The 46,086-nt window shown below is 57.9% G+C and carries 49 protein-coding genes and 1 pseudogene; 27 read left to right on the top strand and 23 right to left on the bottom strand.

Features of this window, described 5'->3' with window-relative positions; translation table 11 throughout:
• The first annotated feature begins 521 nt into the window (after positions 1-521).
• Together ACMX25_RS36195 and ACMX25_RS36200 are read left to right on the top strand one after the other, a co-directional pair.
• Positions 522-812 carry a hypothetical protein gene (locus tag ACMX25_RS36195; RefSeq protein ID WP_414954682.1) on the top strand — a complete coding sequence of 97 codons (291 nt, stop codon included), beginning with the start codon at positions 522-524 and terminating at the stop codon, positions 810-812.
• A gap of 228 nt (positions 813-1,040) precedes the next feature.
• On the top strand, positions 1,041-2,240 hold the full coding sequence (locus tag ACMX25_RS36200; protein ID WP_414954683.1) for an acyltransferase family protein: 1,200 nt from the start codon (positions 1,041-1,043) through the stop codon (positions 2,238-2,240).
• A gap of 330 nt (positions 2,241-2,570) precedes the next feature.
• Here ACMX25_RS36200 and ACMX25_RS36205 read toward each other — a convergent pair whose 3' ends face one another.
• The 3 genes and pseudogenes from ACMX25_RS36205 to ACMX25_RS36215 all read right to left on the bottom strand — a co-directional run bounded on the left by ACMX25_RS36205 (position 2,571) and on the right by ACMX25_RS36215 (position 4,252).
• On the bottom strand, positions 2,571-3,494 hold the full coding sequence (locus ACMX25_RS36205; protein ID WP_414954684.1) for a sterol desaturase family protein: 924 nt from the start codon (positions 3,492-3,494) through the stop codon (positions 2,571-2,573).
• Positions 3,397-3,837 (bottom strand): annotated as a pseudogene (locus ACMX25_RS36210) (SRPBCC domain-containing protein); the annotation flags it as partial. The gene ACMX25_RS36205 and the pseudogene ACMX25_RS36210, both read right to left, overlap by 98 nt.
• Positions 3,838-3,871: 34 nt before the next feature.
• The gene (locus ACMX25_RS36215) at positions 3,872-4,252 is read right to left on the bottom strand and encodes a VOC family protein (RefSeq protein WP_414954685.1); all 381 of its coding nucleotides are present in this window, start codon (positions 4,250-4,252) and stop codon (positions 3,872-3,874) included.
• A 71-nt stretch (positions 4,253-4,323) separates the two neighbouring features.
• Between ACMX25_RS36215 and ACMX25_RS36220 the strand changes: the two genes are divergently transcribed.
• Entirely contained in the window at positions 4,324-4,710 is a 387-nt protein-coding gene (locus ACMX25_RS36220; protein ID WP_414954686.1) for an ester cyclase, read from the top strand.
• A gap of 50 nt (positions 4,711-4,760) precedes the next feature.
• Here ACMX25_RS36220 and ACMX25_RS36225 read toward each other — a convergent pair whose 3' ends face one another.
• Positions 4,761-5,996: an alpha/beta hydrolase family protein gene (locus tag ACMX25_RS36225; RefSeq protein WP_414954687.1), complete on the bottom strand. Its 1,236-nt coding sequence runs from the start codon at positions 5,994-5,996 to the stop codon at positions 4,761-4,763.
• 283 nt (positions 5,997-6,279) lie between these two features.
• Between ACMX25_RS36225 and ACMX25_RS36230 the strand changes: the two genes are divergently transcribed.
• Entirely contained in the window at positions 6,280-6,972 is a 693-nt protein-coding gene (locus ACMX25_RS36230) for an O-methyltransferase (RefSeq protein WP_414954688.1), read from the top strand.
• A 150-nt stretch (positions 6,973-7,122) separates the two neighbouring features.
• A complete protein-coding gene (locus ACMX25_RS36235; RefSeq protein ID WP_414954689.1) occupies positions 7,123-7,869 on the top strand; it encodes a glucose 1-dehydrogenase in 747 nt (248 codons plus the stop codon).
• A gap of 124 nt (positions 7,870-7,993) precedes the next feature.
• Here ACMX25_RS36235 and ACMX25_RS36240 read toward each other — a convergent pair whose 3' ends face one another.
• Positions 7,994-8,266 carry a hypothetical protein gene (locus ACMX25_RS36240; RefSeq protein WP_414954690.1) on the bottom strand — a complete coding sequence of 91 codons (273 nt, stop codon included), beginning with the start codon at positions 8,264-8,266 and terminating at the stop codon, positions 7,994-7,996.
• Positions 8,267-8,382: 116 nt separating this feature from the next.
• Here ACMX25_RS36240 and ACMX25_RS36245 point away from each other — a divergent pair, with 116 nt between their 5' ends.
• On the top strand, positions 8,383-10,209 hold the full coding sequence (locus ACMX25_RS36245; RefSeq protein ID WP_414954691.1) for an ABC transporter transmembrane domain-containing protein: 1,827 nt from the start codon (positions 8,383-8,385) through the stop codon (positions 10,207-10,209).
• 165 nt (positions 10,210-10,374) lie between these two features.
• Here the strand turns inward: ACMX25_RS36245 and ACMX25_RS36250 are convergent, their stop codons facing one another.
• The 5 genes from ACMX25_RS36250 to phnA all read right to left on the bottom strand — a co-directional run bounded on the left by ACMX25_RS36250 (position 10,375) and on the right by phnA (position 14,098).
• On the bottom strand, positions 10,375-11,169 hold the full coding sequence (locus tag ACMX25_RS36250; protein WP_414954692.1) for a DUF899 domain-containing protein: 795 nt from the start codon (positions 11,167-11,169) through the stop codon (positions 10,375-10,377).
• 148 nt (positions 11,170-11,317) lie between these two features.
• Positions 11,318-11,518, bottom strand: a complete 201-nt coding sequence (locus tag ACMX25_RS36255) for an SDR family oxidoreductase (RefSeq protein WP_414954728.1) — start codon at positions 11,516-11,518, stop codon at positions 11,318-11,320.
• A 173-nt stretch (positions 11,519-11,691) separates the two neighbouring features.
• Complete coding sequence (locus ACMX25_RS36260) at positions 11,692-12,405, bottom strand: MFS transporter (RefSeq protein WP_414954693.1); 714 nt, start codon at positions 12,403-12,405, stop codon at positions 11,692-11,694.
• Positions 12,300-12,824 (bottom strand): MFS transporter, encoded by a 525-nt coding sequence (locus ACMX25_RS36265; protein WP_414954694.1) that lies wholly within the window; start codon positions 12,822-12,824, stop codon positions 12,300-12,302. Before ACMX25_RS36265 ends, ACMX25_RS36260 begins: the two co-directional genes overlap by 106 nt.
• Before the next feature lie 47 nt (positions 12,825-12,871).
• A complete protein-coding gene (gene phnA, locus ACMX25_RS36270) occupies positions 12,872-14,098 on the bottom strand; it encodes a phosphonoacetate hydrolase (protein ID WP_414954695.1) in 1,227 nt (408 codons plus the stop codon).
• 97 nt (positions 14,099-14,195) lie between these two features.
• Between phnA and ACMX25_RS36275 the strand changes: the two genes are divergently transcribed.
• The gene (locus ACMX25_RS36275; protein ID WP_414954696.1) at positions 14,196-15,086 is read left to right on the top strand and encodes a LysR substrate-binding domain-containing protein; all 891 of its coding nucleotides are present in this window, start codon (positions 14,196-14,198) and stop codon (positions 15,084-15,086) included.
• 91 nt (positions 15,087-15,177) lie between these two features.
• On the opposite strand, the gene ACMX25_RS36280 is transcribed toward ACMX25_RS36275, so the two are convergent.
• Positions 15,178-15,801, bottom strand: coding sequence for a CGNR zinc finger domain-containing protein (locus ACMX25_RS36280; RefSeq protein ID WP_414954697.1), 624 nt, complete (start codon positions 15,799-15,801; stop codon positions 15,178-15,180).
• A 178-nt stretch (positions 15,802-15,979) separates the two neighbouring features.
• Here ACMX25_RS36280 and ACMX25_RS36285 point away from each other — a divergent pair, with 178 nt between their 5' ends.
• The 3 genes from ACMX25_RS36285 (at position 15,980) to ACMX25_RS36295 (ending at position 18,513) form a co-directional block, all read left to right on the top strand.
• On the top strand, positions 15,980-16,675 hold the full coding sequence (locus tag ACMX25_RS36285; protein WP_414954698.1) for an alpha/beta fold hydrolase: 696 nt from the start codon (positions 15,980-15,982) through the stop codon (positions 16,673-16,675).
• 141 nt (positions 16,676-16,816) lie between these two features.
• Positions 16,817-17,671, top strand: coding sequence for an alpha/beta fold hydrolase (locus ACMX25_RS36290; protein ID WP_414954699.1), 855 nt, complete (start codon positions 16,817-16,819; stop codon positions 17,669-17,671).
• A 71-nt stretch (positions 17,672-17,742) separates the two neighbouring features.
• Positions 17,743-18,513: an SDR family oxidoreductase gene (locus ACMX25_RS36295; RefSeq protein ID WP_414954700.1), complete on the top strand. Its 771-nt coding sequence runs from the start codon at positions 17,743-17,745 to the stop codon at positions 18,511-18,513.
• 32 nt (positions 18,514-18,545) lie between these two features.
• On the opposite strand, the gene ACMX25_RS36300 is transcribed toward ACMX25_RS36295, so the two are convergent.
• Positions 18,546-18,929, bottom strand: a complete 384-nt coding sequence (locus ACMX25_RS36300) for a hypothetical protein (RefSeq protein ID WP_414954701.1) — start codon at positions 18,927-18,929, stop codon at positions 18,546-18,548.
• Positions 18,930-19,150: 221 nt separating this feature from the next.
• Here ACMX25_RS36300 and ACMX25_RS36305 point away from each other — a divergent pair, with 221 nt between their 5' ends.
• The 9 genes from ACMX25_RS36305 (at position 19,151) to ACMX25_RS36345 (ending at position 28,789) form a co-directional block, all read left to right on the top strand.
• Positions 19,151-19,846 carry a GntR family transcriptional regulator gene (locus ACMX25_RS36305; RefSeq protein WP_414954702.1) on the top strand — a complete coding sequence of 232 codons (696 nt, stop codon included), beginning with the start codon at positions 19,151-19,153 and terminating at the stop codon, positions 19,844-19,846.
• A gap of 59 nt (positions 19,847-19,905) precedes the next feature.
• Positions 19,906-21,174 (top strand): S-methyl-5-thioribose kinase, encoded by a 1,269-nt coding sequence (mtnK, locus tag ACMX25_RS36310; RefSeq protein ID WP_414954703.1) that lies wholly within the window; start codon positions 19,906-19,908, stop codon positions 21,172-21,174.
• Positions 21,175-21,269: 95 nt separating this feature from the next.
• Positions 21,270-22,349 carry an S-methyl-5-thioribose-1-phosphate isomerase gene (mtnA, locus tag ACMX25_RS36315; RefSeq protein WP_414954729.1) on the top strand — a complete coding sequence of 360 codons (1,080 nt, stop codon included), beginning with the start codon at positions 21,270-21,272 and terminating at the stop codon, positions 22,347-22,349.
• Positions 22,346-23,017 carry an L-fuculose-phosphate aldolase gene (locus ACMX25_RS36320; protein WP_414954704.1) on the top strand — a complete coding sequence of 224 codons (672 nt, stop codon included), beginning with the start codon at positions 22,346-22,348 and terminating at the stop codon, positions 23,015-23,017. The genes mtnA and ACMX25_RS36320 overlap by 4 nt, the downstream gene beginning before the upstream one ends.
• 258 nt (positions 23,018-23,275) lie before the next feature.
• Positions 23,276-24,385: a sugar ABC transporter substrate-binding protein gene (locus tag ACMX25_RS36325; RefSeq protein ID WP_414954705.1), complete on the top strand. Its 1,110-nt coding sequence runs from the start codon at positions 23,276-23,278 to the stop codon at positions 24,383-24,385.
• 100 nt (positions 24,386-24,485) lie between these two features.
• On the top strand, positions 24,486-26,036 hold the full coding sequence (locus tag ACMX25_RS36330; protein ID WP_414954706.1) for a sugar ABC transporter ATP-binding protein: 1,551 nt from the start codon (positions 24,486-24,488) through the stop codon (positions 26,034-26,036).
• Positions 26,033-27,034 carry an ABC transporter permease gene (locus ACMX25_RS36335; RefSeq protein ID WP_414954707.1) on the top strand — a complete coding sequence of 334 codons (1,002 nt, stop codon included), beginning with the start codon at positions 26,033-26,035 and terminating at the stop codon, positions 27,032-27,034. Before ACMX25_RS36330 ends, ACMX25_RS36335 begins: the two co-directional genes overlap by 4 nt.
• A gap of 98 nt (positions 27,035-27,132) precedes the next feature.
• Complete coding sequence (locus ACMX25_RS36340) at positions 27,133-28,131, top strand: dihydroxyacetone kinase subunit DhaK (protein WP_414954708.1); 999 nt, start codon at positions 27,133-27,135, stop codon at positions 28,129-28,131.
• Positions 28,132-28,162: 31 nt separating this feature from the next.
• The gene (locus ACMX25_RS36345) at positions 28,163-28,789 is read left to right on the top strand and encodes a DAK2 domain-containing protein (RefSeq protein WP_414954709.1); all 627 of its coding nucleotides are present in this window, start codon (positions 28,163-28,165) and stop codon (positions 28,787-28,789) included.
• Positions 28,790-28,807: 18 nt separating this feature from the next.
• Here the strand turns inward: ACMX25_RS36345 and ACMX25_RS36350 are convergent, their stop codons facing one another.
• From ACMX25_RS36350 to ACMX25_RS36360, 3 genes are read right to left on the bottom strand one after another with little or no spacing between them, the layout of a single operon-like run.
• On the bottom strand, positions 28,808-29,608 hold the full coding sequence (locus ACMX25_RS36350) for an ATP-binding cassette domain-containing protein (RefSeq protein WP_414954710.1): 801 nt from the start codon (positions 29,606-29,608) through the stop codon (positions 28,808-28,810).
• Entirely contained in the window at positions 29,608-30,597 is a 990-nt protein-coding gene (locus ACMX25_RS36355) for an ABC transporter permease (RefSeq protein WP_414954711.1), read from the bottom strand. The genes ACMX25_RS36350 and ACMX25_RS36355 overlap by 1 nt, the downstream gene beginning before the upstream one ends.
• Before the next feature lie 8 nt (positions 30,598-30,605).
• Entirely contained in the window at positions 30,606-31,685 is a 1,080-nt protein-coding gene (locus ACMX25_RS36360) for a sugar ABC transporter substrate-binding protein (RefSeq protein ID WP_414954712.1), read from the bottom strand.
• 524 nt (positions 31,686-32,209) lie between these two features.
• Between ACMX25_RS36360 and ACMX25_RS36365 the strand changes: the two genes are divergently transcribed.
• Complete coding sequence (locus ACMX25_RS36365) at positions 32,210-32,881, top strand: M24 family metallopeptidase (protein ID WP_414954713.1); 672 nt, start codon at positions 32,210-32,212, stop codon at positions 32,879-32,881.
• Between the two features lie 53 nt (positions 32,882-32,934).
• Positions 32,935-33,882, top strand: a complete 948-nt coding sequence (locus tag ACMX25_RS36370; RefSeq protein ID WP_414954714.1) for a LysR family transcriptional regulator — start codon at positions 32,935-32,937, stop codon at positions 33,880-33,882.
• 109 nt (positions 33,883-33,991) lie between these two features.
• Here the strand turns inward: ACMX25_RS36370 and ACMX25_RS36375 are convergent, their stop codons facing one another.
• Positions 33,992-34,174, bottom strand: a complete 183-nt coding sequence (locus tag ACMX25_RS36375) for a hypothetical protein (protein WP_414954715.1) — start codon at positions 34,172-34,174, stop codon at positions 33,992-33,994.
• Between the two features lie 870 nt (positions 34,175-35,044).
• On the opposite strand from ACMX25_RS36375, the gene ACMX25_RS36380 reads away from it, so the two are divergent.
• Both ACMX25_RS36380 and ACMX25_RS36385 read left to right on the top strand, forming a co-directional pair.
• Positions 35,045-36,247 (top strand): NAD-dependent formate dehydrogenase, encoded by a 1,203-nt coding sequence (locus tag ACMX25_RS36380; RefSeq protein WP_414954716.1) that lies wholly within the window; start codon positions 35,045-35,047, stop codon positions 36,245-36,247.
• 65 nt (positions 36,248-36,312) lie between these two features.
• Positions 36,313-36,816, top strand: coding sequence for an HPP family protein (locus ACMX25_RS36385; RefSeq protein ID WP_414954717.1), 504 nt, complete (start codon positions 36,313-36,315; stop codon positions 36,814-36,816).
• Positions 36,817-36,873: 57 nt separating this feature from the next.
• On the opposite strand, the gene ACMX25_RS36390 is transcribed toward ACMX25_RS36385, so the two are convergent.
• On the bottom strand, positions 36,874-37,662 hold the full coding sequence (locus tag ACMX25_RS36390; protein WP_414954718.1) for an aldolase: 789 nt from the start codon (positions 37,660-37,662) through the stop codon (positions 36,874-36,876).
• A 22-nt stretch (positions 37,663-37,684) separates the two neighbouring features.
• Entirely contained in the window at positions 37,685-38,398 is a 714-nt protein-coding gene (locus ACMX25_RS36395) for a haloacid dehalogenase type II (RefSeq protein ID WP_414954719.1), read from the bottom strand.
• A 113-nt stretch (positions 38,399-38,511) separates the two neighbouring features.
• Between ACMX25_RS36395 and ACMX25_RS36400 the strand changes: the two genes are divergently transcribed.
• The gene (locus ACMX25_RS36400) at positions 38,512-39,351 is read left to right on the top strand and encodes a LysR family transcriptional regulator (protein ID WP_097273735.1); all 840 of its coding nucleotides are present in this window, start codon (positions 38,512-38,514) and stop codon (positions 39,349-39,351) included.
• 26 nt (positions 39,352-39,377) lie between these two features.
• Here the strand turns inward: ACMX25_RS36400 and cuyB are convergent, their stop codons facing one another.
• The 3 genes from cuyB to ACMX25_RS36415 all read right to left on the bottom strand — a co-directional run bounded on the left by cuyB (position 39,378) and on the right by ACMX25_RS36415 (position 43,269).
• Entirely contained in the window at positions 39,378-40,877 is a 1,500-nt protein-coding gene (gene cuyB, locus ACMX25_RS36405; protein WP_414954720.1) for a cysteate racemase, read from the bottom strand.
• On the bottom strand, positions 40,874-42,163 hold the full coding sequence (locus ACMX25_RS36410; protein WP_414954721.1) for a dicarboxylate/amino acid:cation symporter: 1,290 nt from the start codon (positions 42,161-42,163) through the stop codon (positions 40,874-40,876). The genes cuyB and ACMX25_RS36410 overlap by 4 nt, the downstream gene beginning before the upstream one ends.
• Before the next feature lie 203 nt (positions 42,164-42,366).
• The gene (locus ACMX25_RS36415) at positions 42,367-43,269 is read right to left on the bottom strand and encodes a LysR substrate-binding domain-containing protein (protein ID WP_414954722.1); all 903 of its coding nucleotides are present in this window, start codon (positions 43,267-43,269) and stop codon (positions 42,367-42,369) included.
• Between the two features lie 497 nt (positions 43,270-43,766).
• Between ACMX25_RS36415 and ACMX25_RS36420 the strand changes: the two genes are divergently transcribed.
• Both ACMX25_RS36420 and ACMX25_RS36425 read left to right on the top strand, forming a co-directional pair.
• Positions 43,767-44,156, top strand: coding sequence for a DUF2917 domain-containing protein (locus ACMX25_RS36420; protein WP_414954723.1), 390 nt, complete (start codon positions 43,767-43,769; stop codon positions 44,154-44,156).
• 184 nt (positions 44,157-44,340) lie between these two features.
• Positions 44,341-44,916: a glutathione S-transferase C-terminal domain-containing protein gene (locus ACMX25_RS36425; RefSeq protein ID WP_414954724.1), complete on the top strand. Its 576-nt coding sequence runs from the start codon at positions 44,341-44,343 to the stop codon at positions 44,914-44,916.
• Positions 44,917-44,966: 50 nt separating this feature from the next.
• On the opposite strand, the gene ACMX25_RS36430 is transcribed toward ACMX25_RS36425, so the two are convergent.
• Positions 44,967-45,122, bottom strand: coding sequence for a hypothetical protein (locus ACMX25_RS36430; RefSeq protein WP_414954725.1), 156 nt, complete (start codon positions 45,120-45,122; stop codon positions 44,967-44,969).
• Between the two features lie 348 nt (positions 45,123-45,470).
• On the opposite strand from ACMX25_RS36430, the gene ACMX25_RS36435 reads away from it, so the two are divergent.
• On the top strand, positions 45,471-45,782 hold the full coding sequence (locus ACMX25_RS36435; RefSeq protein ID WP_414954726.1) for a hypothetical protein: 312 nt from the start codon (positions 45,471-45,473) through the stop codon (positions 45,780-45,782).
• A gap of 4 nt (positions 45,783-45,786) precedes the next feature.
• On the opposite strand, the gene ACMX25_RS36440 is transcribed toward ACMX25_RS36435, so the two are convergent.
• Positions 45,787-46,086: transposase (locus ACMX25_RS36440; protein ID WP_414954727.1), on the bottom strand; the 300-nt coding region annotated here is incomplete at its 5' end.

Consider the following 46,086-nt stretch of genomic DNA (forward strand, 5'->3'; position numbering starts at 1 on the left):
TTCGTCGATCACGCTCACCACGCTGTTGTTCGAATGCAGGTCAATGCCGCTATAGTTCATGATTGCCTCCTTCCGGTTAAAGCGGTTTGGCAAACTCACTTTAACCCCGTCGCCCTGTGAACGGTGGTCGAAATCCGCCACTAAACGGCGGCGTGTGTTTTCCGGGAACGAATTTGAGCAACGCTTGAGCAAAATGTCTCGTAGCGGGGTCAAGGGCAAGCGCAGCTTGGCGCAGCGAATCCTTGACGCCGCGAAGGGACAGAAAACTTGTATTGGGTGCGACCGAGGTCGCACCCATAAAAGCGCATTCTCGCCGCCGTTTAATGGCGGTTTTGCACCGCCGCTAACACGCCCGTCAGGGCGGCGGCAGGAGGTCCGCTAGATGATTTTCAATTAAAGGTCATTTCGTCAGCGATATCGTGCCCATGGTGAGAAGAACATTCATTACGTTTTTGTGTGCTGCATTGTTCGTTGGCAATGTAACGGCTTCGGAGCAGTCACAAAGACCGCCGGGGCCGGTAATGATGGTTCATTTCGATTACTACCCCAAGGACCGGCAGAAAATAAGCGCGCTGGAGCATCGGCTAGAACGTGCGATAAAGCGTGCGGGCGCTGGCGAGCTTGGCGAGACTGAGTTTCATATAGACGGCAATGATGGCTATTTGTATATGTACGGTCCCGATCCCGATCGACTCTATGCAGTGACGGGTCCAATCCTGAAGTCGTCCAGACTGATGACCGATGCCGAAGTCACGAAGCACTACGGCTCTCGCACCGAAACGTTCGTGATACACCGAGCCGGCACGCAATAGCGACGCACCTGTCGCACTCGAACGCGTCGCTCACAGCCGACTGCTCACGCGAATGTTGGCCGGCCGCGTTTTAGAGAATGGTCCAAATCCAATTTTGGTTCGTAAGATGCGTGCCGCAGCGCACATCAGGTCGTTTTTACCAATGCTAGATTGAGGGATGTAAATGGCGGTAAAAACGAAAAAAATCAGGATTGTTTATTCGTCTTCAAAAAATAAAAAGGCCAACGAATGTCCGCGACACATAATAGATTTGACGCGCTCGACGGGCTGAGAGGCGTTGCCGCTATCGCAGTAATGATCTCCCACTTCAGCCAGGAAACGGTCTTCAAAAACGCTTATGAAGCGGTCGATCTGTTCTTCATGTTGAGCGGTTTCGTCATCGCACATTCTTACGGTGTGCGCCTCTTGAACGGCATGACAAGTACTGAATATGTGAGCAGGCGCCTGATCCGCCTGTACCCAATGTTGCTGATTTCCTTGCTGATCGCGCTGCCGGTTTTTATCGAGGCGGGAGCGGTAGGTTTATCGAACTATTCGGTCCGAAATGTTGCCGCCGCGACGCTCGATAATTTTTTTCTCGCTCCCTATCTCGGCGATTTCGGCGCGGCCAGCATGACCAGCATTCAGTCGGTACCGCCGGCGCAACTCACCATAGCCGCCATTTTTCCCAGTAACCCACCGGCGTGGTCGCTGTTCTTCGAGGTGCTCGCAAGTCTCGCGTTCGCGTTTGTTGTGCGCCTGAGTACTCGGTCGATATTCAAAATAATCGTCTTCAGCGCCGTCATGTTCGTCGTATTCAGCGCACTGACGGTCGTTGAAACGCATGGTCACGGGTTTGCTGATTTCGAGCAAGGCTGGTCCAGCAGCAGGCTTGACGGCGGGTTTTTCCGGATCGCGTTCGGGTTTATGGCAGGCGTGTTTTTGTACAACGTTAAAAGTGCGAGCGCCAAACCGGTGAGGGCAATGGTGCCTCGGGTGTTTGCAAACATCTACGTGCTGTACGCGTTGGTACTGGTTTTGTTCTTATTCCCCATGTCGCTGCGCGGCTTGTATCCGATGCTTATTATTTTCTGCGTCGCGCCGTGGTTGGTATTGTTCGGGTCGACGGTTCAGTGCACGTCCCCGGTTGAAATACAAATAGCCCGATTCCTTGGATGGCTCTCGTATCCTGTTTACCTGCTTCATTACCCCATAGGACAGGCGGTATATATGGTCACGGGAACACCGAACGCGTCCGCGCCGGCGCCGATGTTGGTAGCAAGCGCCATTACGATTGTGAGCGCGATCATCTTGACGAAATTCGTTGAAGAGCCGGTACGCAATTTTCTTTCTAAACGATTTGTGGGCCGGTCTACCGCGGTGCCTGTCATTTCGTTAGACGCCGCAACGTTAGACGCAAGCATCCTAAGCGACCAGACGCCTGTTTAACATGGTGTGGTGGGGTTTGACACCACGTTGTTGCAGTTGCAGGTACGTGGTTCAAATGGCGCAGCGCTAGCTCCGACCGGTTGCGCTGCGCCGACTGCTCTGTATTCTTGAATAACCAAGAGAGGTTCGTCGCGTGTTGGAGTCGAGCCCACAGGCCGCATTCTTTGAATCGCAGGCATAGAAGAAGTGACCTAAGAATTCCTATCCATCGTCGATGAGCGAAGACATGGATACGAGTAGAAATGTGAGACTTCCATAAGGGCTGGATTACCAGCCCTTATGCATTAAGAAAAGCGCTGACTGCGTGGCTTGCCTTTTTTGGAAAACCCGTCACCGTCCCTGCGTGCTGGCTGGAACCGCGCGGCGTGCGGCGAGGTTTTTTTGACGCAGCGCTTCGGTTGTTTCGCCTGCACCGTCAGCGCGCCAGCCCGGCGGCAGCATCACATAACGAATCGCAGTCCGCACGCTGCCCGCCGTCACGACATCTCGGGCAAGGCTGACCCAGTGTTCGAACTCGACGACCAACGGATTGCGAGAGCGCGTGGGTGTCGTGAGACCGTAACGGCACGGTTCATCAGCGCGTTCTTCGACATACGTGCCGAACAAGCGGTCGAATATGACGAGCACGCCGCCGAAGTTCGCATCGAGATAGTCGGTATTCGATGCATGGTGCACGCGATGTGCAGATGGCGTATTGAACACATATTCGAGCCAGCCGAGTTTCGGGGTCCACGTGTTATGCAGCCAGAATTGATAAAGCAGATTAAAACTTAGCGTCGCCAGCACGATTTCCGGACGCACGCCAAGCCATACAAGCGGTGCGAAAAACATCGCTGAACCGGTCAGCTTTCCGGTCAGCCCAAGCCGGTATGCGGACGAAAGCGTCAGTTGATTCGGCGAGTGGTGAACGGCATGCGTCGCCCAGAAAAATCGAATGCAGTGCGACGCGCGGTGGTACCAGTAGTAGCAAAACTCCTGGCCGATAAAGAGCAGGAACACCATCAGCGCGCTATTGATCGTGACGGTGAAAATCCGATGATCCCAGGCAAGCGCGAAAATCGGCGTCGCGAGCGAAAGCGGTAGCAGTGCGAGCAGTTTGCGACCCGCCACATCGGCCAGTGAAATCCATACTTCATGCCAGTCGAAAGGCATCGCGCTATTGCGCTGTTTGCGGGTGAGTATGCATGCCTCGATCAGCGAGACGGCGATGACGAACAACGTCGCGCAAAGAGCGATTTTTCCAGTGGTAACCATGATGGACAGATAACCGGTTGAGATTGGACGCATCTTTGCGGGAGAAGGCCGTTGTCGCGTCGGGTGAAGCTAATGTAATGTGCGGTCCGGTTAAAAACCATGCGTAAACTATGTCGCCAGATGTCGCGGAATTCGGTTCGTAACAGGTGACGGTAATGATCGCGGACGGCGGCCCATCGCTTTGTTCGCCGTTCCCGGCATTTCTCCATGCCAGTCTATTCGGCTTGTCGACGTCGATAAAGACGAAATTCATGTGGAGTTCATGTCCGTCAGGAACGCGCATCACGTGGTGCCAAAGGCCGCCGGGACGTACGTCCATTTCGCATACCGGATTGGTGACGCCGGCGCCGCACCACCATCACGCGGCCAACTCACGTTCAACTCAATGGCCGGGCGAAACTGAGTTCGTGTCCGTCCGGGTCCACGATATGGAAATAGCGTTCATTCCAAGGTGCGTCGCGCGGTGTGAACGCAGGTTTAAATCCGGCTGCGAGCGCCTTGTGATACATCGCATCGACTTCCGACACATAGATGATCACCCGGCCCCACCAGTTGATCGGACCATGCGTCTCTACGGTCAGGTTGAGAAACGACCCGCCCGCGGCGAATGAAGTAAACGGTTCGTTCTCGCCGCCGTGCAATAGCGGGAACCCCAACGCCTGATAGAAGTGCACGGCGCGCCGCATATCGCGCGTGGAGAACGTGATGGCACTTAAGCCTTCGATTAGCGGTTCGGTTCCGGAAGGTGGCGAGTTCATAGCGGTAGGTGGTGGATTTCAACTCATGCTATTTTGGGGCAAGAGTCTTTTAAAAAGATAGGGTTATTGCCATGAATGAAAACGACCTTTCCACCGTCTATCGAGGCTACATTGCGTGCCTGAACGCGCAGGACTGGCCCCAGTTGGGACAGTTTGTTCACGGCGACGTGTACCACAACGACCGGCAGTTAGGCTTGTCAGGTTATCGCGAGATGCTGGAAAAAGACTTTAGCGATATTCCCGACCTGCAATTCAACATTCATCTGCTGATTGCCGATTCGTCTCATGTCGCCAGCCGATTGGAATTCATCTGTAGCCCGAAGGGAAATTTTCTTGGCCTGCCGGTGAACGGAAAGAAAGTTTCCTTCACAGAAAATGTGTTTTATCAATTTCGCGAAGGAAAGATCGAACGAGTATGGTCGGTCATTGACAAGGCCGCTATTGAGGCTCAGCTCTAGCGCGATGAGTTACCGAAGGCGGCAGGCCGTCGCTCATTGTTGTCGGTCAACTAGTTTAGCGAGTTTCGCTGAACCTTGAGGTTGGTATCGAAGAACTTCAGCGCAGCATTCCCGATGTACGCGTGCAAGCTGGTGCGGTCTACGCCGGGCGCATCGATACATGCTTCCGGCCACGTATCCCTTCCATCCTGATCGCATTCGTTAGCGAAGATTTCATGGTCGACAAGGCCCGGCATCACATCAAGCTGTGCGTGGGGAGCGTACTTCGCCGCGAATTCGGCATTATCTTTAGGCGGCGCCTGCGTGTCCCTCGCGCCCACGATGATATAGGCGGGCACCTTCAGTTGAGCAACCCCTTGCTCGTCCATTCCGAAACCCGGCAAGTCGCCCGGCGCCATCGCGAACACTGCCTTGACGCGGCTGTCGGCCACCTTGAGCGCCGGCCCGGCGTCGAGCGGCAAGTCCTTGCGCAGTGACGCGGGCACAAGCTCGTTATTTTTCCAGGCGCGCTGGTAGGCGAGGTACTTGTCCGCGTTCACCATTGCGCCGCCAATCCAGAGCGAGGTGAAGCCGCCCTGTGAATGGCCGGCAACACCAATCCGGTTTGGATCGATATGCGGTCCCCAGGCTTTATCGTTCAAGAGGAACGTGATGTCCTTGCTGATGTCGACAGGGCGCTGCCAAAGCTTGCTCCTCGTGTACATGATTGTTGCGTCGTACGTGTTGGCCCGATAGTGATAAAGCGTAGCGACGATATATCCGTGCGATGCCATATATTCCGCAAACCATGCATAGTAAAGTCCGTTGCTGCCATGCCCGTGCGAGAACATGATGAGTGGACGCTTTACATTGTCGGACACCACCTGGGCGTTCTTGTAGAGGTGCAGGTTAGTGAAGAAAACCATGTGCATGGGCTTGTCGGCATTGCTAAGTAAAGCTGGATAGAACAGCGTGAGCGCCAGATGGCGGTTGCCCTGCGCCGTGTCGACGTATTCCAGCTGTTTCATCCCGACCGGATAGAGCGCGCCGGGCTGGATGGTTTGCGCGTACGTCATCGCGGACCACATCGCTATGCAGCAGGAAAGGAGCGCCATTGCAGGACGTATTAATTCGCGTTTCGCTAGCAGAGCAGGGTTCATTTTTGTGTTCTCCCGACAGCCAGATTGACCTGTGTTGAATCTGCTTTGTAAGCAACAGTGTGAGCAGGACGCAAAGAGCCCATACGCTAAGACATAAGCAAACAAAAGCGCGAACGGTATGAAGGTATTGCGGAACGGCTGACGCAAAGAACGCTTCGGCCCCGACGCTCTTACTGAGCGCGACGGGCGTCCAGACTATTCAAGGTACCTAACGGAAGTCTGCTAGCGGACAGTAATGTCAGTGTGCGCCGAATTTTGGGCGCATGTAAGCCTTCAATTACAGCGTAGGCGGTGCGAGCTGCCAGTCAATTAATCCTCGTCGTTCGCACAATATTCTTGCGCTCGAAACGTCTTCATTCCCAGGGACCTGCACAACGGTCCCAACTTCCGGACATGACATTCCTTTAGTTTTTCACCAGAGGCCTGACTGATGAACGCCGAATCGAACGTAGAAGCGATAGAAAAATTTCTTCGTGAAGCCAGAACGCCCAAGGGCGAAAGTCCTCTTCAGGATCCACAGGTCAATGCTGTAATCGACCGGGTATGGGCGTCGCAGCGCTATCCGGAAGATGGCGGTCCGCGTGCCAATCCGAGCTGTGATCCCGCTGATTATGCCGACTACGGCTTTTCGATATTCCCTGCCCAAGGCGATCTGATCTACCTGCTTTGCCGCGCTATGCGTGCAACGAGAGTGGTGGAGTTCGCGACTTCGGTCGGATTGTCGACGCTCTATTTCGCTGCAGCAATGCGTGATAACGGCGGGGGAACGGTGATCGGTTCCGAACTGGTTCCTTCGAAGGTGCTGACCGCAAGACGCAATATCGACGAAGCGGGATTGAGCCGCTATGTGGACATTCGCGAGGGCGACGGACGGCAGACGCTGAAGGATCTTGGCGGTCCGGTTGACTTCGCGCTCATCGATGGTTGGCCGCTAGGGTCGGGACCATCGCTCGCCCGGCAGGTTATCGAAATCGTGGCGCCGCAGATTCGGATCGGCGGATTTTTGATGAACGATAACGGCGAGCCGGACTATATGGAATTCATTCGAGATCCTTCAAACGGCTTTCTGTCTGTCAAATTGCCCATCAAAGGCGGGACGGAACTCTCGGTCAAAATATCCTGAGCTTCAATTGTTCGTCAAATCCATCCAGTCAATTCGTTTTGCGCCGCTTTATCGCGGCCGAAGAGATCTCTACATTCCTTCCAACGCAAATCGATTGGTCGCAAAAACAACCAGTCGATTCCGGTAGCCAATCTCTTCAAGGAAACGATCATGAGCAAGCTCACAGGTAAGGTAGCCGTTGTTACAGGCGCATCCAAGGGTATTGGCGCTGCTATTGCCAAGGCACTCGCAGCAGAAGGCGCTTCGGTAGTCGTCAACTATGCAAGCAGCAAAGCGGGTGCCGATGCTGTTGTAGCAGCAATTACGGCGGCCGACGGCCGGGCAGTTGCGGTCGGCGGCGATGTGTCGAAGGCAGCGGACGCGAAGGGCATTATCAACGCGGCCATCGAAAACTTTGGTCGCCTCGACATCCTGGTCAACAATTCAGGGATCTACGAATTCTCGACGATCGAAGAGATCACTGAAGAGCACTTCCACAAGCAGTTCAACACCAACGTCCTAGGCGTGCTGCTTACTACGCAAGCGGCCGCGGGTCATCTGGGCGAAGGCGGCAGCATCATCAATGTCAGTTCGGTCGTCAGCCGCATTACGCCGCCGGCAAGTGCTGTCTACAGCGGTACGAAGGGCGCGGTCGATGCGATTACCGGCGTGCTGGCGCGCGAACTCGGGCCGCGTAAAATTCGCGTGAACTCGATCAATCCCGGCGTAGTGGTGACCGAAGGTACCCATAGCGCAGGGATAATCGGGTCCGACCTCGACGCATGGGCGCTCACCCAGACCCCGCTCGGACGATTGGGCCAGCCGGACGATATCGCGTCGATCGCCGTGTTTCTGGCGTCGGACGACTCGCGCTGGTTGACGGGCGAACACATTGTTGCGAGTGGCGGAATGCGCTGATCTGGATGAGCGATTGATAGATCGGTAGATTGGTAGTTTGGTAGTTGAGCCCGGCGCGGACCTGTTGTGGTCCCATCGTCGGGCTCGAAATTTTGCGGCCACTGCATCTGTGATTAAACGATCGCTAGCGCCGGCCGCTGCGGCCCCACACGTAGCGCACCCAACGTTGCCATCTGCCTTTCGGCGGCGCGACGGCGTTGCGCGTTGCCTGCTCTTTGCGATCGCGTTCGAGGCTCTTCTGAACCTGTTCATGGATCTCGCGTAGCGTCAGGCCACCGGGGCCCTTGAGTTTGTCGGGATCGGGATTGTCTGTCATGAGAATGGCTCGTTCCGGATAAGTCGACTCGATCTTGAACCAGATGAGCTGTCGCGGCAACCACGCGGCAGATAGTCTCATGGAACTGACGCCGCGGAATACACGCTCGAACAATCAGCGTCTGGCTTTGACTATTCCGTCTTCGAACTTGCGGCACTGGCACAATCGAGGAGCCCTTCGATCCACTTGGAATCACCATGCCAGATGCTGTCCCGTCCTTACCGCCTTCACAGTCTCCGCCTTCGCGGGCCATAGGTCCTCTATTCGCGCTGTTTCCGTTCCTGCGGCCTTACGCCGGGCGATGGGCGCTCGCTTTCCTCGCGCTGGTGACGTCGGCGGGTGCCACGCTGGCGTTGCCGGTGGCATTCAAATACCTGATCGACCGCGGTTTCGCCAGTGGCGACCGGGCGCACATCGATCGATATTTCCTCGCACTCTTCTTTGTCTCGCTGATACTGGCCGGCGCCACGGCGGCGCGTTTCTACCTTGTGTCCTGGCTGGGCGAGCGGGTGACGGCTGACCTGCGGCGTGCGGTCTACGACCACGTGCTGGAGATGAGTCCGCAGTTCTTCGAGACGACGCAGACTGGCGAGGTGCTGTCGCGGCTCACTGCCGACACCACGTTGATCCAGGCGGTAGTGGGCACCAGCCTGTCGTTGGGATTGCGCAATTTCTTCCTGCTTACCGGCGGCGTGACGATGCTGGCGGTGACCAGTCCGGTGCTGTCGGCTTACATTATCGGCACGCTGGTTGTAGTGGTCGCACCGATCGTTATATTCGGCCGGCGCGTACGGCGGCTTTCGCGCGCGAGTCAGGAAAAGATAGCGAATGCCAGCGCGGTCGCGGGTGAGGTGCTCAATGCGATGCCGACGGTGCAGTCGTACACGCAGGAGCCGTTCGAAGCGCGGCGGTTTGGCGGGGCGGTGGAGTTGGCTTTTGAAACCGCGCTCACGCGAATTCGGGCGCGCGCCTTGTTGACCGCGGTCGTGATCGTGCTGGTGTTCACGGCGATTGTGTTCGTGCTGTGGCTTGGGGCGCAGGCGGTGCTCGCCGGGCGCATGACGGCGGGGCAGTTGTCCCAGTTCATCCTCTACGCAGTGTTCACGGCGGGTGCGGTCGGGGCCGTTGCCGAGGTATGGGGCGACCTGCAACGGGCCGCGGGCGCCACTGAGCGGCTGCTGCAACTGCTCTCGGCGCGCTCACCCGTGGTGGAAGCCGAGACGACGGTGCCGTTGCCCACTCGCGGCGAGGGCATCCGCTTTGACAACGTCAGCTTCTCGTATCCGTCCCGCCCCGGCGTCGCCGCGCTTTCAAGTCTTTCACTCGATGTCCGCGCGGGTGAACATGTCGCGTTGGTCGGACCGTCCGGGGCAGGCAAGACCACGCTGTTTCAACTGCTGCTGCGGTTTTATGATCCGCAAGCCGGCGCCATTCTGATCAACGGCGTGGCCACGCGGCAAGTGCCGCTGGTTGAGTTGCGCAGGGAAATTGGGGTCGTGCTGCAGGAATCGGTGATCTTTTCGGGCAGCGTGCTGGACAACATTCGCTACGGCGCGCCCGAGGCCACACTCGAGCAAGTGCAGCGCGCTGCTGAGATGGCGGCTGCGGCTGGTTTTATCGACGAGTTGCCGCAAGGCTACGACACGTTCCTGGGCGAGCGCGGTGTGCGCCTCTCCGGCGGACAGCGCCAGCGCATTGCGATCGCCCGGGCGATTTTGAAGAATCCGCCCATCCTGCTGCTGGACGAGGCCACCAGCGCGCTCGATGCGGCAAGCGAACGGCTGGTGCAAAAGGCGCTCGATAACGCCGCGCAGAACCGCACCACGCTGGTCATCGCGCACCGGCTGGCTACGGTGCAGCAAGCCGACCGCATTGTGGTGATGGAACACGGCCGCATTGTGGCGCAAGGCCGTCACGCCGAGCTTCTTCTGAGCTCGCCGCTTTATGCGCAGTTGGCTGCCCTGCAGTTCGGCGAGCAGCAAGGACAGAGCGGCGCCGTGCGGGATCATGTCGGTTCTGTGTGAGGGAAGCGGACCGTAAGCGTCCGCCGATAAGTGGAACGCTTACGCTGGCCCCGAAGCGGTAGCACGAGGCGAGGGTGCGCCAGTCGTGGACCTTCGCTCTACGACCGACCTTAGCCGCTTACATTAAACGTCGTTATCCTTAGCATCTAACGGAACAACCCCGGATCACGGCTTCGGGCTCGCGTCCTGGTTCCGGAACGCGGCCTCTCCGGCATCTGATACTTCAACCCACTTCTTGTCGGGCACCGCGTCTGCGACGTAGCTGTCGTGCCAGTTCCACCACTTATAGGTTGCTGTCTGAGGGTATCCCTCGGGGGCGTCCTCCCAAGCTTCCTGCCGGCCCAGCGGCGTGATGTCGAGGTAGTTCCAGGTGCCGCCCATCTGCTCGTCGCCGCGGTTGTTGAGAAAGTAGGTGCGGAATACGCGGTCGCCATCACGATAAAACACGTTCGTGCCGTGCCACTCATTTACGCCGAAGTCGGTATCGAAACTGTCCGTCAACGTGAACCACGGGATCTCCCAACCCATCCGCGTCTTCAGCCGCGCGATGTCCGCCTGAGGCGCGCGTGAGACGAAGGCGAGGGTGGTGTCGCGGGCGTTCAGGTGGGCGACATGGGCGACCTGATCCGCCACCATGGAGCAACCGCGGCAGGCGTGCTCGGGCCAACCGAATACGCCTGGCTCGAAGAAGGCGCGGTAGACGATCAACTGACGCCGGCCGTCGAACAGGTCGAGCAAGCTGACCTTGCCTGCAGGCCCCTTGAAGGCGTATGAAGTCTCCACGGCCATCCACGGCATGCGCCGACGCTCGGCGGCTAGTGCGTCACGGGCGCGGCTGTGGGCCTTTTCCTTGACGAGTAACTGCTCGCGGGCCGCGTCCCACTCTTGGACGGACACGACCGGTGGCGTGTTCATCACAGGCTGTCCGTCTTTGCGTTTGTTCTCGGATGGCGATGTCATGGCTTTGCAATCTCCTTGTTCGGACCGGTTCCCGCGCCTCTGTGTTGCAAGCGCGGATCCATTCGCTACTGGGAGATAGTTTGGCACCGGGAAACGAACGTGGGGAGTAACAAGCGTGGCGGTATTTCGATTCAGGCAAGCCTTTTCTTCAGACCTGTGTCATGCCGCCATCGATACACAACTCTGCCCCCGCAATGTAACTGCTGTCAGCGGACGCGAGGAATAACGCTGCAGTCGCCACCTCGTCGGGCAGCCCTGAGCGGTTCAATGGGATCCGACTGGTTAGCGAAAGCCGCATTTTGTTGCTTACGTTGTCGAACATCGGTGTGTCGATAGGACCGGGGCTCAGCGTGTTGACCGCCGGTGGCGGTTGAGTACTCGATCACCCCGCTAGGGCGGACGCTTCAGGACCCATTCGTGGCCCTTATATCGTGGGCGGGAAAGTATGGGGATAGCATTGAACAGGCGCAATTGAGCTTTGATGAGGGCCCGTTTGAGCGGGGCGTCACGCGACTGCTTGCATCAGCGCCTGATCAGCATCGACATGACCGCGCTCGCCGCGCACAGTCCCGCGACAATTGGAAAGATGATTGACGTATTACCGGTTGAGTCAATCATGTGGCCGATGACCGGCTCGACAATGCCGGCGAATATATAAGACATGGTATTGAGCACGCCCGTTGCCGTGCCTGCAACGCGGCGTCCAAAGATATCCGGGCATAGCGCCCAGAACGATGACGCCGGGCCGAAGACAAAAAATCCGCACAGGAACAGCAGGGCAATTGCGAGCATGCTTGCGTGCGGCACGAACACCATGAAGATCGCCGTGGTTGACGCCAGCACCATGTACCAGACGATGGCAACGTAGCATCTCCCCTGAAACAGCACGTCGGAGATCCAGCTATTCGATAGTGAGCCAAGCGCCATCCCTATGGGCAACGCGACCGTGATCCACTTCGGATCAATTAGCGCTGAAGAGTTCTTCCAGTCCATGCCAAGAAAATGTACCGGCACCCAGACGACTAACGCGTATCGTGCTGCGTTCTGAAAACCAATGGCCAGCCCGGTGATGTAAAGCTTCCAGTTTCGCAGCACGAGTGAATACCGCCGTGCGCTGGTCAAATCATCCTCTACGACCGGCGGCGGGGTGCCGCCCGCGGGTTCAACGGGATGCAGTTGTTTGTCTTCAGGGCGCTCCGATACAAACAGCAGCAAGACCAGTGCGCCGAGTAGCATCTGCCGGGCGCGAAACCCATCGATTGAAAGTAGCCGTTCGCGCCCCATGCAAGCAGGAAAAACCAGAATGTGTGACCGAAGCTGAAGACCCAGTTCGCCGCTAGCGAGAGAACTGCGCCGGCAATCATCATTGCCTTGCCGCCGAGTTTATCGCCGAGATTGCCGTTGATGAACTGGCCACCCGCATAACACCACAACATGGTCGCGCTGATCCAGCCAAGCTCGTATTTTGACAAACCGTAGTCATGCTGGATGCCGGAAACCGCAAAGCCCAGGGTCTGGCGTCCGGTGTAATAGAAGAGATAGCAGAACGTCACGCCTATGAGCGCACGCCATTTGTACTGGGTAAAAGAGGCGAGTTTATATATTGGTTGGCATTGCAAAGCATCGGGTAAGTCTGAGGGTGTATCTGAGGGCATGTCTGTCTCCGTGCGGCGCGCAGTCTTCGCTGCGCTAGCCGGTTACTTTATTGACCGAGGCGGTTGAGCGCGATATCGATAACGTCAAAATTGCGCAGACGACGGGCGCCATCGAGGTCAATCACTTTGCGGTTGAAAATGAGCGGCACTTTTTGCTCGGACATCCCGCCGTGTGAACGCAATGGCACGGTCAATCCAGACAAGTCGTGTTTCTCGGCAGCGCTGCCGAGTACCGTCAGACGTTCCCCGAGCACCACGAGATCGCCAATCCGATCTTCTGGCACTTCAAACTTCTGGCTCGCTTGCGAGCGCGTAAAGACCGCTTCAATACCCGCAGTGCCGGCGAGAAACTCCGTGACTTCGCGGCGGCGTTCTACATCGCTTAAATAAATTGTTGCATAGGATCCAAGCGCGCCGTGATGCACCACGTAGGGGTCTGTAATCGGCAGGATCACGCGCGCGAACTGCGCGCCGTATCGGGCGTCCAGAAGGTCTTGCAAAAATACGATGTTCGGCCGGCCGATGGAGTCAGTCTTTGCATTCATCCCGTGATCGGCCGTGATGGCCAATACCGCGCCTTCCTCGTGATAACGTTTGAAATAGCCGTCCATCATTGAGTAGAACGCATTGGCTTGCGGCGTGCCCGGCGCGTACTTGTGCTGTACATAGTCGGTCGTCGACAGGTACATGAGATCGGGGCGCTCGTTCGTCAGCAACGAGAGTCCCGCGGCAAAAACGAATTCCGAAAGCTCCGCGCTATACACGGGCGGCACCGGCATGCCGACCCTTGCCACCACGTTTTCAATACCATGTTCCGCGAGGCTCACCTCGTCGGACTTTTCAGCCGAAAAGCAGATCCCTTTGAGCTGATGTCCAAGCAGGCTGCGCAGTTTGTCCTTTGCCGTCACCACCGCAACGCTCCGGCCGGCGCGAGCCAACTCGGCAAGAATAGTGGGCGCGCGAAGGTACTTCGCATCGTTCATCAGGACTTCCTCTTTCGCTTCCTGATCAAAAAAGAAATTTCCGCAGATGCCGTGAACGGATGGCGGTGCGCCCGTCACTATCGACAAATTGTTCGGGTTGGTGAACGACGGCACCACGCAGTCTCCCGTCAGCACCGTGCCAAAGGTGGCCAGTTCTGCGAGGAACGGAGCCTTCCCGGCCTGGATGGCCTGATTGATGTATTCCTGTTCGCATCCATCGACGCAGACAACAATCGTTGGCGCCGACGGCAGCCGATAGGATCGGGAATTAACGTTGATAAGTTCAGTCATGGATCACCTCTCTCGTTGAGCTTGGTGCCAGCGTATGATGAGTATCTTTCTCACACAATCGCTAAAAACTAGCCGTACCTGTGCGTAAAAATCACACATGAGACAAAAGCTTCCACCGCTCAATGCGTTGCGCATATTCGAAATCGCCGCCCGTGCAGGAAGTTATTCGGCCGCAGCCCGGGAATTGAACCTGACCCACGGCGCAGTCAGCAGGCAGATAGCGAGTCTCGAGGACTGGCTTGGCCAGCCCTTGTTCGTGCGCGAGGGACAAAGCATGGTGGCGTCTCCGCACGCCCGGGCGCTCGCCAGCGAAATCAGCGCCGCGTTCGACCACATTGCGGACGCCGCTGAACGTTATGGCAAGAACCGGCATGTAAAGGTCATCCGGGTCAGCGCCTCGGCCACGGTCGCGATGCGCTGGCTGATCCCCCGGTTGCCTTTGTTCGCTGAGATATGCCCGGACGTGGATGTGCGCGTTTCGACCGCGATGTCGACGGAGCCCGCGCTCAGGGGAAGTTTCGACGTTGCAATACGACGGGACGTACCGAGTGGCGGCCAATTTCAGGCGTGGCCGCTGTTCCGGGAATCGAACACCGTGATTGCGAGTCCGGCGCTGCTCGCCCGTTCGGGCATCACGTCCGTCGAGCAGCTTGCTCAGGAGACCTGGCTGTCGAGCGAAACCCGTCCGGGCGACTGGGAGGCGTGGGTGGAAGCGGCGAGCCGACCTATGCTCCGGGCGAGTCGCACCTTACGCTTCGACCATTTTTTTGTGACCTTGCAGGCTGTTGCAGATGGGCTCGGATTCGGCATAGGTCCGTTTCCTACACTTGAGACTGATTGCGCGAGCGGCCGGTTGCAGAAGCCATTTCCCACTTTGCTTTCGCCGGGTTCAACCTACTACGCGCTGGTGCCGCTCGATGCGGACAAGCCGGTCCATATGAGGGCGTTTGTCGATTGGCTGCAATCGGTTAGCACGAGGGACGAGTGAATCACTGTGCCTTTAAATGCCGATCCTTCTTGGGCCCCGTCGCTCTTTGCATAAGGGATCAATCCGGAATTAGTTAGGTATCCGGATAACATTAACCTTGCTCCTTGATCCGATTCCGATGCGCCGCTTGCTTCGCCCGGTTACCGCATGCTGCCATGCTGCACCAGCGCCGCGCGTGCCCCCGCGTGTGATCCGCAAACAGCAGCGTGCAGGTTGGACCTTCGCATGCTTTCACGTAAGTAAAGTCCTCCTGGCACACTAGCTTCGCCAGGATTTCTCCAATCGGCAAAAGCAATGATTCCGGCGAACTCCAACGCCGCGTGCGTTCAAACGTAAGAGCACCTGTCGCAGTTTCTTCATGCGCGACGATTTTCCCAAACGCTTCATCGCGTGCAAGCAGCAGGTTCAGAGGTTCCAACTTGCGCAGATCCGCAGCCCCCAGCGTCCTGCCCTTGCGCTCACGGACGAACACCCTGAACCATTCGCGCAGACTGCGCGCCTGATCCGCCAGGCGATCCAGTTCGCCGGGCATCGCGCGCTCGCGCATCGTGTGCAGCACATCCACGGGTATCAGTTTCGACTGCTCGAACCAGGCCAGCAGGCCCTCGCCATCGTCGATCCAGTCGATCGGGACGTCGACGGGTGTCGCTATCGAATTCAAAAAATCCAGGCCGGGCGAGTCGGCTATGAACATTGCGGGAAGTTGCTGCGGCATGGCTACCTCAATGGAATTCAAGGTGGATCAAAAATAACCTTCTAAATCACTGTTGACAGGTTATCACAATCTCGAATAACCTTCTCAAATGCATTGAAAGGGTTACTTCACCTGACGGTTAGCTTGCTGCGATGACGCCGGCCCCAGACAGGTTGCCCATGACCACAGGAGAGAGAAAATGGCCGAAAGCGATGTGAAAGTTGTGTTGGTGCCCGGAGCGTGGGCCGACGGATCAAGCTGGAGCAAGGTGATAATCGGACTCCAGTCAAATGGTATTAACGCGGTTACTGTCCCAGTGCCCTTGACGACACTGGAAGATGACGTTGCTTCCCTTGACCGAACCCTGGAGCGGATCGACGGACCTGTTGTGCTGGTGGGGCATGCGTATGCCGGCGCGGTCATTGGCGCCTCGCGGGATCCGAAGATCAAGGCGTTGGTCTACGTCGCCGCGCTTGCCCCGGCGGAGGGCGAAACGGTCGCCGATGTGTTCTATCGAAACGAGCCGCACTCTACGGCGCCCAAGCTTGCGCCCGATAACCACGGTTTGATCTGGTTGCCCGAGGAAGCGTTTGCGTTGGCCTTTGCACAAAACGCTTCGGCGCAAGAGTTGGCGGTATTGGCCGCGGTTCAGCGTCCGATCTCGCCGGCTTGTATCAGCGTTCCAGTCGGACGCCCGCTTTGGAAGGACGTGCCGAGCTGGTATCTGCTGGCGGAGGAAGATCACATGATTGTCGCGGAGACCCAGCGCTTTATGGCCGAACGCATGAAGGCGCGGGTGAGCGTGCATCAGGTCGACCACACGCCGATTATCACTGCACCGGATTGTGTGGTTGACCTGATTCTTCAGGCCGTGCGTGAAGTGCGTGTTTCATAGATCGAGAGAAAGATCGAGAGTTTCGTTGTAGCGGCAGGACTCGACGCATTCAACCCAAAGGGTTTGGCGTTCATGTCTATGTCGTCGCTTTATCGCCGGGAGCATGTGGCGCAACTGTAGGACTCAACGAGGAGTATCACCATGACTGGTATCACGTACCGTACCGCGGATGTCGATGGATTCAACGTCTTCTATCGTGAAGCAGGGCCTGCGGGCGCACCCAAGCTGCTGTTGCTTCATGGCTTTCCCAGTTCCAGCCACATGTTCCGCGACCTGATCCCGTTGCTGGCCGATCGCTTCCATATCATCGCGCCGGATCTCCCCGGGTTCGGCCTGTCCGACATGCCGCCTCGCGAGCAGTTCAAGTACAACTTCGACAACATCGCCAACGTCATCGATCGTTTTACGGAAGTGGTCGGATTCGATCGCTTCGCGGTGTATGTGTTCGACTACGGCGCACCGACGGGTTTGCGGATTGCGGCCAAGCATCCCGAGCGCATCACCGCGATCATTTCGCAGAATGGTAACGCGTACGAGGAAGGCTTGAGCGACGGATGGAACCCTATCCGTGCGTATTGGCAAGACGCGTCCGAGAAGAATCGCGAAGCGCTTCGCGGCTTCCTCGCGCCGGAGACGACACGCTGGCAGTACACCCATGGCGTGCCCGATGAGGCTGCAGTCTCGCCGGACGGTACCGCGCTGGACAACTTCTACATGACCCGCCCGGGCGCCGACGAAGTTCAACTCGATTTGTTCGGCGACTACAAGAGCAATGTGGCTCTCTACCCGGCGTTTCAGGAGTACTTCCGCACGCACAAGCCGCGGTTTCTGGCGGTATGGGGAAAGCACGACCCGTTCTTCCTTCCGCCGGGCGCAGAGGCGTTCAAGCGGGACATTCCCGATGCTGAAATCCGCTTTTACGATACCGGCCACTTCGCCCTGGAAACGCATGCGACAGAGATCGCTGCGGCGATGGGTGAATTCCTTTCCCGATGATCGGAGTTCTTGCGAAAGGGTAGTCGTTCACGACTGGAAGCGAACGCCTTCATATACTTAGGAGAATTGAAATGTCGAACAAAGTCGCTCTTGTTACGGGAGCTAGTCAGGGTATCGGCTTCTCGACTGCAGTCCGTCTCGCACGGGATTTCGGGTCGATCGTATTGGTTGCGCGCAATCGCGCCAAGCTTGAGAACACGGCTGCAGCCGTCAGGGAGGCCGGTGCGGAACCCCTCGTGATCGACCTGGACCTGTCCGACCGTTCGTCGGCGAAAGAGGTAGTGGAACAAACACTCGTCAAATTCGGGCGCATTGACGCGTTGCTCAATATTGCAGGCGCTGTGCCTCAAATCGACGTGTTGGAGATGACGGACGAGCAGTGGGATGCAGGCATGGCGCTGAAGTTGCACGGCGCGCGTCGCCTGACCATTGAAGCCTGGCCCGCACTCATGGCTTCGAAAGGTTCCGTTGTCTTGATCTCAGGGAATTCGGCGCTCTTTCCCAAAGCACCGTACGCGGCGGTTGGGACCATCAACGCGGCGATCATTGCGCTTGCGAAGGCGTTTTCTGACAAGGGGATCACGGACGGCGTGCAGGTAAACAGCGTGATGCCGGGGCCCGTGATGACAGGGCGCAGGCGCTCTTATCTCGAGCACTGGGCGCCGCTGCACAACATGACGGTCGAGGAGGCAACCGCCAGGTTCCCGGGCGAGGTGGGGATCACGCGTTACGGTGAGCCTGAAGACATTGCGGAGTTGATGGCATTCCTGGTTTCACCAGCGGCCCGGTGGATGACGGGCTCCGCCATTCGAATGGACGGCGGCGAGGTTAAGTCGATTTAATCAAGTCGATTTAAGAACGCTGGCCCTCGTGCTTATCCCGTTGACGGCGTGGGCTTCGCGCCACGCCTGCGGGGTTTTGGCTCGACCCCCACGCGCGGATCGCGTGCCAGCACGAGCACCGTCATCCGCTCCGCTATGGTTTCAAATGCCGGATCGTCTTGCTGTACGTAAAGCCATTTACCCAGCACCGGATGCGGTTGCAGCGCGGGCATTTCGTCCATGAGAGCGGCGTGGCGGTCTTGCGATGTACACACCAGCAAGCCGTTCCACGGCGGGTCGCGATCAGCCGCGACCAGACACAGCAGACCGTCGATATAGGCAGCGTCGCTGCCAAACATCCGTTTGCCGATGTAGGTTGAATCGTCCTCGAATGCTTCGAAGATCCAGGTGAGCGAGTTACGGATTGAAGAGGGCATTAGCGCGAAGTCCTCGGGGGCGGGCGTGATTTAAATCCCCAATCATAGGTCATCCGCGAAAGGCGACGCACATGACGCAACGTCATGGCCGCCTCGCCTTAAGGCCGCAAATCACTTCCCAAAAATCAGGGTAAGTCCTGAAGAAAACATCAGACGTCTGATGTATCTTGCACTAAACCAACGCAAAAAAACGAATCATGCGCCTCAGTGTAGAGCGATCGATGAGCGAGAAGATACAGGAATCCCTGCGCGCCATGATTCGTGAAAGGGCTCTGAAGCCAGGCGATCAAATCCCCACCGAAATAGAACTATGCGAGCAACTCGGCGTAGGTCGTTCCAGTCTGCGCGAAGCCGTGGCGCAGATGATTTCGCATGGGCTTTTATCGCGTATCCAGGGGCGAGGCACGTTCATCAGACAAATTTCGCTGAAGCTGGAAGGCGGTCTGGATGATCTGATGTCCGTAACCGACATGATCAAGAGTGTCGGGGCGGTTCCGTCGACCAGCCGTTTGCAGATAGAACCTATTGCGGCGTCAGAAAATCTCGCGCAAAAACTGGCGTTGCAAGAAGGTGACCCGTGTGTACGAATCGAGCGGGTCCGGTGGGCCAATGACGCCATAGCAGCGTATTGCATCGACATCGTGCCGAAGGCGTTATACGACAAAGCCGACAGCAATATGGGGGAGTCCCTGTTCGCGATGTTCGAGCGCACCGGGGTCCGCCTGTCGCATACGCATAGTTCGATTCAACCGACGATCCTGACCTCGCGGGATTTGCCTGAACTGCGGGAGGGAGTGGGTCTATTCCTGTTGCTGGATGAAGTGGATTTCGACGATACCGGCAAACCCATTTGTTACAGCAACGACTACTACAACACCAGCATCTTCAAGTTCGATCTGGTGCGTAAGCGCCACTAAAGCTGCCATTAGCCTGCCACGCGAAGTCAAGCCCGAGGAAGTCTGTGAAGGGGGAATCGATGGAATTTGAAGCGTTGAATTCTGCTCAGCTGACGGCCTACCTTAGTGGCGTTCCGGCGGTGCGTGCAATGCTCGGCAATACGAACGAACTGGACGTAGTCGAAGTCGGCGACGGTAATCTGAATTTCGTTTATTTCGTCAGCAATGCTCAGGCACCCGAGAAAAGCGTGGTCGTCAAACAAGCACCGCCTTTCCTGCGGCTGGTGGGAACGAGCTGGCCGCTGACGCGTCAGCGCATGGAGCATGAGGTCGCGGCGCTGCGCCGGTTCGGCGCGTTGTGCCCACAACACGTGCCCGAGGTTTATCACGCGGACAGTGAGCTGTTCCTGATGGTCATGCAGCGCTTGTCCTCCCACAAGATCTTGCGACAAGGCTTGATGGAAGGCACCGTTTATCCAAAGCTTGGCGATCACCTCTCCACCTATCTGGCGCATACGCTGTTCTTCTGTTCTGATCTGTTTCTGGCGCCGCATGTGAAGAAGGAGGCCGTTGCGGCGTCGATCAACAGCGAGCTTTGCAAGATCACGGAGGACCTCGTTTTTACTTATCCGTTCGAGGATCATCCGTCAAACATTTACAGCCCGGCCTTGCCTCGCGCTGCGGTAGAACGGCTCAGAACGTCGGCGGCGTTGCGCATTGCCGTCGCGGAAATGAAATGGGCATTCATGACGCGTGCGGAGAGTTTGCTGCATGGCGACTTGCATACCGGTTCGATCATGGTCAATCAGGACGAAACGTTCGTCATAGATCCGGAGTTCGCTTTCTACGGTCCCATGGGTTTCGATGTCGGCGCGATCCTCGCGAATCTCTGGTTGGCGTATTTCTCTCGCGACTGGCATGGACGCATGGAGGGTAAAGATCCCGAGCACTATCAAGAATGGCTGCTCGAGCAGGCTGCGCAGATCTGGAACGGCTTCTCGATCAAGTTCCTGAATCTCTGGCGGGATCATGAGCGCAGCAGCAGACAGCATTTCATTGGCGACGATCCTGACGAAGCGTGCTCGGAAGCATTCCGAACCCATTTCATGCGAAGGCTTTTCGCGGACGCACTTGGATTCGCCGGCTGCAAGATGATTCGCCGGATTGTGGGCATGGCGAAGGTCGCGGAAATCACGAGCATCCCCGACGAAGCCGTGCGCGCAAAGATTGAAGTCCGTTGTCTGCGGTTTGCTGAAGCGTTGCTTGTACAACGCCAGCAGTTCGACGGTATCGACGAGGTCCTGGCTCACGCCAGGACCGTCCGGTCGCAAAGCGAGGGGCTGGCGTGACCTATGTGAGCCCGCTAACCACAGCCGATGCCGGTCAAGCCGGCGAACGTCCTGATGCAACGCCGCTCACGACAATTTTTGAATCTGGAGAACTCATGGTTTTGCAGGCGGCTTTAGAAGCCCTTCCCGCGACGCTTGCCTGGCAAGAGGGTGGTTTGCATCTCCTGGACCAGACGCGTTTGCCGCAAGCCGTCGTGGTCGAGCGAGTGAGCGGAGTAGAGGACGTATGGCGCTGGATTCACGAGTTGCGAGTGCGCGGCGCGCCGGCGATCGGGGTGGCTGCAGCGTATGGATTGTGTGTGGCGATGCAACCGCTGCAGCACCTCTCCATCGAAGATTTTCAGTCGCAACTAACTCAGCAAGCCAGCTTCCTCGATTCGGCAAGGCCGACGGCCGTGAACCTGAGCTGGAGCCTCAAGCGCATGCTGGCCGCTGCGCAACGCTCGGCGTCGCAAGACTCAGGCACGCTGTACAAGGTGCTGGTTGACGAGGCCATGAAGATTCATGCCGAGGATCAGGCGCTTTGCGCCGGCATCGGTGAGCATGGAGTATCCCTGATCACGCCCGGCTGCGGCGTGCTGACCCATTGCAACGCGGGCGCATTGGCGACAACAGGTATAGGCACCGCGACGGCACCCATCTACATGGCTCATCAGCAAGGCGTGTCCTTCCGTGTCTTCGCCGATGAAACCCGGCCGTTGTTGCAAGGCTCACGCCTGACAGCGTTTGAACTGCAAAGAGCGGGAGTGGACGTCACGCTGATCACCGACAGCATGGCGGCGTCCATCATGTCGCAGGGCTTGGTGGACCTGGTGATTGTCGGCACGGACCGGGTGGCCGCTAACGGTGACTTCGCCAATAAGATTGGCACGTTGAGCGTGGCCATTGCCGCGCGTCATTTCGGCATACCGTTCTACGTTGCGTGTCCGTCGTCAACGCTCGACCTGCTGACAGCGAACGGGTCGGACATAGTGATTGAAGAGCGGCAAGACCATGAGGTGACGCACTTGGCTGGGCATCCCACCGCGCCTGTCGATATCAAAGTGCGCAACCCGGCCTTCGATGTCACGCCTCATGATCTTGTGACCGGCTTCATCACCGAACGCGGGATTGTGCAGCAGCCCTTCGATAGAAACTTCGCCGCGCTGTTTTCATCGAACGGGGGTGCGTTGTGAACAGCACGCCGGCTGCCGAGACCGCATTGCGACGAGAGGTCATCGAGACCGCCCTCGAAATGCAGCGCCTTGGGATAAACCAGGGGACCTCCGGCAACATCAGCGCGCGATGGCAGGATGGTTTGCTGATTACGCCAAGCGGTGTTCCCTATGCGGAGTTGCAAACGCAGGACATCGTCTGGTTGCCGCTGGACGTGGCCGATGATGCAGCGGTGTTCGAGCAAAGCCGGCCATCGACGGAATGGCGGTTTCACCGCGACATCCTGCGTTCACGGCCCGAGATCAACGCGGTCGTGCACACCCATTCGAATGCGGCGACCGCGCTGGCTATCCATAGTAAAGATATTCCTGCGCATCACTACATGGTGGCGGTCGCGGGCGGCAATTCCATTCGATGCGCGCCGTATGCGACCTTCGGAAGTCAGGCTTTATCGGAGCATGCCATTGCCGCTTTGAAAGACCGCATGGCGTGTTTGCTTGCTCATCATGGCGTGATTGCTATTGGACGTGATCTCGCCCGGGCGTTATGGCTTGCCAACGAAGTGGAAGTCCTCGCGCAGCAGTATTTGCTGGCTTGCCAGATTGGGACGCCGCCAGTCTTGTCCGATGAAGCGATCAACGAGGTCATTGAGAAATTCAAGGGATATGGTTTGCGCGAGAAGGTTTGAACGGGATGGATGTGCTCCAAATCTGCAACGGTTGCTTGCGATTTTGGGGATGGCGCGCTGCGGTTGGCGAGGATAGCATTCGACCAGATAAGACTGTATTTCGCTAGACTGAATATCGTTGAGGAATATCGCTAAGTTCTGGCTCGTCCGCTAGCTGGAAACTTGTCGATCGAAGTGAAAGAAGATGCAAGGGAATCTCAATCTTCTTTTAAGACTTACGCTAGAACTCACTTTATAACTTACACAAAGGAGACGGTTATGGCCTGGAATTCAGAACGGTTCGACAGATGGACGAAGGTCGGTGCATCGACGGGAGCGTTAGTGTTTTGCGCGGCCGCGGCGCTAAGCGGTTGCTCGAAGAACGAGTCGTCGACTACGGCATCGACTGATGCGGGAGCGAGCGCCGCGGCCAGCGACGCAGCAGCATCCGCGCCCGCCGCAAGTGTGGGCGGCGGCAAGGTCAAGGTCGGCTTTTCTGTCTCCACGCTGAACAACGCGTTTTTCGTCGGATTGAAAGCAGGGGTCGAGAAAGGCGCCATGGCGCAAGGATTCGATCTCGTCCAGACCAATGCCAATGGCGACGCGCAGCAACAGGTCAACGACGCCATCAACCTGCTAAGCCAGGGCGTAACAGCACTGGTGCTTAACCCGATCGATTCGAAGGCGATCATCCCCGCTGTCGAGAAAGCCAACTCCATGGGCATTCCCGTGTTCACGCTGGACCGCGGCTCGGACGGCGGCAAGGTGACATCGTTCGTGGCGTCGGACAACGTGGCGCTCGGCGCAACGGGCGCGAATTGGATCGCTGACCAGTTGAAGAAGCGTTATGGATCCGCGAAGGGTAACGTGGTCGACCTGATTGGACTGGTCGGCACCACGGCTGCCACGGACCGCGAAAAGGGCTTCAGCGATGCGATCGCCAAGTACCCGGACATCAAGGTGGTCGCCCGTCAGGAAGGCGGGTTCGATCAGGAGAAGTCGCTGAATGCGATGACGAACATCCTGCAAAAGTACCCGCAGATCGACGCCGTGTTCGGGGCGAACGACGACAATACCGTGGGTGCGGAGAAGGCGATCGACAACGCCGGGCGTTATAAGCCGCTCGGTGACAAAGAGCACATCATGATCATTGGCGCGGATGGCACGGCACAGGCGCTGTCTGCCATTCGCGCGGGCAAGCAGGACGCGACCATTTCGCAGAACCCGATCGAGATGTCGGCGAAGGCGCTGAGTTTCATCGCGGATTACAGCGCAAAGAAACCGGTCCCGGCGAACTATGCATGGCCGACCTTGCTGATCGACAAGAGCAACATCGACTCCGATGAGACCAAGAAATATGGCCTCTGGTCGGAGCAAGTCAGTCAGTAAGCTGCTCAGGCGCGCTCTTGCACATTCAGGAGCGCGCACTCGCATGTGAATGTGCACGTGATATCGAGTGATGTTCATCGATATCCATTGAGACTCGAACATGAACAGTGAGAGGGGTCTGGACGTAAGCGATGGTGGCTCCACGGCCACCACGGCCGTTGCAGCGCCGCTGCTGCGCATGGAAGGTATCGTCAAGAGCTTTCCCGGCGTCAAGGCGCTGCGAGGCGTCAGCCTTGAATTGCAGGCCGGTCACGTCATGGCTATTGTTGGTGAGAACGGTGCGGGGAAGTCGTCGTTGATCAAGACGCTCTCGGGCGCCTACGAACCGGACGAAGGCACCATCGAGATCGATGGCCGGCCTCTCGCACGCGGTACGCACGCAGCTATCGACGCCGGCGTGGCCGTAATCTATCAAGAGCTTTCGCTGGTCAACGACATGACGGTTGCCGAGAACCTGTTTCTCGGCCGGATGCCGTCACGCAGCGGTCTTGTGCTGCGTAAAAAGGCCAACGAGATGGCCCGCACAGCGCTTGCTCAAGTGGGACTCGAAGGCGTCTCGCCATCCATGCGTCTTGGCGACCTGCCCTTGAATAAACGCCAGCTTGTCGAAGTTGCCAAGGCGCTGGCGCGCGACGCACGCATTCTCGTCATGGACGAGCCCACTGCCGCGCTGCAGCGCGAGGACATCGCCAATCTCTACGCCGTGGTCCGGCGTTTGCGTGAAGCCGGCATGGGCATCATCTTTATCTCGCATCATCTTGAAGAGGTCTTCGAACTCGCGGATTCGGCCGTCGTCATGCGCGACGGCGCAACCGTCGGCGCACGTCCGATGGCGAAGTGGACCGAGCAGGATCTGGTACAGGCCATGGTCGCGCGGAACCTGGATTCGTTCTATCCGTGGGAGCCGCGCGACTATGGTCCAGTCGTGCTGGAGGTCCGCAATCTCGCCAGTCCGCCAGTGCTGCGTAACGCTACTTTCAGCGTGCGCGCAGGCGAGATCGTGGGGATTGCTGGCATCGCCGGGGCGGGGCGCACCGAGTTGCTCAAGGCGATCTTCGGCGCACTGCCGCTAAGCGGCGGCGAAGTGCTGATACGGGGCAAAAAGGTTTCTATCGGATCGCCGGCGGAAGGGGTTCGAAATGGACTTGTTTACACGTCCGAGGATCGCAAGCTTGAAGGGCTTGTACTCGAAGCGAGCATCGAAGAAAACGTCGCGCTGTCCAGTTTGCTCGCGCTCGCCACGGGCGGCTTCGTCAGCAACACGAAAAAGCGCAAGCTCGCGCAGGAAGCCAGCGCGCGTTTCGGTGTGCGTGCGTCGTCGGTCTTGCAGATCACCGGCAATTTATCAGGCGGCAATCAGCAGAAGGTCATCCTCGGCCGCGCGACGGCCACGCAGCCGGCAGTGATCATGCTGGACGAACCCACGCGCGGTATCGATGTAGGCGCCAAGACCGAGATCTACGCGCATATGGTGTCGATGGCGCGAGCGGGCGCGGCCGTCATCATGGTCAGTTCGGAATTGCCGGAACTGCTGGGCATGTCGGACCGGGTCCTGGTCATGTACCGGGGCAATATCGTCACCGAGATTCCCCGCGATAATGCGGATTCCGAAACAGTTATTCAGTGGGCTACAACAGGGGTAGGGGCATGACTTCCACGGCAGCGAACCAGGCGGATTCGGAAGCACGCTCCCGCCGCATCATCCGGCAATTGCGGACGGGTCTTGGGCCGCTGCTGGTGGCGTTGATCCTGATCTGCATCGGTTTGTCGATAGCATCGCCCGAGTTCCTGACCACCAGCACGCTCACCAACATCATGGTGCAGGTGTCCGTGGTCGGCATTGCGGCGGTCGGCGGCACCTTCGTGATCATCACGTCGGGCATCGACCTGTCGGTGGGCTCGCTGGTCGCGCTGAGCGGCATGGTCGCGGCGACCGTGATGGCGGGGTCTAGCCCCGGCAACGTGGCGCTCGGCATCGGGGGATTGGGCGTGGCGCTGGCGGTGGGTGCGCTGGTCGGCGCGCTGAATGGTTTGTCGGTCGCGTGGCTCAGGCTGGTGCCGTTCATCGTGACGCTGGCAATGATGGCCATGGCGCGTGGACTCACGCTCGCTATTTCCGATGGCCGGACCAAGTTCGACTTCCCTAACGCGTTTACTGCATTCGGTGCGAAGACGCTCGCCGGCTTGCCCGCACCGATGATCGTGATGCTGGTGGTGTTCGTGATCGGTCACGTGTTGCTGCGCAAGACGACCTTCGGGCATCAGGTGTTCGCGGTCGGCGGCAACAAGGAGGCCGCGCGGCTTGCGGGTATCCCCGTGAATCGCGTGATCTTCCTCACCTACACGCTCGCTGGGGCGACGGCGGCGGTGGCAGGCATCGTACTCGCGGGAAGGCTCAATTCGGCGCTGCCATCGGCCGCAAATGGCCTGGAACTGCAGGTGATTGCCGGGGTTGTGATCGGCGGCACCTCGCTTGCCGGCGGTCGTGGTTCGATTGTCGGCACGTTCATTGGCGTGGTGCTGATCGGCGTGATCAACGTTGGTCTGTCGCTGCTTGGCGTGAACCCGTTCTGGACGCAATTCATTCAGGGTGGCGTGATCTTCGCGGCGGTGCTGCTCGACGCCGTCAGCCAACGGCGCAAGCTTTGAACGCAGCCGTTAAAAAAAAGACGACTGAAACCCCGCGCGCCGGATGACATCGTTGTCAGATCGACCGGGAAAAACCGCGCTTCAAGGAGACGATATCCATGAAAAAAATCATCAATCAGCCCGAGAATTTTGTCGATGAAGTGATCGATGCATTGCTGCTCGCGCATCCCGGATGGATCAAGGCGGCCACCGAGGACCGACGCGCGCTGGTGCGCGCTGACGCGCCCAAGCAAGGCCGTGTCGGCATTGTGACCGGCGGCGGCTCCGGGCACATGCCGGGTTTTTTGGGGTACGTGGGCGAGGGCTTGTGCGGCGGTGTGGCCGTTGGCAATGTGTTCTCATCGCCGTCATCCGAGCAGATCTTCGAGGCCACCAAGGCAGTGAATGGCGGCGCGGGCGTGCTCTATGTGTATGGCAACTACGGCGGCGATGTCTTCAATTTCGACCTTGCATCGGACATGGCGGAGCTCGAAGGCATCGACATCAAGACTGTCGTCCTGACTGATGACGTGGCGTCTGCACCGGCTGAACGAAGCGCGGACAGGCGCGGCGTGGCCGGCATGGTGTTCGCGTTCAAGTGCGCGGGCGCAGCGGCGGAGCGGGGCGATTCACTCGACGAAGTCGCGCGCATTGCCGGCAAGGCGAATAGCCAGAGCCGCACGATGGGCGTCGGGTTGTCGCCGACTATTCTGCCCGCCGCCGGCAAGCCCACGTTCACGTTGCCCGATGGCGAGATGGAGATTGGCATCGGCATTCATGGCGAGCCGGGGTCGCATCGCGGCAAGCTGGAAACCGCCGATGAAATTGCCGACCGGCTAACCAGCGCGATCCTTCGCGATCTCGCGTTGCCGAAGGGCTCGCGCGTTGCCATTCTTGTGAACGGGCTGGGCGCGACGCCGCTGGAAGAGCTTTACGTGTTGTATCGGCGAGCGGCCGGCATGCTCGGGGACCAGGGGCTGACTATCGCGCGATCGTATGTGGGCGAGTATGTGACGAGCCTGGAAATGGCCGGGGCATCGATCACGGTGATGCAGGTTGACGATGAACTTGAAGCGCTGCTGGCAGCGCCCGCGCGCTCGCCGTTCTTTCGTGAATGACCAGCAGCCGAATTAATCAGGAGAACATGCGATGAGTGTTACCTGCAAGGAACTCCGCGAGGTGCTTGCGCGCAGCTTGGGCGCGTTGCCTGCACACGCCGATGAGCTACGCGATCTCGATGCCGCGCTGGGTGACGGGGACCTGGGCATCACGGTGTCGGCTGGCGCCGCTGCCGTCATCAAAGCGCTGGATGGTCTGCCGGAGGACGCGACCGTGGCCGATATTCTGCTCAGCGCCGGGAAGGCGTTTTCTACCGCGAACCCGTCCACCTTCGCGGCATTGACGGGTGGCGGTTTGATGGCGGCATCGAAGGTAATGGCAGGGAAGACGTCGGTCGGAAAGGCGGAGGCGCTGGAGATCGGGCGCGCGATAGCGGGGCGGATTGCCGACCGCGGGAAAGCCAAGGTCGGCGACAAGACCGTTCTCGATGCGTTGATTCCGAGCCTTGACACACTCGAGTCGTCGGCCGGTACAGCCGTTGAAATGCTTGCAGCGATGATCGCGACAGCACAGCAGCGAGTCGAAGAAACTGCTGTCCTGCAATCGCAAAAGGGGCGTGCTGCGTGGGTGCAGGAGCGCAGCGTGGGGCATGCGGATCCGGGTGCGACCGCCTACTTGCGGTTCCTGGTTGCGTTGCAAGCAGCGTTTGAATCGTAGTCGTGCAATTCGGCCAGGCTAACTCGCGCCCGTTCGCATGGACCTATATTCGCGCCGCACGATATCCATTAACTCAGCCACCGACGTGCTGGCCGCTTCCCGCTCGTAAGTCACGCGGCCACGCTGCATGAGCATGACGCGATCCGCTATATCGAGCGTCTGCGCGTAGTTGTGCATGATCATGACAATGGAGAGCCCTTGCTTTTCCTTCAGCCGTAGAACCAGATCGATAATCAGTCCCGCCTCGCGCGCGCCCATTGCCGCAAGCGGTTCGTCGAGCAGCAGGATCTTTGCATTCGAATTGACCGCACGGGCAACGGCAATCGCCTGGCGTTGCCCGCCCGAAAGCTGCTCGACCGGCAGATCAACGGACGGCACGTGCACGCCAATCTCTTCCAGGCATTCTTCTGCACGCTTACGCATGGCGCTGTTATTCAACAGACGAAACGGACCACGCCGGACGATCTCCCGATTCAAAAACATGTTGTGATAAATGCTGAGCGAATTCGCCAGCGCCAGGTCTTGATAGACGCATTCAATGCCGAGCGACCGCGCATGATCGACTGAGCGAAGCAGCGTTTCTTCGTCGCCAATAAACAGCTTGCCGCCCGTCTGCTGATGGAATCCGGTAAGGATTTTGATCAGCGTCGATTTGCCCGCGCCGTTGTCGCCGAGCACGCCCAATATCTCGCCTTGCCTGAGCGTCAGCGACACGCCGTCGAGTGCGGTCACCGCGCCAAAACGTTTGACGATATCTTCACCCCGCAACGCGGCCGTCCCCGTGGTTCCCGCCGGCGCAGTTGCCGATACGTCGGCCATCAGAGGTCTCCCTTGCGTGCAAGACGGGCGATGTGGATGTTGAATATCATGGCCGCCAGGATTGCCGCGCCGAGAATCATGTTGAACGTGAACGCGTTGATGCCGATGAGCGTGAATCCATCGTTGAGTATCCCTAGAACCGCCGCGCCAATCAGTCCGCCGATGATCGTGCCCGAACCGCCGGCGAGAGGCGTGCCGCCGATCACCGCAGCGGCGACGGCGAGAAACATGATCTGGTTGCCGCCTGCCTGCGGATCGATGGACGTTATCCTGAAGCCCTCCAGGATGCCGGTGAAACCGGCAAGCAACGCAGCAATCACAAAGTTGCCGAGTTTCAGCCGCTTGACCTGAATACCCGCTTCGCTTGCGCCTAGCTGGTTCGCGCCCGCCGCGATGGTATGCAAGCCCCATCGGGTATGGCGAAGCAAGACATGCATGACTGCAGCAATAGCAATGGTCCAGATGATTTCGCTGTATCCCCACTCGCCCATGAACGCCGAAAATATCGTGCCCTCATGGGGTGAAACCGGCGTGCCTCGTGACAGCGTCAGCGTCAGTCCATTCACGAAGAACAGCGTGCCGAGCGTGGTGACGAATGAGGGGATGCGCAGATACACCGTCACCGCGCCGTTGATCAGCCCGACCAAGCCTGCTGCCAGCAAGCCGGCCAGCAGGGCGAGCCATTCGGGCGCGCCTGCCTCGCCCGCGAAATGCATGATGAAAGGCGCAAATGCGAAGACCATGCCGGCGGAAAGATCGATCTCCCCGCCAATCATCAGCATGATTTCGCCAAAGGCGATGATGGCCACCGGCGCGATGAACTGCGAGAGGTTTTCCAGGCTCGCGCTAGTCAGCAGGAAGTCGTGGTTGGCCGTCTCGAAGTACGCGCTGAGGATCAGCGCGACCGCAAGGATGCGGATCTCGCTGGATCGCTTCAGCGCGCCCGGCCATAATCTTGGGCGCCGGTTCGCCCGAGTGGCATCCGTCACGGGAGTGGTCACCCTTTGATCGCACCCGTACGCGGCACGATCTGAGGTTTCGTGCTCTTGCCTTCATACCGCGTCTCGGTGGTCAGGTACGGGTCAACCGTGCCTTTCGTGACGAACTTCAGGCCCGTGTTGATGTTCGCCGGCCCGACCAGTCCGCCCGAGGTCAGAAAGATGAACGCTTCAAGCACGGTATAAAAACCCTGCACGTAAGGTTGCTGATCGATCGTGAAGTCGAGGAAGCCGTCGTGGATCAGCTCGACGGTGCGCGGCAACAAATCAAAGCCGCCGCCGTGCACGCCCTTAGACGGCAGGTTGGACTCCTTCATGACCTGGGCGACGCCTTGCGTGCTGCCTGCATCGACGGCGAACATGCCTTTCAGATCCTGGTGCCCAAGGAAGAACGACTTGATCTTCGAGAGTTCTTCGTTGACGGTCGCGCCGGTCGCAATGGTTTGCGTATCGATTTTCTTGCCCGATTTCTTGATCGCGTCGATTGCGCCGTCGAGCCGCGGCTGGATGTTGAGCTGGCCGGGCGTCGCGATAAACAGTGCGACTAGGCCGCTATCTACCAGGCTGGCGATACGCTCGCCCATTTGATAGCCCGACAAATACAGATCCTGGCCGATATACGCGAGGCGCGGGTTAGCGCTGCCGCTGGGGGCATCGGCGTTGTAGGCAAATACCGGAATGCCTGCGTCGAGTGCTTTCTGGATCGGCGTATTAAAAGCCTTAGGGTCGACGATAGGAACCGCTATGGCGTCGGCCTTGGCGGCAATGGCCGCATTCACCGCGTTGACCATTTCGCCCACATCGGCATTGGCCGAGCCGGTCCATTGGTAATCGAATCCTAGCAACGCGGACGCATCCTGAATGCCGTATTGCGTGGGAACGAAGAAGGGGTTTGTTGTGACGTGGTTAACGAATACGATCTTCCAGCGCTTGTGTGCCGGAAACGGGGCGGCGTCCGCGGCTTGCGCCGGTGTGATCACGCCGCCTAGCATTGCCAGCGCTGCAGTCAGGCCAGCGCCTTGAAGCAATCCCCGACGCACGCTTTGTACTTCACCCAGGTCTTCCCGATCTTGTGCCATACCGATCTCCCGTGTCGTAGTTTTTGAACAACTCATTTCACCTGTTGGCGTGGCCGGAAAGGGCCGGTGCCGGGCGTCGCTACGCTCCGTGAAACTCGCATGCTCAAGGGCACGCACGGTCGAATGACGACGTATCGACATGCTAGAACAGTGGCCTGACCAATTAATCAATGTATACCCTTAACTAGTCGGACTATTTTGATGGACGGGCTAGACGGGACGTCGGAACGGAGAAGGTTCTGCGGCTCAATATTTGGGAATATCGTGCTCCGTCCTTCAGAAGTCATGGGTCTATTCCGCTTACGACCACGCTTTCGGATTGATTTCACGCTCGAGGAACTAAGCGTTGGTTGCGGTGCTTGCCAAGCAATCTATTTATGTAGGAATCCGTATTTAGACGAGAACTGGATTTCTTCTCGCGAACGGCGCGACTGCGCCCCGCGCGTTGAGACTATCCGGGCGCCAGCAGGCCTCGCGTAGAATGCGATATATTTATCGGAATATAGCGAAACGGGAGAGCGTGAGTGAGCGATACCTTGCAACGAGGCCAACAACAAGCGGTCGGAGAGAAATTCGTTCTCGATTCAATGTATTACGCGCGCGACAAAACGTGGGAGGTCGTCGAACAGGTGGCGGCACGAATTCAGCCCGGAATGCTTGAGTCGGAAGCAGTGAGTGAGTGCCAGCAGGTCCTGCAGGCACTTGGGATGGAACGAATCTGGCACCCCATCCTGATCCGGTTTGGAGAAAACACCTTGCGGACGTTCAAGCAACGTTCCGAGACAGAGCCGCGGCTCAAAGACGACGATATTTTTTTCGTCGATCTTGGCGTGGTCTGGATAGGGCATGAAGGCGATGCAGGCGCAACGTTCGTGGTTGGAGCAGATGCAGAGATGAAAGCGTGCGCGGATGCGGCAAAGACTGTCTTTGACGAGGTCGAGCATCATTGGCGAACGACGGGCGCCGGCGGCAAGGCGTTGTATGACTATGCGGCGGAGCGTGCGTCGGCGCTAGGGTGGAAATTGAATCTCGACATCAAAGGGCATCGCGTGAGCGATTTCCCGCACGCAATCTTCAAGGCCGGCAATCTTGGAAATTTCGATCCGCATCCGCAAGCCGGGCTCTGGATCCTGGAGATCCAGCTTGCTCACCCTACAAGGCCGTTCGGCTCGTTCTATGAGGACCTGCTTGCCTGATTAACGTCGGTAAGGTCGGTAAGGTCTGCGAAGAAACGCTAACAAAGGACGCAATGTTCATTCGGCAACTTGAGTATCTCGTCACGTTGGCGCGCGAAAAACATTTCGCGCGCGCAGCAGAAGCCTGTCACGTTTCCCAGCCCGCGCTGTCGTCGGCCATTCGTACGCTGGAGGCCGAACTAGGGCTGGTGATTGTCGAGCGGACACGGCGCTTCGTAGGTTTCACCGAGGATGGTGAGCGTGTGCTTGGCTGGGCGAGGCAAACGCTCGCGTCGCTTCAGAACATGCGGCAGGATGCGTCCGCCGCGCAGGTTAACCTGATCGGGACACTTCGTATTGGCGCGATTCCGACCGTCATGCCGGTGACCACCAGCATGCTTGCGCCGTGCATGCGTGAGCATCCGCATATGCACTACGAGGTCCGCTCGCTCAGCTCTGATTCCATCCTGCGTCAGCTGGACGAGCATGAACTCGATGTTGGCCTGACGTATCTCGACGAGCAGGTGCAGGCGGGGTTCAGCGTATTGCCGCTCTATTTCGAACGCTATCTGGTGTTGTCGCCTCCGGGCGCGGGCGAGAGGTTCGATGCAGGCACGGTGCAATGGAGCAATGTGGATGGATTACCGCTCGGGCTGTTGACCGCCACCATGCAGAACCGGCAGGTGATCAATGCTGCGTTTCGGCGCGAGAGCGTCCAGCCTAGGGTCGTTTTGGAAACCGACTCGCTTCTGTCTCTCTATGCGCACGTTCAGCATGCTGGACTGTTCAGTGTGTTTCCGCATAGCCTTCTGAGTGTCCTGCCTGCGGGCAGTGGCGTGCGTGCATCGCTTTTATTGCCGGAGTTGACGCGTGGAATTGGTCTTATTGCGCGCAATCGTAATACGCTGCCGCCACTTGTTGCCGCCATATGGAAAGCGGCCGAGCAACTTGATCTGCAACGAGAGTTTGACGCATTGTTGCCGGAGGCGGCCCGTGTTTCGTCGGGCCTGATCGCTGTTTAATGTGCTTGCGCGGTTGTTCTGTAGGTGGGTTGGCGTTGGGCCGATGTTTTGTTGTTCGGCGCGGTCGTTAGCGGTTGGGGGGGCAGGTTTTTGAGGTTGGAGGTTGGGGTCAGTGCTGGGTTGCTGCTTTCCAGGTTTTTGCGCGTTTTACGTTAGCTGTTTTCTTTATCACTATTAGCCACTGCGCGTGGCGGCGCGTCATTTCTTTGTCCAAAGCGACAAAGAAACGAAGCAAAGAAAGCGCTTTTAACAGCACTACCCTAAGTGTCCACAGCGTGCAGTTTTGATTCATGGGTGCCCCAAAAGCACGGTGCTCGCCAGAGCACAGGATGTGTGAACCCCTCCTTCTCGCGAATCCTGACAGTAAAACGCTTCGCCCCGTACGCTCTCGGGCTAGCACTAGCGACTGAACCTGCCCAAGGAGCGCCCCGCGCTATCCGCGGAAAACCTTCCACCGAATTGGTACGCATGCCGAATCATTTTTTAAACCACCTGCAGAATGCATAAGGCCTAACCCGGCAAATAACAATGCAAACTCTTAGCTAACCCGCGAAGCACCACAGCGGCGAGTACGGGTGGGGCCGTGCGGATTCGTGGGGCAAGGGTGCTTGCCCGAGAGCGTACGGGGCGAAGCGTTTTACTGTCAGGATTCGCGAGAAGGAGGGGTTCACACATCCGGTGCTCTGGCGAGCACCGTGCTTTTCGGGTACCAATGAAATAAAACTGCACGCTGTGGACACTTAATTTTTAGAGAGGTGAAAGCGTTTTCTTTGCTTCGTTTCTTTGTCGCTTTGGACAAAGAAATGACGCGCCGCCACGCGCAGTGGCTAATAGTGATAAAGAAATGAGCCAACATAAAACGCGCGAAGGCCTGGAGAGCAGCAACCCGGCATTGAACCCGACCGCTAACGCTGAAAACCCACCCCGCCCAAACCCGCCCCATCCCCGTCCGAGTGCGAACGAATTCAAAATCAAAACACCAACAACGTTCCACGCGAGCCATCATAAGAACCGCTTATCGCCTGATCCATCCAAACGATTGGACCCTTCGCACAGGCTTCGCGACACTGTCCTCGGTCGACGTGCCAGCCCACGTATCGACCAAGTCGGAGCCGCAACATCGGCGCTGGTGTTATCCAAATCAGAGTGGAGTGAGACAGACATGGCCAAGGTTCTATGCGTTTTATACGACGATCCCGTCGACGGAATGCCGAAGAAATACGCCCGGGACGACGTGCCCGCCATCACCAAGTATCACGACGGACAAAGCGCCCCGACACCGAAGGCAATCGACTTCAAGCCGGGCGAATTGCTGGGCAGCGTATCCGGCGAACTAGGCTTGCGCAAATTCCTCGAATCGCAGGGACATACCCTGGTTGTCACGTCCGACAAGGACGGTCCCAACTCCACGTTCGAACGTGAACTGGAAGATGCGGAGATCGTTATTTCGCAACCGTTCTGGCCAGCGTACCTGACCGCCGAACGGATCGCTCGTGCACCCAAGCTCAAGCTCGCGCTGACAGCAGGAATCGGGTCGGATCACGTCGATTTGCAGGCAGCCATTGATCGCGGCATCACGGTCGCCGAAGTGACGTTTTGCAACAGCATCAGCGTGGCCGAGCATGTCGTGATGATGATCCTGTCGCAGGTCCGTAACTATCTGCCGTCGCATGAATGGGTCAAGAAGGGCGGCTGGAATATTGCCGATTGTGTCTCGCGTGCTTACGATCTTGAAGGGATGAACGTGGGGACCGTGGCGGCCGGGCGCATCGGCGCGGCAGTGTTGCGCCGCCTCAAGCCCTTCGACGTCAAACTGCACTACACCGACCGCCATCGTTTGCCGGAAGCAGTCGAGCGCGAGCTTGGCGCGACGTGGCACTCTACTGCTGAATCAATGGCAAAGGTCTGCGATATCGTGACCATCAACTGCCCGCTGCACCCGGAAACGGAGCATCTTTTCGACGAGAAGATGATCAGCAAGATGAAGCGCGGCGCATACATCATCAACACGGCACGCGGGAAGATCGTGGATCGTGACGCCATTGTGCGTGCGCTGGAATCCGGCCAGCTTGCAGGCTATGCAGGCGACGTCTGGTTCCCGCAGCCGGCTCCGAGCGATCATCCGTGGCGCACCATGCCGCATCAGGGCATGACGCCGCATACGTCAGGTACGACGCTTTCAGCTCAGGCACGTTACGCCGCAGGCACGCGCGAGATCCTTGAATGCTGGTTCGCTAATGAACCCATTCGCGAAGAGTATCTGATCGTCGACGGTGGACGTCTCGCGGGCGTAGGCGCACATTCATACAGCGCAGGCAATGCGACCTCGGGCTCGGAAGAGGCGGCCCGCTACAAGAAGGCTTAACGCCGTGGGCACGCTGGTCTGCTTGATCGAGACCGGCGTGCGCATTTCCCTGGGCTTTAAATACAATGAACGAACAGATCGCCCGCACGGCGCCCCCAGTTCCTTTAGCGCCATTCAAACAAGCGGCATTTGGTTTCCTGGGTGGTTTTCTGGCGATTGGCGTGGTCTCGCTGCTAGGGCACTTGACGAGCAGTCCGTTGTTGATCGCGCCATTCGGTGCATCGAGCGTCTTGTTATTCGGCGCACCCGATAGTCCATTTGCGCAGCCCCGCAACCTCGTATTCGGACACCTGCTTTCCACTGCCGTCGGGTTGGCGGTGTTCTGGTTCGCCGGTCCGGGGATCTGGCAAATGGCGTTGTCCGTTGGCCTCGCTATTGCCTTGATGCAGCTTACGCGATGCGTGCATCCTCCTGCGGGCGCTGATCCGCTGGTGATCATGCTTAGCGGCAACGCCTCAATAGGATTCTTTTTTGTCCCGGTCCTAAGCGGCGTTTGCGTGCTGCTAGTGATCGCTTTGCTGTTCAATAACGTTGTGCGCGGCCGGCGATGGCCCGAACGCTGGTCCTGACATGGCAGGCCGGAAGCGGCAGCGTGTTGTCGCTTCCGGACACGCGACTATTCACGCCTAGTGTTCGAATCCATTTCCCTGATTGCGCAATATTCTGATCGAACTGTCCAAGTGCGCGCGGGCGCTTTGTGCGTCGCCCAAGCGGATTTGTTCATAGGTGCGCTGAGCTATTTCGTGCGGCACGGGCTTGAGCGGCTGGTTGCTGCTCATGGCTTTAAGCTGAACTTCAGCGGCGCGCTCCAGATAATAGAGGTCGTCCCAAGCCTCCGCGATGCTGGCGCCCGCCACCATCACACCATGGTTCTTCAGGAACAGGATGTCGGCGTCGCCCATGGCGTCTGCAATACGATCTCCCTCCGATTCATCCAAAGCCAACCCGTTGTAATGCTCGTCGACGGCAGTGCGTCCATAGAACTTCAGCGCCGTTTGCCCGAGCCATAAAAGCGGTGGTCCTTCGATCAGGCACAACGCGGTCGCGTTCGGCATGTGCGTGTGGAAGGCAGCTTTCACTCGCGGTTTCGATTGATGCAGTCGTGCGTGGATATAAAACGCTGTCGCTTCTGGCTGACCATCACCGGCGATCACATGTCCCTCGAAGTCGCAAACGAGCAGGCGCGATGCGGTAATTTCACTGAACGCGTAGCCATAGGGATTGACGAGAAACAGATCATCGTGCCCGGGCACGACTGCCGAGAAATGATTGCAAACCCCTTCTTCGTAACCCCGTTGAGCCGCGAGCTGGAAGCACGCGGCAAGCTCCACACGTGCCTGCACGACGGCGTCGGAATCGAGCCGCGCAATACGTGAGGGAACAGAGTTGCTGCCGATAGAAAGCGAGTGAGCCATGATGATTGATTGCCTTGAAAATTTACCAGCCGAGTCTATTGAATAGCACAGGGACTTGATCGAGCGTTGGAAGCGTGGCGTCGGGTGTGTAATCCGGCAGCAGCATGCGGCCCGTGCCACGATCGATCCAGACGCAGCGAAAGCCAACTTCGCGCGCAGCGGCGTGATCGAGATGCGGACTGGCGCAGATATGAACGACATCGTCCTTTGTCACGCCAAGCGAGTCGAAAGCATAGTCGAATATTTTCCGCGATGGTTTATAAGCCCCTGCTTGCTGCGCCGTGACCACGCGATCGATTAACCCGCCAAGCTGCGCGACATTGCCCGCGATGATCTCGTCATCCGTATTCGACACAATACACAAACGATAACCCATGTCCTTAAGCCGCTTCAAAGCGGCGGTTACTTCTGGAAACGGCGGCATGGCGGAGATGCTGTCCGTTAGCGTTCGGGCATCGTCCGCGTCGCTTTGCAAGCCGAATCCATCGAGTGCGAGACGTAACGCGTCCGCGGTCACGCTGCGAAATGACCGATGCGGCGAGCTTTGCTCAAGCGCGTGTTCATGCTGATCATAAATGCTGATAAATCGAGCCGGATCGATCGTCGCCGTTTGCTTGGCGGACAAGATCTTGCGGACGGCGGCTTGCAGTCCTTCGTCCCACTGGATCAGGGTGCCATAGCAGTCGAAGGTGAGCCATTGCGGCCGTTGGCTGTTTTCAAGCGCGTTGAAAGTCATTGATTTATTCACTTAGCTGAGTCGATACCGCTAGCGTAAAAGGATTGAGCGTTATTTGGAAATTAAATTAAACTCTAAAGGTCAATCGAAATTCAAATAAGCGGTGGTGGCTCATGCTAGATCTCGAGTTGTTAAACACTTTGGTTTGCGTGGTCGATGAAGGCAGCTTTACGCGCGCTGGCGAACGCGTCCACCGTACCCAGTCGACGGTGAGCCAGCAGATCCGCAAGCTCGAGGCGGCAGTCGGTCGTACGCTGCTGCTGCGCGACCGGACCGGCAATCACGTGAGCGCCACCGAGCATGGGGAGTTGCTTGCGCACTATGCGCGGCGGCTGCTGGCTTTATCGAGGGAAGCTCAGGATGCGTTGACCAGCGACGTGGCGCTTGAGCCGGTTCGCATTGGCGTACCCGAGGATTTCGACGCGCGCCGGATGTCGGCCATGCTGTCGGGATTTGTGAAGATGAAGCCCGGCGTACGGCTTGAAACGGTAAGCGGCATGAGTGTCGATCTCCAGCGGAAGCTGGCGGCAGGCGAGGTCGAGATTGCGTTGCTCAAGCGCGAACCGGGAAGCGGAGAGTGCCTCGCATCGTGGCCTGAATCGCTTGTATGGGTAAAAGGCGAAGGCGTTGAACTGACGGATGAACCGGTCCCGCTGGCGCTGTTTCCGCAAGGTTGTGTCTACCGGCAACGCGCGATCCGTGGTCTCGACAAAGCGCGGCGGCGCTGGCGAGTGGCGTTCGGGAGTCATAGCCTGACCGGCATCCAGGCGGCAGTTTCGTCAGGGCTTGGTGTGTCGGTTCTGCCTACGACCGCCGTGCTTCCCGAACATCGGATCTGCACGGGTCTGCCGGATTTGCCGCCGACCGAACTTGCGTTGGTGAGCTCTGGTGGTGCGCTCAATGCCGTCCAGCAGGCACTGATCGAATTCTTGCGTGCGGAGATCAAGGCTTAGCACGGCTGGCGCAATGTCTTGATGTTTTAGTGCGCGGTTTTTGACTCAGCCCTTATTAGTCCGGCCTTTGCGGTGGCGTACGCAACGCAGCGTTTAGCCAGGATATCGGTTGGGTCCACTAGCGTGATCGTCCGTCCGCGAGCGCTTAGCCATTGAGTCCCTGGAAGCAGCAACGGTAACTCCGTACATCCAAGAATCACAATCTCGACGCCTTCGTCGGCTAAGCCTTCGAGCGCCTCGCAGACGTTGTCCATACACTGTCCTTTGACGAAGCCCGCCTTTACGCCCTTCGTGCCATAGATCGCATTCATCACGCTTGCCTGCAATGCCGGACTCGGCAAGATTTGCTGCAATCCCCGTGCTTCCAGCGCTTGCCGATATACGCCGCTCGCCACCGTTCCCGAGGTCGCAAGGAGTCCAATTTCCTTAATCGACGGAAATGAATCGCGAAGCATCTCGACCGTCACGGTCAGCATGTTGACGATGGGGACGCTGAGATACGGCTGGATCCTCTGTACGAATGCGTGTGCCGTGTTACATGGAATCGCGATTATGTCGGCGTCGCCGCTCTCCAGTTTCTTGCACGTGGCATATAACGAAATGGTCGGGTCCGGGCCATCGCCGATCAGGTTCTCGGTGCGATCGGGGATCTGCGGATTTTGCTCGACCAGCAGCTTGATATGATCCTGATCGCGTTTAGCTGGTGTGTTGCTGACAATCTTCTGCATGAAGTCCACCGTGGCCGCAGGGCCAACGCCGCCCACCACGCCGACCTTGAATAGCTTGGCAGGCGATTCGTACTGGCCCGACACAATGTATTGGGCATAGGCAAGATTCGAGTCGATTAGCGGGACGCTCAGCGCGCCTAGCTCATCTGCAACGAGTGCAATCTCGGTCATGCCCGGCACGATGATCTCGGCGCCTTGCGCAATGAGATCCTCGCAAGCGGCTTTCAAAAGAGCAACCGGCTGACCGAGCAAATGCCCAGACTTGATGCCATTTTCACCATATACGGCGCGCGTAACCGGATCCGTGCCGTCACTGATTCGCGGATGAATGACGTCGAATTCAGGCGCCAAAAAATAACGTTCGAAGAGACCGTTGCCCCGCGCGTAGTCGGATGCCAGCACACCAATGCGATGCACTGAAAGGAACTTGCGGCGAACATAGTGTCGCACTGCCTCGATCATGTCCACGATCTGCAAGGGCGAGTTGGCCTTTAACTCGTCCATGAAAGTGTGGCTCAGAAAGCAGGGCAGTACGACCGTCTCGATGCCGCGTTTTTCGAATGCACGAATGAGATCGAAGATATAAAGCTTGCGTTCAACTGTCGCGGCGCTGGTCGCGCCGGCGCCGCGAAACGGATGCTGCTCGAAGACGACATCGAAGTGATCCGCGTCACCGGTCGCGGGCGTCGACTTGATGAGCTTGAAAAACATGTCGGCGCTGGCGAGCGGGCCGAGTCCGCCAATGACGCCAAAAGAGCGGCGTTGTTGCTTGTGCTTTTCGCTCGACTTCTCATTCATTTTGCTTCGCCTTGCAACTGGTCGAAGATCACCGCTTCCGTTTGTGTGAGTTGAGCCGTCTCCCGGGCGGTCTCCCATTTTGCAATCACGGCCGTCGCAATGCTGTTGCCGATCACGTTGGTTGCGGTCCGGCCCATGTCGAGTATCTGGTCGATCGCGAGGATCAGCACAACGCCCGACGGCGGTAGATGGAACATCGGTGCAACGGCGGCAACCACGACGACCGAGCCTCGCGCTACCCCGGCCATGCCCTTGCTGCTGACCATGAGCACGAGCAGCATGAGGATCTGCGTGCCGATCGGCATATCGATGCCAAACGCCTGCGCAATGAAGATGGCGGCGAACGCCTGGTACATCATCGAACCATCGAGATTGAATGCGTATCCCAGCGGCAACGTGAAGCCCACCACCTTCTTGTCGACGCCGAACGCTTCCAGCTTTTCCGTCAGGCGCGGATACGCGGCTTCGCTGCTTGCGGTTGAAAACGCCAGCATGGCCGGCTCGCGTATCGCCTTGAGCAATGACCAGATGCTGTTGCCAAGGAACGCGTAGCCGGCGCCGATCAGGATCACCCACAACAGCACGAGTCCCACATAGAAGCCGCCGATCAGCTTGCCGTATGTCATCAGCACATCGAGACCATGCAACGTCACAGCTGATGCAATCGCCCCGAATACACCCACGGGCGCAAGGCGCATCACGTAGTCGGTGAGCTTGAGCATGGCGGGAACGAGCGCGTCGATAGCTTGCACGAGCGGTGTCACCCGTGGGTCCGACTTGATCGCGCCCAGCACGACGCCGAAGAGCACGGAGAACACCAGAATTTGCAGGATGTCGTTGCGCGCCATCGCGTCGAGAATGCTTGTTGGGAACGCGTGGGTAACGAAGTCCTTGAAGCTGAGCCCCGCGGTATTGAGGCCGGTGCTGACGTCGGAACTTGTCTGGACCATATGAAGGCTCGCACCCGGTTGCAGAAGGTTGGCGAGACACAGGCCGAGGGCAAGCGATATGAGTGACGCGCAGACAAACCAGCCCACTGATCGAATGCCAATGCGGCGCACGTCTGCTGTTCCGTCCATGCCCGCCAGACCCGACACCAGCGTGGCGAATACCAGCGGTGCAATGATCATCTTGATGAGCCGCAGGAAGATGTCGGTGATGATGGAGAAGTAGCCGGCCAATTCTTTTGCCGCATTCGAATCCGCGGCTGTCCGGTGACAGATATAGCCGATCACGACGCCAAGCACCATGCCGATGACGATATAAAGCGTTAGCCGGTTTTTCATTTCAATCCTTCCAGAGGTATCTCGCACGAGAATGAGCGTGAGCCGCTGTGCGATGGGTTTGACGAAAAGCGCCTTGGCGCGGCTTAGCGAGGGCCTTTTCCGTCTCTGGTCGGATAGTAGAAGCGGACAAAAAACCCGCGATGCGGGTTCAGCATGTCGTTATGCGAGAGCCGCATAACAAGGGTAAACACGTATAAATTTTCTCAGGCGGAGGAGCGCAGGTAGCGCCACAGGGTGTCGATGAACTCATTTTTATTCGACGCGTCGCGGTACACACGCAACTCCACTTCGAGCTCCCATTCCTTACCGCCGCCCGGAACGAGCTCGCCATTTTTCAGCTCGGTTTGGATTGAGCTTTTCGGCAACCATGCTATGCCTTCGCCCTCCAGCACCATCTTCTTGAGCACTTCCGCCATATCCGATTCGTAGTGCGGACGCAGTGCCGGTTGCGTCTTGGCGCGGCGAAGCAGCAACGCCAGGCAGCGGCCAAAATAGCTGGTCTCGGTGTACGAGATAAGCGGCAGCGGCCGGCTTGCCGTGCCGGGCAATCGCATGGAAGGCCCCGATTTTTGATTCGGCTTGCAGACAGGCATGAAGGTGTCGATGCCCACCGTCAGGTATTCATAGCGCGTGGGATCGAGGTGAAGCGGCAGGTCGGGATGGTGATAAGCAAACATCAATTCGCAATTGCCGTTCACCAGCATCAGGATGGAATCATGGACGTTGGTGGGAATCACGCGTGCCCTGACATCGCGGAATTGGGCGGTCAGCGCGTTGAGCCACGCGGGAAGAAAACTCAGCGCAATAGTGTGGCCCGCTGCAATCTGCAGCCCAATGCCGGGCATTCGCTGTTCCGTGCGGATGATGGCGCGGGTGTCGAAGAGGCGGTTGAGAATGTCGTCGGCAGCTTCCCTGAAGAGACGCCCAGCGGGTGTCAGCGTGGGCGGATAGCTGCTGCGGTCGATCAGGTCGGCGCCGACCCATTGTTCGAGCGCCTGGATTCGCCGGCTGAAACCGGACTGCGTGACATTGCGGACCTCAGCGGCTCGCGAGAAACTTTGGTACTGGGCAAGCGCAACAAAGTCCTCGATCCATTTAATCTCCATATCGTTCCCTGCTGGCTTCTTGTGGAGAAGCGAGTATGTGCATGTTCGGGCGAGACAACGGCGGTCGTGCGCGTAGTGAATGACAAGTGAATGGCAAGTGAATGGCAAGTGAATGGCAAGCGAGTGGCAAGGCTTTGCTGCGTGAGGACGATTGTATGCGAGGCCTAACCAGTTCACCGCCGGAAACTAAAGACTAGCCCTTATCAGGCACTAGCCGGAGCATTCGAGCATTTAGGATCGCCATGTGTTATTGCGCTTTGCTCTAAGCCACAATCTAAAATTTGTTGACAAGCTCTAGGCGATATCTGACACTCAAGACTATGCAAAAGTTAACGTCCTTGGTAGCAATTAAACGAATGAACGCCCATTGGGGTGCTTCATCGGGGACGTGTTTGCATTGGAAATAGGAACAGATGCGCAAACACCAGGCCCTACCGAAAAGCGGTTGGGCCTTTTTTTTGTGGTGCCTCCGTCTTTCGGTTTAATCGACGGAGAAGATGATGGTTGGATCAAGCGAGCGGTTTGTTTTCCGAGCGGCACCCGAAACCTCGGCGTCAGCGCATGCGCTGGCGCCGGAGATGATCATTCGTTTTGTTATACAGCCGGGTCAGATCGCCTCATGGCGCGTGCGGTCCGATTCCGAATTGCGCGTGGGAACGGCAAGGGTTTGGGTCACACGCATTTTCTCGCCGTACGACTACTGGTTGCAAACGGGCGATGTGCTTCGCGTGGCGCGAGGCGAGCGAATTTGGATAAGCACTGACGCCAATATAGCCGCGGAAATTTCGCTGACCAGCGCGTATGCTCTCGCACGCAGGCCGCTGTTCAAGTGGATCGAGCGGCTTGGAAATTACCTCGGCGATATTTCTCGACTGCGATCACGCTAGCGGCTTAGTGACCTAGCGGCTTAGTAACGAGCGGCCGGTTCTATCCGGCCGCTAAGTAAGGCGTCTAACAAGGCGTGAGCGGAAATCAACCTCAGGGGAGGTTCAATGCTTCAGGTTTGGGGACGGCGCAACTCGTCTAACGTTCAGAAGGTCATGTGGCTGATCGGCGAGCTTGATTTACCGCTTGGACATATTCCCGCCGGAGGCGGGCTTGGGCCTGACGCAAGGCGCCGAGTTCCTGGCCCTGAATCCACATGGGCGCGTGCCGGTCATTAAAGAAGGCGGCGACGGTACGATTGTGCGGGAGTCGCACAGCATCTTGCGATACCTCGCGGCCCATTATGGCAGCCCGCGTTTCTGGAGTGACAACGCCGGTACGCGGTCTCAGGCGGATCGCTGGATGGATTGGTCTCAGAGCAGCTTGCAGCCGGCCTTCTTGACGGGTGTGTTCTGGGGCTTTTACCGGACGCCGGAGGCTTTACGCGGTGCGAAGAGCATTGACGAGAATCTTGCTCGTTGCGCGCAGCATTTCCAGCTTCTCGACCGGATACTGGCTGAGCGGCCCTTCATTGCAGGAGACAGTCTAAGCCTGGGCGATATTGCGGTCGGGTCTAACCTCTATCGCTACTTCGAACTGGATATCAAGCGGCCCGACGTTCCGAATGTGGAAGCGTGGTATGAACGGCTTCAGCTTCGCCCGGCGTTCCGTGAGCACGTGATGATCCCGTTCGATGAATTGTTTGGGCGGCTCGATTTCTAGCATGGAAGGTTGTCTTAGGCACTTGGACTACGCCAGGCAGCAAGCCGATGTCACTTGCTGTCGTGTATATGCTCGACGAGATAATCGATGAACGCCGGCACTTTGGGTGGCAGAAAGCGATTCGGCGGATAGAGCAACCACACTGAGCCTACATCAGCGAGTGCTTCGAGATCCCAGTCGGCGAGCACTTGTACGAGTTCCCGCATTCTCTAACTAACGCTCCGGCTGCGGTGAATTTCGGCAGGCTCGCGAAACCGACATCCTGCTGTGCCGCTTCGAGTCACGCGCCCGCACGGTTCTCTATATCGCGCCGGTTATTGTATCAATACGCCGCTTGTAGTTATTGCGAGAGGACAAGTCAAAAAATATCAAAAAAATCGTCGTAATTTTGCTATTAAGAGTTTTCTTATTTTCCTCGGTTACCCGAAGAACTAGGATCAACTAACTATACGGGTAACGGAGAAAAATAACACATAGACACAGGGCGTTGGACGTCAAATCAGATTGAGCTACTTTGATTTGAAATTTAATAACTAGAATTACTGAGGCAAGCCATGTTGAAAAGTAAATGTTTATGGGTGATTTTTCCTGCTCTGATGGGCCTCCCCGTTCCTGCTGCACAAGCCGCACCATCGAATTTTGGAGTTCCTGGGTATTGGGGCGACACTTCAAGTACATACAGCGGTCAGATTCCAAAAGGTGGATTCATCGTGATTAACCCGAGCAGCGGTGCGCTTAAACTGAGCTCAGCTGATATCACGAAGTTCAAGGCCATTATTGCCAACATCCGCAGCCAGGGCGGGTATGTCCTCGGATATGTTCCTACTGGCTACGCACAGTTAACCACAGCCGAGAAGCAGCGCTAAGTGTTCAGGCGAAATTGATTTGAAATTTGATGCCGTATGCACCGAGCAGGCTGCGGACTTCGTCGTCGATAGTTTCCTTCGTCCAGGTGACGAAGTTACGCCAATGGTATTTGGCCTGCTTCCAGACGATCTCGATGAGATTGAGTTCGGGACTGTATGGCGGCAGATAGAACAGTTGCATGCGATGCTCGCGTAGCCAGCGCTCATGCACTTCAGGATCAATTGCATGATGGATCGAAGCGTTGTCCAGTACCACCACAGTCGGACGCTCATCGCCCTGCAGGGCGATCTGCTCGAGGAACTC

This window comes from Caballeronia eucalypticola (assembly GCF_047608185.1).
Classification (GTDB): domain Bacteria; phylum Pseudomonadota; class Gammaproteobacteria; order Burkholderiales; family Burkholderiaceae; genus Caballeronia.

Bases quoted from the DNA above. Each gene is read 5' to 3' on its own strand.
- ACMX25_RS36195 (WP_414954682.1), top strand. From the start codon at position 522: ATGATGGTTCATTTCGATTACTACCCCAAGGACCGGCAGAAAATAAGC.
- ACMX25_RS36200 (WP_414954683.1), top strand. From the start codon at position 1,041: ATGTCCGCGACACATAATAGATTTGACGCGCTCGACGGGCTGAGAGGC.
- ACMX25_RS36205 (WP_414954684.1), bottom strand. From the start codon at position 3,494: ATGGTTACCACTGGAAAAATCGCTCTTTGCGCGACGTTGTTCGTCATC.
- ACMX25_RS36215 (WP_414954685.1), bottom strand. From the start codon at position 4,252: ATGAACTCGCCACCTTCCGGAACCGAACCGCTAATCGAAGGCTTAAGT.
- ACMX25_RS36220 (WP_414954686.1), top strand. From the start codon at position 4,324: ATGAATGAAAACGACCTTTCCACCGTCTATCGAGGCTACATTGCGTGC.
- ACMX25_RS36230 (WP_414954688.1), top strand. From the start codon at position 6,280: ATGAACGCCGAATCGAACGTAGAAGCGATAGAAAAATTTCTTCGTGAA.
- ACMX25_RS36235 (WP_414954689.1), top strand. From the start codon at position 7,123: ATGAGCAAGCTCACAGGTAAGGTAGCCGTTGTTACAGGCGCATCCAAG.
- ACMX25_RS36240 (WP_414954690.1), bottom strand. From the start codon at position 8,266: ATGAGACTATCTGCCGCGTGGTTGCCGCGACAGCTCATCTGGTTCAAG.
- ACMX25_RS36245 (WP_414954691.1), top strand. From the start codon at position 8,383: ATGCCAGATGCTGTCCCGTCCTTACCGCCTTCACAGTCTCCGCCTTCG.
- ACMX25_RS36250 (WP_414954692.1), bottom strand. From the start codon at position 11,169: ATGACATCGCCATCCGAGAACAAACGCAAAGACGGACAGCCTGTGATG.
- ACMX25_RS36260 (WP_414954693.1), bottom strand. From the start codon at position 12,405: ATGCTACTCGGCGCACTGGTCTTGCTGCTGTTTGTATCGGAGCGCCCT.
- ACMX25_RS36265 (WP_414954694.1), bottom strand. From the start codon at position 12,824: ATGCCCTCAGATACACCCTCAGACTTACCCGATGCTTTGCAATGCCAA.
- phnA (WP_414954695.1), bottom strand. From the start codon at position 14,098: ATGACTGAACTTATCAACGTTAATTCCCGATCCTATCGGCTGCCGTCG.
- ACMX25_RS36275 (WP_414954696.1), top strand. From the start codon at position 14,196: ATGAGACAAAAGCTTCCACCGCTCAATGCGTTGCGCATATTCGAAATC.
- ACMX25_RS36280 (WP_414954697.1), bottom strand. From the start codon at position 15,801: ATGCCGCAGCAACTTCCCGCAATGTTCATAGCCGACTCGCCCGGCCTG.
- ACMX25_RS36285 (WP_414954698.1), top strand. From the start codon at position 15,980: ATGGCCGAAAGCGATGTGAAAGTTGTGTTGGTGCCCGGAGCGTGGGCC.
- ACMX25_RS36290 (WP_414954699.1), top strand. From the start codon at position 16,817: ATGACTGGTATCACGTACCGTACCGCGGATGTCGATGGATTCAACGTC.
- ACMX25_RS36295 (WP_414954700.1), top strand. From the start codon at position 17,743: ATGTCGAACAAAGTCGCTCTTGTTACGGGAGCTAGTCAGGGTATCGGC.
- ACMX25_RS36300 (WP_414954701.1), bottom strand. From the start codon at position 18,929: ATGCCCTCTTCAATCCGTAACTCGCTCACCTGGATCTTCGAAGCATTC.
- ACMX25_RS36305 (WP_414954702.1), top strand. From the start codon at position 19,151: ATGAGCGAGAAGATACAGGAATCCCTGCGCGCCATGATTCGTGAAAGG.
- mtnK (WP_414954703.1), top strand. From the start codon at position 19,906: ATGGAATTTGAAGCGTTGAATTCTGCTCAGCTGACGGCCTACCTTAGT.
- mtnA (WP_414954729.1), top strand. From the start codon at position 21,270: ATGGTTTTGCAGGCGGCTTTAGAAGCCCTTCCCGCGACGCTTGCCTGG.
- ACMX25_RS36325 (WP_414954705.1), top strand. From the start codon at position 23,276: ATGGCCTGGAATTCAGAACGGTTCGACAGATGGACGAAGGTCGGTGCA.
- ACMX25_RS36330 (WP_414954706.1), top strand. From the start codon at position 24,486: ATGAACAGTGAGAGGGGTCTGGACGTAAGCGATGGTGGCTCCACGGCC.
- ACMX25_RS36335 (WP_414954707.1), top strand. From the start codon at position 26,033: ATGACTTCCACGGCAGCGAACCAGGCGGATTCGGAAGCACGCTCCCGC.
- ACMX25_RS36340 (WP_414954708.1), top strand. From the start codon at position 27,133: ATGAAAAAAATCATCAATCAGCCCGAGAATTTTGTCGATGAAGTGATC.
- ACMX25_RS36345 (WP_414954709.1), top strand. From the start codon at position 28,163: ATGAGTGTTACCTGCAAGGAACTCCGCGAGGTGCTTGCGCGCAGCTTG.
- ACMX25_RS36350 (WP_414954710.1), bottom strand. From the start codon at position 29,608: ATGGCCGACGTATCGGCAACTGCGCCGGCGGGAACCACGGGGACGGCC.
- ACMX25_RS36360 (WP_414954712.1), bottom strand. From the start codon at position 31,685: ATGGCACAAGATCGGGAAGACCTGGGTGAAGTACAAAGCGTGCGTCGG.
- ACMX25_RS36370 (WP_414954714.1), top strand. From the start codon at position 32,935: ATGTTCATTCGGCAACTTGAGTATCTCGTCACGTTGGCGCGCGAAAAA.
- ACMX25_RS36375 (WP_414954715.1), bottom strand. From the start codon at position 34,174: ATGAATCAAAACTGCACGCTGTGGACACTTAGGGTAGTGCTGTTAAAA.
- ACMX25_RS36380 (WP_414954716.1), top strand. From the start codon at position 35,045: ATGGCCAAGGTTCTATGCGTTTTATACGACGATCCCGTCGACGGAATG.
- ACMX25_RS36385 (WP_414954717.1), top strand. From the start codon at position 36,313: ATGAACGAACAGATCGCCCGCACGGCGCCCCCAGTTCCTTTAGCGCCA.
- ACMX25_RS36390 (WP_414954718.1), bottom strand. From the start codon at position 37,662: ATGGCTCACTCGCTTTCTATCGGCAGCAACTCTGTTCCCTCACGTATT.
- ACMX25_RS36395 (WP_414954719.1), bottom strand. From the start codon at position 38,398: ATGACTTTCAACGCGCTTGAAAACAGCCAACGGCCGCAATGGCTCACC.
- ACMX25_RS36400 (WP_097273735.1), top strand. From the start codon at position 38,512: ATGCTAGATCTCGAGTTGTTAAACACTTTGGTTTGCGTGGTCGATGAA.
- cuyB (WP_414954720.1), bottom strand. From the start codon at position 40,877: ATGAATGAGAAGTCGAGCGAAAAGCACAAGCAACAACGCCGCTCTTTT.
- ACMX25_RS36410 (WP_414954721.1), bottom strand. From the start codon at position 42,163: ATGAAAAACCGGCTAACGCTTTATATCGTCATCGGCATGGTGCTTGGC.
- ACMX25_RS36415 (WP_414954722.1), bottom strand. From the start codon at position 43,269: ATGGAGATTAAATGGATCGAGGACTTTGTTGCGCTTGCCCAGTACCAA.
- ACMX25_RS36420 (WP_414954723.1), top strand. From the start codon at position 43,767: ATGATGGTTGGATCAAGCGAGCGGTTTGTTTTCCGAGCGGCACCCGAA.
- ACMX25_RS36430 (WP_414954725.1), bottom strand. From the start codon at position 45,122: ATGCGGGAACTCGTACAAGTGCTCGCCGACTGGGATCTCGAAGCACTC.
- ACMX25_RS36435 (WP_414954726.1), top strand. From the start codon at position 45,471: ATGTTGAAAAGTAAATGTTTATGGGTGATTTTTCCTGCTCTGATGGGC.